Source organism: Pseudomonas sp. GM79, from assembly GCF_000282495.1.
GTDB lineage: Bacteria > Pseudomonadota > Gammaproteobacteria > Pseudomonadales > Pseudomonadaceae > Aquipseudomonas.
Genome location: NZ_AKJE01000111.1, coordinates 50,587 through 107,142 on the forward strand (window position 1 = coordinate 50,587; position 56,556 = coordinate 107,142).

Here is a 56,556-nt window from a genome sequence, read left to right on the forward strand (position 1 = left end):
TCAGCGAGATAGAAACGCTGAAGCAAGAAGTCGCCGGACTTGAAGAGCAGCTGGAGGAAGCGGCAGAAGAAGGATCGGCGGCCGACGACATGCAGGAATGCATTCAGCGAGTTCACGACCTCTTAAAGGACCACGGCGATATGACTGCCGGCGAGGCAGCCGAAGCTATCGACTCCGCGCTTGCTGAAATCTCAGATTTTGTTCGCTAACAGCCCCATGCCGGGCCGAACACAAATACCCCACTTCAACGAATCACGCCAGCCGGCGAGGATCTCCTATGGCCGCACAACAGAAGAAACACCCCTTCGATTTCAAAACTCAATACGGACTCGGCTTCAGCACTCAGGATGATGAGATCGTTGTCGACTTCTTCTGCGGTGGTGGTGGTGCCGGTACCGGGTTGGAAATGGGCCTGGGCCGCGCGGTGAATGTTGCAAAGAACCACAGCCCTCAGGCGATCAGCATGCACACCGTCAACCACCCAGGCGCTGTGCACTACACCACCGATGTGTTCGAGGGTGATCCGGATACCGAGTGCGGGGGCAAGGCCGTTGGCTGGTTCCACATGTCGCCGGACTGCACGCACCACAGCCAGGCCGCCGGCGGACAGCCGCGCAAGCGTGAGATTCGCAACCTGTCGTGGATCGGCCTGAAGTGGGCCGGCAAGAAGAAGCCCCGCGTCATCAGCCTGGAGAACGTGAAGCAGATCCTCCAGTGGGGGCCGCTGATAGCCAAACGCTGCAAGACTACCGGCCGGGTCGTGAAACTGGGCGGCGGTGTTGCCGCAACTGGCGAGGTCGTCCCGGTCAGCCAGCAGTTTCTGGTGCCCGACCCGGCACGCCGCGGCCAGACATGGTCCGTGTTCGTCGCCGAGCTGCAGCGTCTGGGTTACGCCGTTGAATGGCGAGTGATCAAGGCCTGCGACTTCGGTGCGCCGACCAGCCGGGAGCGGCTGTTCATGATCGCCCGCTGCGATGGTCAGCCGATTGTCTGGCCTGAGCCAACCCACGCGAAGAACCCATCCAATGGACAGAAAAAATGGCGCACCGCCGCCGAGTGCATCGACTGGACGATTCCGAACAAAAGCATTTTCGACCGGCTCAAGCCGCTGGCACCCGCCACCCTGCGCCGAATCGCCAAGGGCATGAAGAAGTTCGTCATTGATGCCGCTGACCCGTTCATCGTACCGATCGCGAACTGGTCCGGTGAAAGCGTCCAGTCAGCACACGATCCGTTGCGGACCGTTACGTCTTGGCCACGCGGTGGTTCGTTCGCCATGGCCAGCCCGATCATCGCGCCAGCCACGCATCAGGGCAGTGATCGCGTAAACGATCCGGCGGAGCCACTGCCGACAGTCACAAGCGCCAACCGCGGCGAATTGATGATGATTAGTCCGACCCTGATCCAAACCGGATATGGCGAGCGGGTCGGTCAAGAGCCGCGCGTGCCTGGACTTGATCAGCCGCTGGGTACAGTAGTTGCCGGCGGTGTTAAGCATGCGCTCGCCGCGGCGCACCTAGTGAAGTTCCGGTTTGCAGATGAAGGCAAGGCACTCAACGAGCCCCTGCCAACCATCACCAGCGGCGGCAACTACCAGCGCCCGGCCGGCGCAGCCCACGCAATGGGCATCTCGACGGTGTTCATGGCTCAGATGAACGGCGGCTTCAACACCACCGACGCCAAGAGCATCGACGACCCGATGACCACGGTAACCAACACCGGCAGCCAGCAGCAGCTGGTGACGGCGAACCTAGTACATCTGCGTGGCAACTGCGATGCACGGGACACCAATGATCCGCTGCACACCATTAGCGCCGGCGGCACTCACCACGGACTGGTCACTGCCTTCATGGAACGCCAGTTCGGCGCCAGCGTTGGCCAGGCCGTTGATGAGCCAGCACCGACCATCACGGCGGGTGGCGGTGGCAAAAGCTCGCTGGTCGAGTTTCAGCTCTCGCCAGAGGTTGAAGCCGGCGCGCTGCGGGTCGCGGCATTCCTGATCAGCTATTACGGCACCGAGAACGTGAGCGGCGCCGGCGAACCAGCACCGACCATCACCACCAAGGACCGTCTTGGCTTAGTCACTGTGACGATCAAAGGCACGCCGTACGTGATTATCGACATCTGCTTGCGGATGCTGCAACCAGTCGAACTGTACAAGGCTCAGGGCTTCCCCGCCGACTACATCATCAGCCATGGCGCCGACGGCAAGCCATTCACCAAAACCCAACAGGTGCACATGTGCGGTAACAGCGTCAGCCCGCCGCCTATGGCAGCACTGGCGCGTGCCAACGACCCGTGGCGCGCAGCGGTCGCGGTTCATCAGGCAGCATAAATTTTATAGAAACCCGACGAACGGTCGAAGAATACCCCCAGAAAAGGGGCACTGCCTTCCCACTATTAATACATGTGAATCATTTCTAGATTCATATCAACGTGAGTAGGTGCTGTCTCTATGAGTAAAAAATGTGAGTGCTGCAAAACCGTTTCAGACCGGGAAAAAAGGGAGCACTTCTGTGCTGGAATCTTCTTTTCCGTCGTTGTGGCTGGCTTCTTCTATTACTGGGGGTACTGGCATTTCTAAATCGAGCGCTGTGACAAGCGCGTGATGTACACAAGCCGATGGCTGCACCAACGCAGCCATCGGCTACCTCAATACACAAGCAACACCATTCCTTTTGCTCACTCCCTCCCCCTTCAAAGTCAGCCGCTATAGCGGCAAAGGAACAGTCATGCTTGAAGAAACTGTTTTGATCGAGCCTCTACCGGTCCATCGCGATGCGAACGGTTGGTGGTCGCACCCTGAATACCTCTCGGAGTTCGACGACGAAATTACCGAAGAGCAGTTCAGCGACTGGTGCAAGCGCCACCAGGTGGAAACGAAGATCACCTACATGGAGGGCGACGTGCCCGTCGAGGTGTTCGACGCCTACATGGATGACGGCCAGGTTAACTGCTCGGCATGGGCAATTCAGCACCCCGCTGAACCTGGTTGGTTCATCCTGTCAATTCACGACGCCGAGGACGGCCCTGTTTGCATCTGGGGCCGGCGGGTGTCGCCATGACCAAAAAATTGCACCTCACAATCAGCTCAGGCTCGAACATGGACGGTGAGTGGTCCGCATTGTCGGCCTGTAGCCTCAACGAAGATTCAGATGCCGAATGGAATGGCACCAGTGACCGCGAGAAGGTCACCTGCAAGCGCTGTCTGGCGCAGATGGCCAAGCCGCCAAAGCCTTCAACATTCGGCATCCCCAAAGAGCGCCCTATCCTGTTCAATGGGCCAATGGTGAGCGGAATCCTTTCTGGAAATAAAACAGTCACTCGCCGGCTGGTTGGTGAAAAACAAATACCGCGCAGAACAGATGCAGGGCATTACACCGCTGAGGCACAGCCCGGTCGGTATGGCTTCAATGTTTCAGGTTCCACCGAACATGCGTGCGCCGAGGAGCTGGCGCTCTATGGGCTTTGCCCTTTCGGAAAGCGCGGCGATCGGCTGTGGGTGCGCGAGACCTTCGCCCTGCTCGGCAATGAAGATGGCGTCTGCGTCGACTGGAACGACAACCTGCAAAAAGGTGATGAGCAGTCCGCAGCCAAGATTTACAGGGCGAGCTGCACTCAGGGTGATTACGGCCTTTGGGAAGTTCCCGACACAGCAGCCTGGAAGCCAAAGACAGACGGCCTTTTGCATGAGGGTGCCTGGCGCCCGAGCATCCACATGCCCCGCTGGGCGAGCCGCATCCTGCTGGAGATCACCGACGTTCGGGTGGAGCGCCTTTGGGATATCGACGACAAGCAGTCACTCGCCGAAGGTATCTACTCGAACCCAGAGGTAAATGACATGTACACCGCCGACGGCGACCACCACACAAGCAAGCGCGGCGGTGCTCGATCGGCATTCATACACCTGTGGGAATCGACTGGTGGAGACTGGAACGGCAACCCCTGGGTCTGGGCGATATCATTCAAGAAGGTGGCGCCATGATAGCCCTCGCCTGGTTCGCCTACGTGTACTGCTACAAGGGGCCACGGTGATGGGATCAGACTTGTTTCTTCCCCTTCGCCCATCCGCACACCATTAAAACCAAGCCTGGAATCCACAATCCAGGCGCGGTAATGACAAAACCACATACAGCCAGCGGTAGCCCTGTCAGAAACAATGGATTTCGAAACGCCTTTTCCATAGCAGCCTCTCCCTAAGAATTTTTTTATTAAACCACAACGCCTGCCGGCGAACGGCGGGCGAGGAATCTCTATGTCAAATCGAAGCGCGGCCCAGGTCACGCCCATACTCCCGCGCTTCATTCGCGCCGGCGAGGCTTACGGCTACCTCGGCATGTGCCGGGATGAATTCAACAAAACGGTACGGCCCAATGTCCGGGAATTCCCGATCGGGAAACAGGGTATCGGCTTCGACCGGATCGAGCTCGACCAGTGGGCAGACAGCTACATCGAATCCATGGCAATTGAAAAAGCGGCCAGTCAGGACAACAATCAGCCCCGCAGTGGGCGCCAAGGAGTTAATAAATGGCGCGAAAAACCATGTCCGGCCTCTACGAGAGGAACGGCATTTGGCACATCGACAAAGTCGTCCGAGGTCAGCGACTTCAAGAAAGCACTGGAACAAGCGAGAGGGAAGAAGCGGAGCAGTACCTGATTCACCGATTGGAAAAGCTCAGGCAGGAACAAGTATACGGCGTGCGCCAGGTGCGAACTTGGCGCGAGGCCGCCACCAAGTTTCTGGTCGAGTTCAAGGATCAGCCGTCAATTGCCCTGTCCGCTTCCCACATTGAACAGCTGGATCCGTACATCGGCGACTTGCCAATCACGCACATTGATGACGGGACGCTTTCTGCCTTCAAGCGGGATCGGCAAAAACCCACCAAGACGGCGACCGGAAAGGAGAAGCCGGGCGTTTCGAACAGGACGGTGAACATCGCCCTGCAGCGAGTTGTCAGGATATTGAACCTGTGTCACAGGAAGTGGCGAGATGCAGAAAAGCGGCCGTGGCTTGATAGCGTGCCGATGATCTCGATGCTGGAGGAAAAGCGGTCGAGCAGGAAGCCCTATCCATTGTCCTGGGAAGAGCAATCCATCCTGTTCGCGGAAATCCCTGATCACCTGCTGAGGATGGCCCTCTACAAAGTGAACACAGGATGCCGGGAGCAGGAAGTTTGCAAATTGCGGTGGGAATGGGAGATACGGGTGTCGGAGCTGGAAACGAGCGTGTTTCTGATTCCGCCAGGGTTTGGCGGTCGGCATGACAAGGCGGGAGTGAAAAACGGCGATGAAAGGCTGGTGGTGCTGAACAGGGTAGCGATGTCAGTGATTGACGGTCAGCGCGGCCTGCATCCCGATTTGGTTTTCCCGTATGGGCAACCAGATCAGTTTGGACCGACAGCGATTCACCGGATGAATGACACGGCCTGGAAGAAGGCCAGGATACGAGCGGCGGCGAAGTGGGAAAAGGAGCATAAGTCGCCAGCGCACCCTGGATTCCGCTCGATCAGGGTTCATGACCTGAAGCACACCTTTGGCAGAAGACTGCGTGCTGCGGGCATTACCGAAGAGGATCGAAAGGCATTACTTGGGCACAAGCACGGTAGCATTACGAGCCACTATTCTACTGCAGAGCTTGGGCATTTGATTGACGCGGCAAACAAAGTGTCAGCCACCGATTCGCGAGGACCGGCACTGACCATCTTGAGGAGGAAAACGGGATGATCCCCCGCAAAAGTCCCTACGCGTAAAAAAGCCGAACTGGCTAGAGTTCGGCTAAGTTACTGAATTATATGGTCGGGACGGAGTGATTCGAACACTCGACCCCTAGCACCCCATGCTAGTGCGCTACCGGACTGCGCTACGCCCCGACTAGGCGTTGAATCTGTCCCTCATCTCGAGGAACGCTCAAGAATATATCGCAAGCTTTTGAAAACTGGAAGTATTTAAAAGCAGGAATTTATTTCTTGAGAACCACCAGAACATCTTCAAGCTCGGCGATCATCTGGCGGATCATTTGTTTGTATTGGGTGGTGTCGTCTTTGGCTTCATCGCCGGACAAACGCAAGCGTGCGCCGCCGATGGTAAACCCCTGATCGTAAAGAAGCGCGCGGATCTGCCGGATCATCAGCACGTCCTGGCGCTGATAATACCGGCGGTTTCCGCGGCGTTTGACGGGGTTGAGTTGAGGAAACTCCTGCTCCCAGTAGCGCAGCACGTGCGGTTTTACGGCACATAGCTCGCTGACTTCACCAATGGTGAAGTAGCGTTTGCCCGGGATGACGGGTAGCTCGTCGTTATGACTTGGTTCCAGCATAAGCCTCAACTCGGGCCTTCAACTTCTGCCCTGGACGAAAGGTGACCACACGGCGAGCCGTGATCGGGATTTCTTCTCCCGTTTTCGGATTGCGGCCAGGCCGCTGGCGTTTGTCCCGAAGGTCAAAATTGCCGAAACCGGACAATTTGACTTGTTCGTTGTCTTCAAGAGCGTGCCTGATTTCTTCAAAAAACAGTTCGACCAATTCCTTGGCCTCCCGCTTGTTCAGGCCCAGCTCTTCATACAGACGTTCCGCCATCTCAGCTTTCGTCAAAGCCCCCATACGTCACTTCCTTAACGTGGCGTTCAACCTTTGTTCGAGCGAGGTGAGGATGTTTTGCGTCGTGGTATTCACCTCATCGTCATTAAGAGTGCGCGATGGATGCTGCCAGGTCAAGCCAACTGCAAGGCTTTTTCTATGCGGATCAATGCCTTTACCCTGATACACGTCAAATAGCCTGAGGTCTGTCAGCCATTCACCTGCATTTTCACGGATTACGTCCAGTACGGCAGTGGCCGCAACGTCTTTGTCCGCCAGCAGTGCAAGGTCACGACGCACTTCAGGAAAGCGCGATAACTCCTGGAATTTAGGCATTTTGCCCAACGCCACTTCGGCCAGAACCAGCTCGAATACGAAGACCGGACGGTCGAGACCGAGGGTTTTCGACAATTCAGGGTGGATCGCGCCAACAAAACCTACCAAACGGCCTTCACGTTCGATGCGCGCGGTTTGACCCGGGTGCAATGCTGGGTGTTTGCCCGGCACGAAAGTGAACGAATCCAGTGCGCCGGCGAAGCCCAGTACCGCTTCCACATCGGCTTTGACGTCGAAGAAATCCACGACATCGCGACCTTGTGCCCAGCCTTCCGGCAGACGACTACCGCAAACAACACCCGCCAGCATCGGCTCTTGCTTCAAGCCTTCCAGCTGACCGACGAAGCGCAGGCCGCTTTCGAACAGACGGACGCGATCCTGCTGACGGTTCAGGTTGTGCTGAAGCGCCTTGACCAGACCAGGCCACAGGGACGAACGCATGGCAGCCATGTCGTTGGAAATCGGGTTAGCCAGCAGCAGCGGCTCGACACCCGGATTAAACAACTCGAATTGTTTCGGATCGATGAAGCTGTAAGTGATCGCTTCCTGGTAACCACGGGCCACCAGCAAACGACGCAGTTCAGGCAGATCGCTACGCGCTTCGGCCTTGGCTTGCGGCGCCAGACGGGCTTGCGGGTAGCGAACCGGCAGACGGTTGTAACCGTACAGACGGGCCAGCTCTTCGATCAGGTCGACTTCCAGGCTGATATCGAAACGGAAGCTTGGCACTTCTACGCGCCACTGCCCTGCCCCATCGGCGGTAATGGTCAGGCCCAAAGCGCTGAGCAGACGCTCGACTTCGGCCGAATCCATTTCCATGCCCAGCATCTGGGTGATGCGCTGGGCACGCAGGGTGATCGGCGCGATCGACGGCAGGTGCTGCTCGCTGACGGTTTCGATGATCGGACCGGCTTCGCCACCGGTGATTTCCAGCAGCAGGCCAGTGGCGCGCTCCATGGCTTCACGGGCCAGCTTCCAGTCCACGCCACGCTCGTAGCGGTGCGAGGCATCGGTGTGCAGGCCGTAGGAACGAGCCTTGCCAGCGACGGCAATCTGGTCGAAGAACGCGCTTTCCAGGAATACATCACGAGTAGTCGCGGACACACCGCTGTGCTCGCCACCCATCACGCCAGCAATGGCCAGCGCGCGAGCGTGGTCGGCGATCACCAGCGTATCGCTACGCAGGCTGACTTCCTGACCATCAAGCAGAACCAGCTTCTCGCCTTCTTCGGCCATGCGTACGCGGATGCCGCCATTGATTTCGGCGAGATCAAACGCGTGCAGCGGCTGACCCAGTTCCAGCATCACGTAGTTGGTGATGTCGACGGCGGCGTCGATGCTGCGCACGTCGGCACGACGCAGACGCTCGACCATCCACAGTGGTGTAGGCTTGGACAGGTCGACGTTACGGATCACGCGACCCAGGTAGCGCGGGCACGCGGCCGGCGCCAGCACTTCAATCGAACGCACTTCATCGTGCACCGCTGGAACGCTGGCAATCGTCGGGCGTACGACGTTGGCAGCGTAAAGCGCGCCGACTTCGCGAGCCAGACCGGCCAGGGACAGGCAGTCGCCGCGGTTCGGGGTCAGGTCGACCTCGATGCTGGCGTCATCCAGGCTCAGATACTCACGAATGTCCTGACCGACCGGCGCATCGGCCGGCAATTCCATCAGGCCATCGTTGCCTTCGCCAATCTGCAGCTCAGCCTGGGAGCACAGCATGCCGTTGGATTCAACGCCACGCAGCTTGGCCTTCTTGATCTTGAAGTCGCCTGGCAGTTCGGCACCGATCATGGCGAACGGGATCTTCAGGCCCGGGCGCACGTTTGGTGCACCGCACACGACCTGGAAAGTCTCCGAGCCATTGCTGACCTGGCAAACGCGCAACTTGTCGGCGTCCGGGTGTTGCTCGGTGCTCAGCACCTCGCCCACCACCACACCACTGAATTCACCGGCGGCCGGCGTAACGCTATCGACCTCAAGACCGGCCATCGACAGACGAGCAACCAGCTCGTCGCGACTTACCTGCGGGCTTACCCAGCCACGCAGCCATTGTTCACTGAATTTCATCCTGCTCTCCTAAGAATTCGTTACGACTAGCGAAATTGCGCGAGGAACCGCAAGTCGTTGTCGAAGAACAGACGCAAATCGTTCACGCCGTAACGCAGCATGGCCAGACGCTCAACGCCCATGCCGAAGGCAAAGCCCGAAAACTCCTCCGGGTCGATCCCGGACATGCGCAGCACGTTCGGGTGAACCATGCCGCAGCCCATGACTTCCAGCCAGCCAGTCTGCTTGCAGACACGGCAACCTTTACCGCTGCACATCACGCATTCCATGTCGACTTCAGCGGATGGCTCGGTGAACGGGAAGTACGAAGGACGGAAACGCACGGCCAGTTCTTTTTCGAAGAACACGCGCAGGAACTCTTCGATGGTGCCTTTCAGGTCGGCGAAATTGATATCGCGATCGACCAGCAGGCCTTCGACCTGGTGGAACATCGGGGAGTGAGTGATATCGGAGTCGCTACGGTACACACGGCCTGGGCAGACGATGCGGATCGGCGGCTGTTTCGATTCCATGGTGCGGACCTGTACCGGCGAGGTATGGGTGCGCAGCAACATGTTGGCATTGAAATAGAAGGTGTCATGCATCGACCGGGCCGGGTGATGGCCTGGGATGTTGAGCGCTTCGAAGTTGTGATAGTCGTCTTCGACCTCAGGGCCTTCGGCAATGCCGTAGCCGATGTGGGTGAAGAACTGTTCGATACGTTCCAGAGTGCGCGTAACCGGATGCAGACCACCGGAGGTCTGACCGCGGCCAGGCAGGGTCACGTCAATGGACTCGGCGGACAGTTTGGCAGCCAGGTCGGCCTCTTCAAACAGTGCCTTGCGGGCATTGAGAACCTCTGTGACACGCTCCTTGGCAACGTTGATCAGCGCGCCGACTTGCGGGCGCTCTTCTGCCGGCAAATTCCCCAGGGTCTTCATCACCTGAGTCAATTCGCCCTTTTTGCCAAGGTAGTGAACCCGGATTTGCTCCAGGGCATTGATATCTTCAGCGCTTTGCACAGCCTCTAGTGCTTGAGAGACGAGCGCATCCAGGTTTTCCATGTACAGACTCCAGATACAAAATAGGGGAAGAGCTTGAAGGCTCTTCCCCTATTTATGACGTTTAACACCTGGCCCCACAGAGGTGAGGCCGGGTGACTGTCGGGGGTACTTAAGCCAAGGTGGCTTTAGCTTTCTCGACAATCGCAGCAAACGCCGCTTTTTCGTTCACTGCCAGATCAGCCAGAACCTTACGGTCGATCTCGATGGACGCTTTTTTCAGGCCGGCGATGAAACGGCTGTAGGACAGACCGTTGATACGTGCACCAGCGTTGATACGAGCGATCCACAGAGCGCGGAACTGACGTTTTTTCTGACGACGGTCACGGTAGGCGTATTGGCCTGCCTTGATTACCGCTTGCTTGGCAACACGGAATACGCGCGAGCGAGCGCCGTAGTAGCCTTTAGCAAGTTTCAGAATTTTTTTGTGACGTTTACGGGCAATGACGCCACGCTTTACACGAGCCATGAGTTACTTCCTCTATTCTTGACTAAAATTAACGAAGGCGCAGCATGCGCTCGACTTTTGCCACGTCAGACGGATGCAGCAAGCTGCTACCGCGCAGTTGACGCTTACGCTTGGTCGACATTTTAGTCAGGATGTGGCTCTTGAAAGCGTGCTTGTGCTTGATACCGTTAGCAGTTTTCAAAAACCGCTTAGCAGCACCACTTTTAGTTTTCATTTTTGGCATGTTCGGATACTCCGCATTCAGTTGATAAACATAATCAGAAGGCCTGCCGTGCCCTATTGATTACTTCTTCTTTTTCGGGGCGATGACCATGATCAGCTGGCGTCCTTCCATCTTAGGATGCTGTTCGACCGAACCGTACTCGAGCAAGTCACCTTCAACTCGCTTGAGGAGTTCCATCCCCAGCTCCTGGTGGGCCATCTCACGGCCGCGGAATCGCAAGGATACCTTGGCCCTGTCCCCATCACTCAGGAAACGTACCAGGTTGCGCAGTTTTACCTGGTAATCCCCTTCCTCCGTCCCTGGACGAAACTTGATTTCTTTAACCTGAATCTGCTTCTGGTTTTTCTTGGCCGCGGCAATCTGCTTCTTCTTCTCGAAGATCGATTTGCCGTAGTCCATCAGTTTGCAAACAGGGGGTACTGCATCGGCGGAAATTTCCACCAAATCCAGTTTGGCCTCTTCAGCCTTAAGAAGCGCGTCTTCAATTGACACAATCCCAAGCTGTTCACCTTCAGCTCCAATTAACCGAACCTCGCGTGCCGAGATATTCTCGTTGATCGGGGCTTTCGGTGCAGCTCGTTTATCTTGTCTCATTTCACGCTTAATAATAATTACTCCGAATCTGGGCGACCACGCCGGGAAACCGCTTGCGCGAGAAACTCAGCGAACTGGGCGACGGGCATCGAGCCCAGGTCAGCACCTTCACGAGTACGCACAGCGACAGTCTGCATCTCGACTTCCCGATCTCCGATTACCAAGAGATAGGGAACCTTGAGCAAAGTATGCTCGCGGATTTTAAAGCCGATCTTTTCATTTCTCAAGTCAGACTTGGCACGAAATCCGCTTTCATTGAGGGTTTTTTCAACCTCAGCGGCAAAATCAGCCTGTTTATCAGTGATATTCATGATCACTGCCTGGGTCGGAGCCAGCCACGCGGGGAATGCACCCTCGTAGTGCTCGATCAGGATTCCGACGAAACGTTCGAAGGAGCCCAGGATCGCCCGGTGCAACATAACCGGGTGCTTGCGACTGTTGTCTTCAGAGACGTATTCGGCTCCCAGACGGACAGGCAGGTTAAAATCGAGCTGAAGGGTACCACATTGCCAGACGCGACCGAGGCAATCTTTCAGCGAGAACTCGATCTTCGGACCGTAGAACGCACCCTCGCCCGGCTGCAGATCGTACGGCAAGCCAGCGCTATCAAGGGCTGCAGCCAATGCAGCTTCGGCGCGATCCCACAGCTCGTCGGAACCGACGCGTTTTTCCGGACGAGTGGACAGCTTCATCTCGACGTCTTTGAAGCCGAAGTCGGCATAGACGTCCATGGTCAGCTTGATGAACGCAGCGGATTCGGCCTGCATCTGCTCTTCAGTACAGAAGATGTGAGCATCGTCCTGAGTGAAGGCACGAACGCGCATGATGCCGTGCAGTGCACCCGACGGCTCGTTACGGTGGCAGGCACCGAACTCGGCCAGACGCATCGGCAGCTCGCGGTAGCTTTTCAGGCCCTGATTGAAAACCTGCACGTGGCACGGGCAGTTCATCGGCTTGATGGCGTAGTCGCGGTTTTCCGACTGAGTGGTAAACATGTTGTCGGCGTAGTTGGCCCAGTGCCCGGATTTCTCCCACAGGCTGCGGTCAACGACTTGTGGAGTTTTGATCTCCAGATAGCCGTTGTCGCGCTGAACCTTGCGCATGTATTGCTCGAGCACCTGGTACAAAGTCCAGCCGTTCGGGTGCCAGAACACCATGCCCGGCGACTCTTCCTGGGTGTGGAACAGGCCCAGACGCTTGCCGATCTTGCGGTGATCGCGCTTTTCAGCTTCTTCGATGCGCTGGATGTAAGCCGCCAGCTGCTTCTTGTCCGCCCATGCGGTGCCGTAAACGCGCTGCAATTGCTCGTTCTTGGCATCGCCACGCCAGTAGGCGCCGGACAGCTTGGTCAGCTTGAAGGATTTCAGGAAGCGGGTATTCGGCACGTGCGGACCGCGGCACATGTCGACGTATTCTTCGTGATAGTACAGACCCATGGCCTGCTCGTTCGGCATGTCTTCGACCAGACGCAGTTTGTAGTCTTCACCGCGGGCCTTGAACACTTCGATCACTTCGGCGCGCGGAGTGACTTTTTTGATCACGTCGTAATCTTTTTCGATCAGCTGCTGCATACGCTGTTCGATCGCAGCCAGGTCGTCCGGAGTGAAAGGACGCTCGAAGGCGATGTCGTAATAGAAGCCTTCGTCGATGACCGGACCGATGACCATCTTCGCAGTCGGGTACAGCTGCTTGACCGCATGACCCACCAGGTGGGCACAAGAGTGGCGAATGATCTCCAGCCCCTCTTCATCCTTTGGCGTAATGATTTGCAGCGAGGAATCGCTATCGATGATGTCGCTGGCGTCGACCAGCTTGCCATTGACTTTGCCGGCCACGGTGGCCTTGGCCAGACCGGCACCAATGGATGCGGCGACCTCGGCTACGGAAACCGGGTGATCGAATGAACGTTGACTGCCGTCGGGAAGAGTAATAGTTGGCATGGCGCCTCCTCTCCTAGTGGTGACCCCTACCAAAGGTCACGTGGGTTGGGATGAGCCAGTACAAGATCCGATCCAGGCCATTCAATGACGAACGCCTGCCTTACAGCGGCAGGAGCCTTGCGGCCAACCGGAAAACCGAACCAGAGTGACTGGGATTCAAATCAGGGTTATTCGAGCCGCTGCCGCTGCCGGGACTGAAGGTCATCCGGAGCTTGCAAACGCCCGAGCGAGGCATGCTAGCACAGATGAACGGTCGTCGCGGTGGCAAGGTTTTCTGCCGGGGCAAATCACGCATTTTTATGCCAGAGTGCTGAACTTGAACCCTGCTTTACCCCTCAGATAACAAGACATTGACCCAAAAGGAGCATCCCAGCATGCGTCTGAATCGTTTATTCGCCATCGTCGCACCCGTCGTCCTGTTGCTGCCGCTGGCTGCCCATGCCGATTGGCCAAAGGGCGAGCGCGAGAAATACATGGCTCAGTGCACTCAGGCGGCCACTCCGCAGATCGGCGCTGCGGCAGCCAAGTCACACTGCGCATGTGGTGCCGACGCTATCAAATCGTACCCGGCCAGCGACATTCAGTCGTTGATGGACAACAAGGCCAGCCCGGAACTGCAACAGAAGGCACTGGGCCAGATCGCCAAATGCAAGGCCAATGCACCGGCGAAAAAGTGAGAAAAAAGCCCTTGTGACTCGGCCCATCGCTGATAAAAAGGGCCGGATTTAAGCTTTTTCGTACGATTTATGCAGGTTTTACAGCTTTTTTTATTGTCTTTACTTTCGGCTGAAAGCCTTTTAAACCGGGGCTTTCAGCCACACGAAGCAACAAAGCAAACGCTACTGAAGGGCAAACAGCACACCCGGGGGGCTCCCAAAGCGAACATTTCGACTATGATACTCCGGTGTGCCCAGTTGGCCTGAGCAGCACAGTACTACTGAAAATATATGTTTCTTGGAGATACACCATGTCTAATCGCCAAACCGGCACCGTTAAATGGTTCAACGATGAAAAAGGCTTCGGCTTCATCACTCCTCAAGGTGGCGGTGACGACCTGTTCGTACACTTCAAAGCTATCGAAAGCGACGGTTTCAAAAGCCTGAAAGAAGGCCAGACCGTTTCCTTCGTGGCTGAGAAAGGCCAAAAGGGTATGCAAGCTGCACAAGTCCGCCCAGAGTAATTTTCTGGCGCACTAAAAAAACCCCGTCCATGTGACGGGGTTTTTTATGGCCGAAACAAAAGCCTGAAGCAATCAGCCGCAATTGACGCGGGTGACCACCAGGTTGTTGTCGGTGTTCAGGTTCAGGCGATCGGAGCGGTATTCCAGGGTCACCATGTCATCAGGCTTGAGGAACCGGGCATTCTGCGCGCCTGAGCGGGTACGTGCCTGCTCCAGCAATTGGGGCGAAGCCTTTTTGCCAATGGTGAATTCGGCAGCTTTGGCTTCACAACGGCTGTGGCCGGTATCGGTCGCCACGGGGTCCTTTGCCGACTCGGTGGACGTACTGCTGCAACCGGCCAGCAGAGTGGCGGCCAACAAAGTACCCAATGACGCGAGCTTCCAAGGCATGAAGCCTCCTTTTTTCAATAGTTAAGCTGAGATCGTGCGACCGCCATTTTGGCGTTTGGTTTCAGAGCGGGCGCTATCGCCCTGCCCTCGATCCGGGCAGCGGCGAGTGTGCCTGAGCATCGGCATGCCGTTCATCACTCAATCGTGACTGAATATGAATGGCGCTCAATAAACGTCGATGTAGTCGAAAGGCGGCTTCGGCCAGTTCTCCTTGAGCGCATTGAAAATCTGCATCACCCAGACCTCGTCGCTGGCCGCGACCAGTCCGACATAACCGGAACCCTTGGCCCAGGTTTCCAGGCGAAACAGCAACCCGTCGATGTCCGTACCGCCCACAATACCCGACGAAATGTAGGCGATGCCGCCCTTGGTGACCCGCAACTGAGTGTGTTCATCGTCGCTGGCAGAGGCCAGCAACTGACGCACCGCTTCGAGGGTCAAGCCGTCGGGAGTGTTCAAATCGATCTGCACAGCACGGTCCTTGAAAATTCGTCAAAGACCAAGTGTCGCATAGCCCTCCCCTCATGCCTAAGTCGGAGTGCCAAACGTCGCGCAAAATGGTTAACTCGACATTCAGACATCCCGATTTCACGAGCGCCATCATGACCACCGTAAGCATCGACGCCAACATCACAATCAAGTGGCCACAGGGCCACAGCTCTTACAGCCCGGGCAGCCCGGAAGAGTTGGCAATCATTGGTATCGATTTGCTGGTCAAGGAACTGGGGACACAAGCCGCCCAGACATTCATCGCCCAGATACTCGAGAAATACCCCGCCGATTATATGGGCCTGACAGATAGCGAGTGAATGTAAAAACCCGCAGGCTGGCACCTGCGGGTGCAGGGCTTACTTCAGTCGCGCCAGACGCTGGGTCAACAGGTCGAAGAAGCCCTGAGCGTCGCCGCTTTCAACCCAGAAGGCATTTTTCGGCGCCTTCAGCCCGTCATACCAGTCGACAATGGTCTGGCCGAAGGTCGGCCCTTCGCGACTATCAACCACGACGTTGACCGAACGCCCGGTGAACAGCTCCGGCTTGAGCAGGTAAGCGATGACTGTAGCGTCATGCACCGGGCCACCCGGAATGCCGTAGTGCTCCATGTCGCCTTTGACGTACTCGTTGAGAATATCGCCCACCAGTTTGCTGGCATTGTTGTTCAGAGCGGCGATTTGCTTCAGGCGCGCTTCACTGGTCAGGATCTTGTGGGTCACGTCCAGCGGCAGGTAGGTCAGCTTGACGCCACTTTTGAGCACCACTTCCGCAGCCTGAGGGTCGGCGAACAGGTTGAATTCGGCCACCGGGGTAATGTTGCCGCCATTGAAATGCGCACCGCCCATGATCACCACTTCCTTGATGCCCTGAACGATTTCAGGCTCCTGGATCAGCGCCAGCGCCAGGTTGGTCTGTGGACCGAGCATGGCGATGGTGATGCTGTGGGGTTTGGCGGTCTTCAGGGTATCGATCAGATAATTGACCGCATTGCCTTCGGCCAGGCCTTTCTTCGGTTCGTGCACCGTGACACCCGACAGGCCTTCCTTGCCGTGGATGTTCTCGGCATAAATCGGCGTGCGCATCATTGGTTTCGGCGCGCCCGCGTAAACAGGCACCTCCTCGCGCCCTGCCCACTCGCGGGCGAGACGCGCATTACGCGACGTCTTGTCCAGACGCACGTTGCCCGCAACGGTGGTCAGCGCACGAATATTCAACTCGTCCGGCGATGCCAGGGCAAACAGCAAGGCGACCACATCATCGGCACCCGGATCGGTGTCGATGATCAGGTCGATCTTTTCCGCCGCTTGGGCGCTTGTTGCGGTAATCAGGGACAAAAGCAGCAGACTCCGAAGCAGATGGTGCAGTTTCTGAGCATAGCGTTGCATAGGGCACTCCTTGTGCGTGGGAAGAACTGAAAGTTAGAACGTTACTCCAGCCACCAAAACGATGTTGCAGTACGGCTGACATTCGCCTGTACGAATAATCGCCCGTGCTTGTCGGCTGAGCACTTTGAATTGGTCATGACTGAGCAGCTCGCGCCGACCCAGCGCACCGTCGGCATTCAGCTCATCCAGCGTGCCCAAGGCCGACGGTTTCTTGTCCAGAATCTCATGGGCCAGCACATGGCTTTCGACCTGCATTTCGCTGAGCACAACCTTCAAGGTACTGACGAAATCCGGAATCCCGTGAGTCAAGGCCAGGTCGATCAATTCGACGCCGGGCGGAACAGGTAGGCCGGCATCGCCGATCACCACCGTGTCGCCATGGCCCAGGGAGGCGATCAGCCGCGACAGCGCGACGTTGAGCAAAGGAGTCTTTTTCATGGTGCTTTAAAGGCCTGTACGTCGGACAAGGTGGGAATCGAAGGTTGCGCGCCAGCCCGGGTGACCGACAGCGCTGCGGCGACCTGGCCGAAACGGATCGCATCGGCCTCGCCCTTGCCGGCCGCCAACGCCGCGGCGAAACCACCGACGAACGTGTCGCCGGCTGCGGTGGTATCGACCGCCTTCACTTTCGCTGCCGGGAAATGCTCGAAGCGTTGGCCATCGGCGAACAGTGATCCTTGAGAACCCAGGGTGATGATCACTTTGCCGGCGCCCATGGCGATCAAGCGGGTGGCGGCGGTTTCGGCGGTGCTCAGGGAGTCCACCGGCAAACCGCTCAGGGCCGAGGCTTCGCTTTCGTTGGGGATCAGGTAATCGATGGCCGCATACCAATCCGCCGGCAGCGGGCGACTGGCCGGCGCCGGATTGAGAATCACGGTTTTACCCAGCTCACGACCGCGCTTCAGAGCATGACCGACCGTGGCATCCGGTACTTCCAGCTGACAGATGATGACATCCGCTGCTTGTAACACCGCGTCGAAACGGTCGATCACTTCGGGCGTGAGCGCACCGTTGGCACCGGCAACAATCACGATCGCGTTCTGACTGTTGTCATCGACCACGATCAACGCTACGCCACTGGAATCTTCGACCGTGCTGACCGCCTGGCAATCGATCTGCTCAGCCAACAACGCCCCGCGCAGTGCTTCGCCATAGGCGTCGTTGCCGACACAACCGACCATCGACACTTGCGCCCCCAGCCGCGCCGCAGCCACGGCCTGGTTCGCGCCCTTGCCGCCGGAAACCGTGGCAAACGATTTGCCGATCAGCGTTTCACCACCACGGGGCAGCCGTGGTGCCCGGGTTACCAGGTCCATGTTCAGGCTGCCTATTACCACTACTTTTGCTGGCATACATCACTCGTCAATTCTGTTTCTGCGGTACTTTCGGTTTCAGCGGTACTTTTTGTTTAGCGGAATTGGGCGAACACACTGGCCAGCGGCGCAGTCGATTCGCGCAGGACAATATTGGGCGTCACGATGCGCTGATCGGTTGCCAGATCCGGCGTGGCAATCCTGCGCAACAGCACTTCGGCCGCCATCTCGCCAAGCTGCAGGATCGATTGACCAACGGTGGTCAGCGCCGGATAGACGTAACGGCTCATCTGGATGTCGTCGAAGCCGATCACCGACAACTCGGTGGGCACACGAATATTGCGCTCGGCAGCGGCGCGCAACACACCGATGCCAATCATGTCGTTACCGGCGAAGATCGCGCTGGGCGGGTTGTTTTCCAGCAGTATCGCGGCGGCGTTGTAACCACCAGTGCTGGTGAAGTCGCTCTCCAGCATGCGCTCGCGCGGCACTTCGACGCCTGCCTCTTTCAAGGCGCGGCAATAACCGGCCAGACGCATCTGCGCCACGCTGGTACTCGCCGGCCCGCCAATCGTGGCGATGTCCCGATGCCCCAGATCCAGCAGGTGCCGGGTCGCCAGGTAGGCACCGTATTCATGATCGATGCGCACCAGATCGGCATCGAGACCTTCGAGCCCACGGTCGACGATTACCATCGGCGTACGCACACCCGCCAGACCTTCGGCCAGACCGCTATCCCCCCCGGCTGAGGCAACGATCAGGCCGTCAATGCGTTTTTCCAGCAACACGCGAAGGTAGCTGCGTTGCTTGTCCGGGTTGTCGTCGGAGTTGCAGAGGATGACGCAATAGCCGTTGCGCTCGCAGTAATCCTCGATGCCTCGGGCCAACTCGGCGAAGTACGGGTTGAGGCTGTTGGGCACCAGCAGGCCGATGGTCGCGGTGGTTTTCGCTTTCAACGACCGGGCCACGGCACTGGGCACGTAGTCGAGGCTTTTGATCGCCGCCTCGACCTTGACCCGTACTTCCTCACTGACCGGCCGCGTCTTGTTCACCACATGGGAAACCGTGGTGTAGGAAATGCCCGCGAGTGCCGCTACATCCTTGATTGTTGCCATGACTCAGGTCCGCCGGCTTGCGCGCTGACTGCGATAAGTATCAAGCACCACCGCCACCATGATCACCGCACCGGTGATGATGCGTTTGGTGGGTTCGGTCGCGCCGATCTGCGCCAGACCGGCCGCCAGTACCGAGATGATAAGGACGCCAAAGAATGTACTGATGACCGAACCGCGCCCGCCCATCAGGCTGGTGCCGCCGATCACGACCGCGGCGATCACCTGCAGCTCCAGACCGGAGCCGGCATTCGGGTCCGCCGCTTCCAGGCGCGAAATCTGAAACAACGCAGCGATACCGGCCAACAGCCCCATCAGACTGAAGACCAGGATCTTGTAGGGCTTCGGATTGATCCCCGCCAGACGCACTGCTTCTTCGTTGGTGCCGATGCCGATCAGGTAACGACCGAACACGGTACGCGTCAGCACGGCCTGGGCGATGAAGATAATCAGCAAGGCAATAATGAACGACGGCGAGATGCCGAAGGCGATCGGGTTGGACAGCCAGGCGAAGGCATCACCGATGTAGGCGGTGCGCGAACCGGTCATTTGATACGCCAGGCCCCGCGCCATTTCCAGCACGCCGAGGGACACGATGAACGACGGAATCCGCCAGGCCACGGTGATCGAGCCGGTGATGGTCCCGGCCAATGCCGCCACCGCCATGCCGAGCAAGGCCGCAGGCAAGACGCTCCAGCCCCAACCGAGAATCGCCACGCTGACCGCCGAGGCCGCGAGCGCCAGTACCGACCCCACCGACAAGTCGATACCGCCGATGATCAATACGAAGGTCATGCCGACCGCCAACACCATCAAATCGGGAATCTGGTTGGCCAGGGTGCTGAAGGTGTCGTAGGACAGGAAATGGCTGCTCAGGCCCGAGAACAGCGCGACCATCGCCAGCAAGGCACCGGCCAGACCCAGATAAGTGCCGAGGCCGTAAAAATTGCCACTACGTTTGCCGGCCAAAGATGCAGTATTCATGGAAGATCCCTAGGCGCTGCTTCGTTGAACAGCGCATCACGTTTTTGGTAGCCGGCGAAAGCGGCGGCAAGCAAATCATCCTGGGTCCAGCTGTCACGCTCGAAGGTGTCAATCAGACGCCCTGCCGACAGCACACCGACGCGATCGCAGATCAGCATCAGTTCGCGCAAGTCGCTGGACACCACTACCAGCGCTTTGCCCTGACGGGTCAACTCACCGAGTAATGCGTAGATATCGAACTTGGCGCCGACGTCGATGCCACGGGTCGGCTCGTCGAACAGCATCACAGTACAGTCGCGCTCCAGCCAACGGCCGATCACGACTTTCTGCTGATTACCGCCGGACAGTTCCGATACCAGTTGCGTCGGGCTGGAACTGCGAATGCGCATGGCGTTGATCTGACGCTGGGCCAGAGACATCTCGTCACCGTTGTTGACGAAGCCACCGCTGGAAATCACCGGCATATTGCCCAAGGCGATGTTGGCGCTGATCGATTGCGTCAGCAGCAGGCCTTCGCCTTTGCGATCTTCGGTGATCAGGGCGATGCCGTGACCGACCGCGTCGGCCGGCGAACGAATACTCACCACCTGAGCCGACGCCCCCAGCGCAACGGTGCCGCTGTCGGCTGTATCGGCGCCGAAGATCAGGCGCAGTAACTCAGTGCGCCCTGCCCCGATCAAACCGGAAATTCCGAAAATTTCGCCGGCGCGCACTTCGAAAGACACGTCGCGGACTTTGTCGGAACGGGTCAGCCCTTTGACCGTCAAGGCCGGCGCGCCGATCTTGCGCGGCCCCATGTCGATGTGCTCGCCCAATTCACGGCCGACCATCAGGGTGACCAGTTGCTCGCTGTTGTAATTGGCCATCGGCTCGACACAGACCAGGTTGCCATCGCGCAATACCGCGATGCGCTGGGCCACCCGAGCCAGTTCTTCGAGGCGGTGGGAAATGTAGATGATCGACACGCCACGCGCTTGCAGGCGAGTGATCTGCTCGAAGAGCATTTCAACTTCACGGGCCGTGAGCATTGCTGTCGGCTCGTCGAGAATCAGCACGTGGCAATCGCCGATCAGATTGCGGGCGATCTCCACCATTTGCTGATGGCCGATACCCAGTTCGCCAACCAACGTATCTGGATCGATGGCGTCCAAGCCGACCTGGGCCATGGCCTCGATCGCCGCCTTGCGCAATTGCTTGCGGCTGATCCAGCCACCGTGGCTGGGCAGGTTGTCGAGAAACAGGTTTTCCGCCACCGACAACGTCGGCAACAGATTGAGTTCTTGCATGACCATGCGGATGCCCAGCTCTTCGGCCTGGCTCCGGCTGCCTGGACGGTAATCCCGCCCCTGGAATCGCATCTGGCCGGTGGTCGGCGCGACCAGTCCACCAATGATTTTCGACAGCGTACTTTTACCGGCACCGTTTTCGCCGGTCAGCGCCAGCACTTCACCACGCATCAGCGTCAGGTCGATACCGGTGAGGACAGGTTGGGCATAGGTTTTACCGATACCGCTGACCGAGAGGACAGCGTTCGGGGCGCAAACTGACATAAAAACTCTCCATGTGCTCGCCCCAGGAGGCGAGCACCGTTGTGTCGCCAGAAAGACTACTTGGTAACCAGCTCTACCGGAGTTTCGATGACGCCGTTGGCGCCGCTATCGACCGTCTCACCCTTGATGATTTTCAGCGCCGTCTCGATGCCGAATACCGCTTGGCGGGCAGCGAACTGGTCGGCGGTGGCCAGGACGCGGCCATCCTTGAGCATTGGCTTGATGGCGTTGATGTTGTCGTAACCAACCACCTGCACCTTGCCGGCCTTGCCCGCCGCGCGCACGGCAGATACCGCGCCGACCGCCATACTGTCGTTGCCGGCCAACAGGGCCTTGATGTTCGGGTACTCGCTGAGCATCGACGAGGCAACCTTGCCGCCCTTGTCGATTTCCCAATCGCCGGACTGCAGGGACACGACTTTGATCTGCGCCGCTTCCATCGCATCCTTGAAGCCAGCCGTACGCTGCTGGGCGTTGGTGGTGGTGGAAACGCCTTCGATGATGCCGACTTCGTCACCAGCCTTCAGCTGTTTGGCCAGGTACTCACCCACCAGACGCGCGCCTTTGCGGTTGTCCGGGCCTACGAACGGAACGGTGATGTTTTTGCTTTTGACCACGGCCGGGTCCAGCTGGTTATCGATGTTGATCACGGTGATGCCGGCATCGACTGCTTTCTTGATGACCGGGACCATGGCCTTGGAGTCTGCCGGAGCGATGACCAATGCGTTGACTTTGGACAAAATCATTTGCTCGACGATGCGCGTCTGGCCGGCCGTGTCCGTCTCGTCCTTGATGCCGTTGGAGATCAGTTCGAAGTCGCCGGAGTGGTCTTTCTGGTAGGCCTTGGCGCCGTCTTCCATGGTCAGGAAGAATTCGTTGGCCAGGGATTTCATGACCAATGCGACTTTAGGTTTTTCAGGGGTTTCGGCGAAAGCCGAAGAGACGGGCAACGCGGCGGATGCGGCAGCCAGCATTGCGACAGCGAGAAGACGTCCAGCGAATGGCAGCTTCATGGGTTCACTCCGATCTTATGATTATTCTGAGCAATGCTTGCGCTGGACTCTGCCCTTACGGGATCAAGCCATCAAGGGCGACCGCGCAAACGTTTGCGTAGACCGAACTATGCGAACCCTATCGAGATTTGTCAACGACCCGTTCTGTGTCTCGGTTGGCAAAAGCCAACCCTTTTACATCACGCTGTGGTGCTGACCAGACTGCCACTGCTGGAACCCTTGGCCAGCTCTTTGACCAGATTGCCTGTCACTTGCGCGAGCGCACCGCTGGTATCGGCGATTTGCCCCTGAATCGACATGACCGCGGTGGCTTTGGCTTCCGGGGTCGGATAATTCGCTGCCTGAGCGGCCGCCAGTTGTTGCTGCTGTTCGCGCAGTTGCTGCTGAAGTTCCTGCATGCGTTTGAGCAGTACCTGCACCGCAATACTTTGATTGCTGCTTTTTTCGGATTTGCTTTCGCCCTGAGTCTGCGCACCGCCACCGGTTCTGACTTGGTTGTCACTACCCGCCTCTTCACCCAGCGCTTGGGCTGAGGCGTCGGACGTCGCTTCACTCAAGGCGTTGATAGTCGCCGGAGACTTGCCCGCGATAGTGATGGCACCTGCATTTGGAAAACCGACAGTAAACGACATATGAACTCCTGGAAAAGATCCCTTTAGAGGAGCATCGACCTGTGCGGGGATTTCTTTAGCACTGATTTCCGATTTTGCAAGTCGACTGTCTCAATGAGGGTCGGAGAGCCGAACGTAAAAGCTACATCTGTTCGGAAACCCGGACACCCAAGTGCGAATACTTTTCCAGACGTTTCAATAATTCATATAAAAATCATATGGTTAAAAGATCTTATTGTTGAATATCAGGCTGGTACAGATCCTGCTCTTCTCCTACACCCCCGGCGTTCAGATCTGCTTGGGGGCGTGTCTAGATGAACCTGCATCCGCAACGTTTCACTACGAGAGAAAACAATAATGAAATCTGCCTTCAACACTTTTATTCCGGGCGCTTTGGCCCTGCTATTACTTCTGCCCACCGCCCTTCAGGCAAAAGAAGTCGAAACAAAACAGAAACTGGCGAACGTGGTGATCCTGGCCACCGGCGGCACCATCGCCGGCGCGGGTGCCAGTGCCGCCAACAGCGCCACCTATCAAGCGGCGAAAGTCGGTATCGAACAGCTGATCGCAGGGGTTCCGGAACTAAGCCAATTGGCCAACGTTCGCGGCGAACAGGTCATGCAGATCGCGTCCGAAAGCATCACCAACGACAACCTGCTGCAACTGGGCCGTCGCGTGGCTGAACTGGCCGACAGCAAAGACGTCGATGGCATTGTCATCACCCACGGCACCGACACGCTGGAAGAAACCGCTTACTTCCTCAATCTGGTGGAAAAAACCGACAAGCCGATCATCGTCGTAGGCTCCATGCGCCCTGGCACCGCCATGTCGGCCGACGGCATGCTGAACCTGTACAACGCCGTCGCCGTGGCCAGCAGCAAAGACGCGCGCGGCAAAGGCGTACTGGTGACCATGAACGATGAAATCCAGTCGGGTCGCGATGTCAGCAAAATGATCAACATCAAGACCGAGGCGTTCAAAAGTGCCTGGGGCCCACTGGGCATGGTGGTCGAAGGCAAATCCTACTGGTTCCGCTTGCCAGCCAAGCGCCACACCATGGATTCGGAATTCGACATCAAAACCATCAAGAGCCTGGCTGACGTCGAAATCGCCTATTCCTATGGCAACGTCAGCGACACCGCCTACAAAGCCCTGGCTCAATCGGGCGCCAAAGCCATCATCCACGCCGGTACCGGCAATGGCTCGGTCTCGTCCCGCGTGGTTCCCGCCCTGCAAGCCCTGCGCAAGGACGGCGTACAAATCATTCGTTCTTCCCACGTCAACGCCGGTGGTTTCGTACTGCGTAACGCCGAACAGCCTGACGACAAGTACGACTGGGTTGTGGCTAACGACCTGAACCCGCAAAAAGCCCGCATCCTGGCCATGGTCGCGCTGACCAAGACCAACGACACCAAAGAACTGCAACGGATGTTCTGGGAATACTGATCCGCCCTCGCCCGACCTGTTCTGGTCGGGCATCGCTGCCACCACTCGCCAGCCTTGGTGAGTGGTTCACGACCTATTCCGATAAAAAATTTCCCATCGTCCTACACCAAACGGAAAAAACTACTGTCAGAGGATTTTCTTGAATTTTAAGCAGTTGCGAAAATGCTTACAGTTAAATACTGTATGCCCGTACAGCTTAATAAGGATAATTCCGTGGCCACTACCTCTGTCTCTCCTGATACCTATGAACGCCTGGGTATGCGCATTCAGAAAATCATCAATTCCCCCACCGCTCAAAAAGCCAAAGCGGCACTGATCTTCCGTCTTCCAGATGAACCGGTGGATGAGTGGGAACGCTTGCTCGAAGAAATCGACGAGAACGATAACGTCACCCTCGCCCATCGCGACGATGGCGGTGTGCAGATTTTCTGGGTTGTGCCAAAGGAAGACTGAGTCAATGAGTGTCCGCTGGTTTGCTTTACTGCTTCTGCTCATCACCCTTGGCGCCCAGGCTGGCGCCCCACGCACCTTCAACGAAGCCAAGAAAGTCGCGTGGAAGTTGTACGCCCCGCAATCCACCGAGTTTTATTGCGGCTGCAAATACACCGGCAACCGCGTGGACTTGGCCGCCTGCGGCTATGTGCCGCGCAAAAACGCCAAACGCGCCTCGCGCATCGAGTGGGAACACATTGTCCCGGCCTGGCAGATCGGCCATCTGCGCGAATGCTGGCAACAAGGCGGTCGCAAGAACTGCACACGGTACGACCCGACCTATCAGAAAGCCGAGGCCGATCTGCACAATCTGGTGCCGAGCATCGGCGAGGTGAATGGCGATCGCAGCAACTTCAGCTTCGGCTGGTTGCCCGTGCAATCGGGTCAATATGGTTCGTGCCTGACGCAGGTCGACTTCAAGGCGAAGAAGGTCATGCCCCGCCCTTCCATTCGCGGCATGATCGCCCGGACTTACTTCTACATGAGCAAGCAGTACGGCTTGCGCCTGTCAAAACAGGATCGGCAATTGTATGAAGCCTGGAACAAGACCTATCCGGTACAGGCCTGGGAACGTCAGCGCAACCAGAGCGTGGCGTGTGTGATGGGGCGCGGCAACGAGTTTGTCGGCCCGGTGGACATGAAAACCTGCGGCTGACCGGCCGCTGAAAACACAAAGGCCTGGGGCATTACACCTCAGGCCTTTGTTCGTTTCTAAACGCCGTTTTTTGTTTATTGAGCCGTCGGATGTTCGACCACCAGCGACTCGATATTCCTTTTCTTTGCACGGGTAAGCGCTGCCGTCACCTCAGCTTGCTTGGCTTCTGCCTCGGTTTTCGAATTAAACGGTCCTATCAGGATCCGAACCTTTCCATTCTCCCTGATGACGCTGGAAACGAAGCTATGCTCAATCAGCCAGCCGCTCAGGTCACTGACCGCCTGGGGGGTTTCGCCGCGCACCTCGACGTCCCATTGCGGACCGGTTGTCGCCGCGGGTACGGAAGCGACTGTCGGTTGCGGCTTTTGCGCGTTAACCCCCTTACCCTCATCGCACCCGGCCAACGTCAATACTGCGATTACCAAGGCCACTTTGCGCACAACGCTTCCCTCTGAATGCTGAAAGCAGCGATTTTAACACTCATGGATCCTGCTCGAGCGCCGCAAAATGGGCGCAAAACAACGAGAATGATGGTTGCGGCCTCTGTATAGTTACGCCTTGGGAATTAATGCAGCATCTGCGCGTCAGAAAGAGGCACCCAAACTGCGAGACTTCGCACTAATCTATACCTATACCGACCTCTGCACTGTCCGAATCAGGTGCCCTACAAAGCAATCAAGGAGAAAACCATGCTGATACTCACCCGCAAAGTCGGTGAAAGCATAAACATCGGTGACAATATTACGATCACCATTCTGGGCGTTAGCGGCCAGCAAGTCAGAATTGGCATCAACGCCCCGAAAGACGTTGCGGTGCATCGCGAAGAAATCTATCAACGCATTCAGGCCGGCCTGACCGCCCCAGACAAACCGCAAACACCCTGAATCCTGCTGTGGTCAGTAGCCAGCCCATTCAGCCTCGAATAACGGCTGGCTAAAGATTCAAGCACCGCATCGCTCTCTGCCCAGCCTCTCTTTGCCATGCCTTCGCAACGTGGGGCCGATACTAGCGCCCTCGCCTCATGCCTGACTGTCAGACGTTTCGGATTTGCTGCGAGAAAGGGCTTCCTCCTTCCCGGCTAGCCAAACGCGACCCCACGCGCCATGCCCGTGGCGGCCACAACCATCAGCACCAGCAGCAGCGCCTCGATATGACTGATACGGGCAAATAGCGTTGCGCGCCCGGTATCGATCGCCGCCCCACGCCCCAGCGCAATCCGCCATTTGATCAGCGCCACCATCGGTGCAATTTCAAGCAGCAGGATAAGGACGAAGAGCGTCATTTTGAGGTGAAACAGCGGCTGGTGAAGGTAGTAATCAGTGCCTTTTTCATACCCACCAAAAGCTCGCATCCCTCCCGTGACCAAGAGAATGACTGCAGAGATCCCCCACAGATTATCCGCAACCAGAACGCTGCGCGCCTCCCCTGTCCCGGCAATCAGACGACGTAAAGCCCTACCGCGGGTCAGTACCGCCCAGAAGCCCAGCGCAAAGGCCAAGAGGTGAATCGCCGCCAGAAACCAGTGAATCAGCATCGACATACTCCCTACAGACGAAGTTGAAACAGCCCTACAGTAGTAGTTCATCGGAGGATATTTGCCCAAAGCACGTGGCTCCGCTGATACACCGCCATCGACATGAGGTCACTATGCGTAAGGATTACCTGGCTTTCTTTATCTCGCTGTTCCTGTCCCGGCTGGCTGACCAGATCCTGCTGTTCATCGTCCCGCTGATTGTCTTTCAGACCACCAACAGTGTCTCTTTGGCCGGCCTGGCTTTTTTTGCCGAGTCGTTGCCGCGCTTTCTGGCATTTCCCGTATGCGGTGCACTGTGCGACAAGTTTTCGCCCATTCGCATCCTGCACATCAGCCAGGTCTACCGTGCAGCGGCCTGCGTCGCAGCCGTGGCACTGTATGGCGTGTTTGATGGCATCTACTGGATCGTGATTCTGTCCGTGCTGTGCGGCGTGCTGACCACCCAGGGCATCATGGCCCGCGAAGTGGTCATGCCCTACATTTTCAAGCAATACACCTACACCAAGACCCTCTCCTATTCGCAGATCGCCGATCAGACCGGGCTGGTGCTTGGCCCACTGGTCGCGGCGCTGATGCTGGAAGTCTGGGCGTGGCACTGGGTGGTGCTGGGGATTGCCGGGCTGTTTCTGCTGGCTGATCTGGCGATGCTGATCTGGCAACGCACCAGCTCGATCACTCTGGAGTCGTTCGAGCAACATCAGGACATCTGGCTGCAACCGCTGCGCATTGCATTCGGGCATATTCGCGACCTGGCGGAACTGCAGAAGGTGATCAGCCTGGCGGTGGGCGTGAACCTTCTCATCGGTATCACCCTGGCCACATCAGCAGCCATGGTGATCGGCCAATACAGCGCCAGCAAAGACTTTTATGCAGGGCTGCAAGCCGCCGGGGCGGTGACCACCATCGTCATTCTGTTCTTCCTGGCGCAGGTGACCTTACCTATGAGAGTACTGGGAGTCGTTTCTTATACGATGATTGCCGCCGGCGCTCTGACCACTGCCTTCAGTCCGAACGCTTGGGGGTATGCCATCGGCTTCCTGCTGATTGTCGGTTTCGACAAGATGTTCAACGTATACATACGCAGCATCCGCCAGCGGGTGATTCCGCCCAAGGACTTCGGCAAGACCGTGGGCGTCATTACCTTGCTGAACAATCTTTCTCAACCATTGGCCGGATTGCTGATCGCCTTGTTGGCCGCCCCTCTGGGAGCACAGAAAGTCATTCTGCTGCTGGCGGTGATCGCTGGCTTGATCGGGGTGGGCGTGGCGCTTTTTGCCAGGGCAAGCAATGCAACTGCTGTCCCAGTGCCCGATTCAATTGGCAAATAGCAGGCACAAAAAAGCCGGGCTCCTGATGGATACCCGGCTTGAGAGCCTTTGACTCAATGCGTTCTTTTTGAAATCGAAGTGCGAGCGTTGCTCAACCCTTTCGTGTTGTGATCGCCAGGCCTGGAGGCCGAAATGGCAGTGGCCTTCGCCACCCCTCGCGTATCCTTGGAGTGGGCAATGCCCGAAGTGACTGAACCACGGCCGCGATCACCGTTACGATCGCTACCGTAGTGGTTGCCACTGACGCCATGGTCCCGAACGGCTCTGCCTGCGTGATCACTGCTCAAGCCTGCGCCGTGGCCATTGCTGCTGACGCCGCCAGAATGGCCGGAATTACCGCTGCCACCATGACCGCCGCCATTGCCGCCGCCGTTACCACCACCGTTACCGCCGCCATTGCCACCGCCGTTACCACCACCGCCACCACCGCCACCATCCTTCGCGTAGGCGGAACTCATGATGGACAGATCAGCGGGCAATAATGGGGCGGCTGCAAGCATCAGCACACATGACATGACAGCTGCAAAACTCTTGTTTTTTAATAACATGGGGAGGTTCCGTGTGGTTGATATTGCACGGAGTAATTGACTGTTTCGGTGGCACACAGTTCAAAAGCCGACGACCAGCGGGCAGGCAATGTGCAATTATCGAAAAAATGCACATTGCTTCCCGTGATTTACAGGTCGTTATGCTGCGAGGACGCGATTGAATTGGTCGGTTTCATCAATCGAATGCGCCATTGAGAACCTCGTAGATGATCCCGGTAGCGATCGCCACCAATATCAAGTCAGTGCCAGCCTGGCGCCACTCGTAGCCATCGTAATGCGGAAGCCTGCCGAGCAATCGGCCATCGAGTTTTTTGGCGATTCCCGGCGGTAGCGGTTTTCCACGGGCGAGGTTTTTTTGAATGCCGGGTGGCAAGGCGGGCCCGGGGCTCCAGTAGTCGCGATAACCACCCACGATGCCAAGGACACTACCGTGGTTGATGCTCGGGCCGTGACTCCAATCGTCACCCCCTGAACCTTTGCCTTTGTTTCCATGGCTGGCGTTGCCATGGTCCTGGATGTTTTGTGGATTTCCCTTGCCGCTTCCCTGGCCCTTCCCGTTTCCCGGGTCGGCCAATGCAGTCATTGAACCGGACGCCAAGGCAAGACACGTCATAGCGGCAATCAACGAGCGAGATCTAAACATATCCGTTCTCTCAGAAAGGGGATGGCCCCTGCAATGTATAGACGGTTATGGCTGCGTTAGTTCAGAAACTATGTTCGCTGGAGGTGGGCCATCGGCTCAAGTTAAATCACAGACAACAAAAAAGGGCCCACCTTTCGGTGAGCCCTTCTAGACCGCCCAGCAGAGCGGATTTTGTTTGGTAGGCGCGATTGGACTCGAACCAACGACCCCCACCATGTCAAGGTGGTGCTCTAACCAACTGAGCTACGTGCCTGCTGTGAGGCGGCATTCTACGGAATTCCGATGGGGTGTCAACACCTTTTTTTCACCTAACCCTATGAATATGCAAAATATTTAATTTTGCTGTGGCAAAGAAGATTTTCCGCTGGCTGGCGGTCGTTTTTTAACTCGGGTAGGATCGTTGCACTCGTAAAATATATTAAACAGAGGCTGCAGGATGGCGAACACTCCCTACCCAGAGTCCTATTACGCCGCATCGGCTAATGCAGCGCCGCCGCGCCCGGCCTTGCAGGATGATGTAGAGACTGATGTCTGTGTCATCGGCGCCGGTTATACCGGCCTGTCCTCTGCCCTGTTCCTGCTGGAGAACGGTTTTCGGGTAAAGGTCCTGGAAGCGGCCAAAGTGGGTTTTGGCGCATCGGGGCGCAACGGTGGCCAGATCGTTAACAGCTACAGCCGTGATATCGATGTGATCGAGCGCAGTGTCGGTCCCAAGCAAGCTCAGCTGCTGGGGCAAATGGCGTTCGAGGGTGGACGGATCATTCGTGAGCGGGTGGCCAAATACAACATCCAGTGCGACCTGAAGGACGGCGGCGTGTTCGCCGCCATTACCGCCAAGCAGATGGGCCATCTGGAATCCCAGAAGCGCCTGTGGGAGCGCTTCGGTCATACGCAACTTGAGCTATTGGATCAGCGACGCATCCGTGAAGTGGTGGCTTGCGATCAATACGTCGGCGGCATGCTCGATATGAGCGGCGGGCATATTCATCCGCTCAATCTTGTCTTGGGCGAGGCAGCAGCCGTGGAGTCGCTGGGCGGCACCATTTACGAGCAGTCGCCAGCGGTGCGCATCGAGCGCGGCACCAATCCGGTGGTGTATACGCCTCAGGGCAAGGTCAGGGCCAAATTCATCATCGTCGCCGGCAACGCTTACATCGGCAATCTGGTGCCGGAGCTGGCGGCGAAGTCGATGCCCTGCGGGACTCAAGTGATCGCCACCGAACCCTTGGGCGATGAATTGGCCAAGCGCCTGTTGCCTCAGGACTACTGCGTCGAAGACTGTAACTACCTGCTTGATTACTACCGTCTGAGCGCTGACAAACGCCTGATTTTCGGCGGCGGCGTGGTCTACGGTGCGCGCGACCCGGCGAACATCGAGGCGATCATTCGACCAAAGATGCTCAAGGCCTTCCCGCAGCTCAAGGACGTGAAAATCGATTACGCCTGGACCGGCAATTTCCTGCTGACCCTGTCGCGCCTTCCCCAGGTCGGACGGCTGGGCGACAACATCTACTATTCCCAGGGTTGCAGCGGCCACGGCGTGACGTATACGCACCTGGCGGGCAAGGTACTGGCCGAAGCATTGCGCGGTCAGGCCGAGCGCTTCGACGCCTTTGCCGACCTGCCCCACTACCCGTTTCCCGGCGGACAATTGCTGCGTACACCATTCGCTGCATTGGGCGCCTGGTATTACGGATTGCGGGACAAGTTCGGATACTGACCGATAGAGGTTAAACGGGGCCGCTGAATGCGGCCAGGACACGTAGGAGCCAGGCTTGCCGGCGAAGGCGTCATCAAGTGCACCTTCGCCACCAAGCCTGGCGCCTACGAAAAGCGGCCCTGTCGCTGACTCAGAAGTCGACCGTCGCCGAAAGGAGGTAGGTGCGCGGGGTCGACAACGTCAAGCCAGGCTCGCTGTCATCCGAGGCCCCGGCCGAACTCCAGTAGCGTTTGTCCGCCACGTTCTCGACATTGGCACGCAGGGTGATGTTCTTTTCGTCGACCTTGAACGCATAGCGTGCACCCACGTCGAAACGCTCCCAGGCGTCGATTTCCTTGTTGTTGGACTGGTCCAGATACTGCGAGCTGGAATAGAGGCCGCGACTGGTCAGGGTCAGGCCCTGTACGGTCGGCACGTCCCACTCGGCGCCCAGGTTGACGTTGTATTTCGGCGTGGCCGGTGCCCGGTTGCCGTCGTAGGTGCCGTTGGTGGTGTTGCTCAACTCGCTGTCGATGTACATGACACCGCCGAGCAGGCGGAAACCTTTAAGCGGTTCACCGAACACACTCAGCTCCACGCCCGTATTCTCGCGCTTGCCGTTCGGGCCGAAAACCCGCGTCGTGGCGTTGGTCTCATAGGCCGGCTGCTTGATCCGGAACACTGCGGCGGTCACGGCGAACGCACCCGCGTCATACTTGGCGCCGACCTCGACCTGGCGACTGATGAACGGCGGGAATATCTCATCCTCGTTCACAGAGGTCGACGGCGCGATCTTGCCCTGGCTCAGGCCCTCCATGTAGTTGGCATACAGCGACAGCTTATCGGTTGCCTTGAACAGGATGCCGCCCGATGGCGATACCTTTTCTTCATCGTAGGCCGTGGCGCCTTTGACATCATCCGTCCAGTCGTCAACCTTTACGCGCTGCCAGCGGGCGCCGAGAGTCAGCAGCAGCCGGTCATCGAAGAAACCCAGAGTGTCGGACAACGCCACGCCGCTGAAGCGGTTCTCGGTGTAGACCTTCGAATCGAGCCGAGTGGGTCTGACAGGTGTTGGTGTTTCCACGGGGTCGTAGAGGTTGCTGCGGGCCGCGGCATAACGGGCGCCGCCATTTTCGAAGTCCATGTAGAAATAGCTGGCGGCCAGATTGACTTCATGGCTCACCGGGCCGGTATGAAACCAGTTGCGCCCCCCTGCCGTGGCCGTCCGGACATTTTCGTCACGGGTGAAGTCACGCGGCTGAACGCTGAAATCGCCGGCATCATTGGTGACCGCAACGGCATGCCGGAGGAAGTCATGATTGCTTTTACGCGCGCCCACGCCCCCGTACAGCATGACGGAATCGCTGACATCAAATTCGCCGTTCACCGCCCCGAACGTGTCGTTGGTACTCGCCTTGCTCCAGGGCTGCGCATAGTTGTCGCGCACATCGTTCGCATTCGGCACCTTGGCATTGGCGCCGACCTGCACGCGCTCCTGCGGGGCGTCGGTATCACGCTCGGTGCGCCCGATGTCCGTAGAGAGTCGCAGGCGCTCACCGCGAAAATCCAGGCCCAGCACGGCCATCTCGCGATCGACACTCTGGTGATCCCATTCGGTGTCGCCGGACTGCTTCACGCCGTTGAAACGAATACCGAATTTGTTGTCCTCACCAAAGCGCCGACCAACATCCACGGCACCGCCGACCTGATTGTCGGAAGCGTAGCTACCGGTGAACGAAGTGATGGGCTTGTCGGTCGCGCGCTTGGGCACCACGTTGATCCCGCCACCCACACTGCCCCGCGGCGAGATGCCGTTGATGAGCTGGCTCGGGCCTTTGATGATGTCAACGCGGTCAGCCATCTCCATGTCGATCGTATAGGTCGGCAGGACGCCGTAGAGACCGTTGTAGGCGACATCACTGTTGAACAGGCTGAACCCGCGAATGGTGAACTGCTCATAACGCCCACCCGCCGGGTTGGTGGCGCGAACCGAAGGATCACTGGCGATCAGGTCGCCCAAGGTCCGAGCCTGCAGGTTTTTGACCGCCTCACCGGTGTAGGTGGTCATGCTGAACGGCGTTTCCATGAAATCTTTCGAGCCCAGCAAGCCTTGCGACCCGCGACGCGCGACCTGGCCGCCGGCATACACCTCGCCGTCCGCCCCGCCCGTGGCACCGAGAATCGAGGTGGGGGCCAGTTGCAGGCTGCTGCCTTCTGGCGCCGGGGTCAGGATGTAGGCCTGTTCGCCCACCGGCTGCAGCTGCAGACCAGAACCCTGCAATAGCCGGGCAAAGCCCTCCTCGACCGCGAATTCGCCGGAAAGACCTGGGCTGGTGCGACCACCCACCAGTGCCGGGTCTACCGAGAGATTGACGCCAGACAGACCGGCGAAGCGGGTCAGCGCATCGCTCAGGCTGCCGGCAGGCACCTGATAATTGCGCCGGGCACTGTCTTCGGCCCAACTGGCTGTGATGAATAATGGACTGACACTCAGGCCCAGCAACAGGCTCAGGTGCAACAACGGACGCAGGCGGGAAGAAGCCGGACGCGGACAGCAAGGTATTACTGCGGGCATTGATAGAGTTCTCTTGATTCGTTCACATGCCTTGAATGACAAGCGAGCCGAAAAAAGGGGACAGGCTTCACACACTATTTTTGCGCGGCAGCAACGTCACCCAATAACGGGTACGTGAATGCACCTCCAGCGGCAGACTGGCCGCAAGCAACGCGAGGACGCGATCGGTGTCGTCCAGACGGAAACTGCCGGTGACACGCAACGCTTCAAGCTCCGGCTCCCAACGCAGCACACCCGGTCGATAAGTGCCGAGTTCGCGCAGGAAATCCCCCAGCGGCTGGTTTTTCGCCATCAGCACGCCCTCGCGCCAACCCGGCGCAAGCACATCGAATGGGCTGATCGGCCCGACACCGGTTGCTTGAAGGCTGACTTGTTGACCAGTGCGCAAAGCCAACACCGGCCCCTGCAATGGCTGCAATTGCACGGCGCCGCTGTACACCGACACGCGGCAACCACGCGCTTGCTGACGAACACAGATTTCGCTTTGGCTGACGATGATCTGTCCAAACTTCGTTTGGATCGTCAGCGGTGACGCGCTTGGCACCTTCAGCGACAGTTCGCCCTCAATCAGCTTCAAGCGACGGCTCTGCAAATCCACATCGACGGCACTGGCCGTGTTGAGTTGCAAGGAACTGCCATCAGCGAGTTGCACCTGTTTGCGCTCTCCGGTGGCCGTATGCAGATCGGCTCGCCAGACATCCAGGGGCAATTGCCGGCTGATCAGCCAAGCCGCTGGCACCAACGCCACCGCACCCAATGCACGCTTGAGCACTACGCGCCGACCCGGCTCGGGGCGATCCAGACTTTTGAGCGCCAACGCTGAAGGCAGACTGGCAAACCGCTGACGCAAGGCTTGAGCTTTCTGCCAAGCCTGCTCGTGACTGACGCAACTGTCGCGCCAACGCTGCAGATTCGCTCGATCCTGCTCACTGGCACTTCCAGATTCCAGCAAGGCGAGCCACTGCGCGGCAGCTCGCACCGCCTGACGGGCATCGGGCACCGGACTGTTCACAGTTCCACCAACAGGCAATGCTCATAGGCTTGCGCCATGTAGCGCTTGATCGTGCGCTCCGATACCTGCAGGCGCTCGGCGATTTGCTGATAGTTCAAGCCTTCCAGCTGGCTCCAGAGAAACGTCCTACGTACTGCCGCCGGCAATCCATCGAGCAATTCATCCAGGGCTTGCAGGGTTTCGAGCAACAACCAGCGCTGCTCGGGCGACGGCACACAGTCTTCCGGCAACGCCGCCAGTGCCGTCAGATAAGCCTGCTCGAGGCTTCGACGTTTATAGAAATTACTCAGCAGGCGTTTGCCCACGGTAAGCAGATAGGCACGGGGCTCTTGCAGATCGGCAATTCGTTGAGAGCTGGCGAGCAAACGCAGGAACGTATCCTGGCTCAGGTCCGCCGCATCACAGCCATTGCCCATGCGTCTTCTCAACCAGCCTTCCAGCCAGCCACGGTGATCGCGGTACAGGTCGTGGAAGGTTTGCTCCTTCGGCATCGCTGCATCACTCATCTCAAGAAGCCCTGTGCCAAGGAGTTACCGTAAATGAGAGTGATTCTAATTAATGTCGGAGCTGTGAACCAAGTCCTTTATGCAATTGGGGCGCAGAAAGGTTGGGCGGGAAGGACATGAGTGAGGAAAAGCCAAATCGCAGACACAAAAAACCCCGGTCTTTCGACCAGGGTTTTTGCTATCGACTCGAAACAGACACTGGCTTTACCAGCGACTTGCTTCGTAGCTCCAAGGCGTTCAGTGGGCCTTGAGGCAGATATGGCGCAGCGGACGGGACTCGAACCCGCGACCCCCGGCGTGACAGGCCGGTATTCTAACCGACTGAACTACCGCTGCGCGTCGGTGGAGGCTTTTAAAAGCTTCCATCTTGCTTTCGCAAGACTCTCGGAAGTGGTGGGTGATGACGGGATCGAACCGCCGACATTCTGCTTGTAAGGCAGACGCTCTCCCAGCTGAGCTAATCACCCGTTTGCATCTCCGAGGCCGCGAAATTTACGCAGGTACCGAAGCTAAGTCAATACCCTGCTTGAAGTTTTTCTGAAAAAGACAAAATTGTGTCTTAGACAGTCAGACCGCTTTCGCGAGCAAGCCCGCTCCCACACTGGATCTGCGGTGGACCACAGGTTTGTGATCGACATAAATTCAGTGTGGGAGCGGGCTTGCTCGCGAAGACGACGGCACATTCAACATCAATGCAGACCACATCTATCGGTGTTACTCGCTGTAAATCATCTTCTTGGTCATGCCACCATCGACCACGAACTCCTGGCCCGTGACGAACCCGGCGTTCCTGGACAGCAACCACGCCACCATCGCCGCCACGTCCTCGACCGTCCCTACCCTGCCCGCAGGATGCTGCGCATGATCGGCGTCGGTCAGCGGTTCGGCACGCCGTGCCGCAGGGTCTCGCGCGTCGATCCAGCCTGGGCTGACCGCATTGACGCGAATCTCCGGCCCCAAGCTGATGGCCAAGGCGTGAGTCAGGGCCAACAGGCCGCCCTTGCTCGCCGCATAAGCCTCTGTGTCAGGTTCTGACTGCCCGGCACGGGTCGAGGCCAGATTGACGATCGCGCCGCTGTGAGCACGCAGGTACGGCGCACAATGCTTGGCCAACAGCATCGGCCCGCTGAGGTTCACCGCCAGCACCCGGTTCCAGTAGGCCAGATCGAGGCTTTCCAGGGTGATGTTGTGCGGGTCGGCCACCGCGGCATTGCACACCAGCGCATCCAGACGCCCGAATTGCCCGAGCACCTCGGCCACACCCAGTGCTACCTGCGCTTCGTTCGCGACGTCCATGGCGATGAACCAGGCGTTTTCGCCAAGCACCTTCGCCACTTTCGAACCGCGCTCACGATCCAGATCGGTCAGCACCACCTGCCAGCCTTCGCTGATCAGCCAGGCCGCAATCCCCAGACCGATGCCGCGCGCAGCACCGGTGACCAGCGCGACGCGGCCATGGGTGCCCGTGGCCGACGTCGACAACTCGATCACAAGGCAGCCAACCCGCGCGCCAGATCGGCCTGCAGGTCTGCCACGTCTTCCAGACCGACCGCAATGCGGATCAGACTGTCACGGATCCCCGCCGCTTCACGCTCTTGCGGCGCGAGACGGCCGTGAGAGGTGGTGCTCGGGTGAGTGATAGTGGTTTTGCTGTCGCCCAGGTTGGCGGTGATGGAGATCAGGCGCGTCGCATCGATAAAGCGCCAGGCGCCCTCTTTGCCACCCTTGACCTCGAAACTCACGACCGCACCGAAACCCTTCTGCTGACGCTGGGCCAGCTCATGCTGCGGATGGCTCTTGAGGCCCGCGTAATGGACCTTCTCGATACCGTCCTGCTGCTCCAGCCACTCGGCCAGTTGCTGGGCATTGGCGCAGTGCGCCTTCATGCGCAGACTCAGCGTTTCCAGCCCCTTGAGGAAGATCCAGGCGTTGAACGGGCTCAGGGTCGGCCCGGCAGTACGCAGGAAACCGACGACTTCTTTCATCTGCTCGCTACGACCGGCCACAACGCCGCCCATGCAACGGCCCTGGCCGTCGATGAACTTGGTCGCCGAGTGCACAACGATGTCCGCACCCAGCTTCAGCGGCTGTTGCAACGCAGGCGTGCAGAAGCAGTTGTCGACTACCAGCATCGTGCCCTTGGCGTGAGCAATTTCCGACAGCGCCTTGATATCCACCAGTTCGGCCAACGGATTGGACGGCGACTCGACGAACAGCAATTTGGTATTGGACTTGATTGCCGCATCCCAGCCGGACAAGTCCGCCAAGGGCACGTAATCGACTTCGATGCCAAAGCGCTTGAAGTATTTTTCGAACAGGCTGATGGTCGAGCCGAATACGCTGCGCGAGACCAGAACATGGTCGCCGGCACTGCACAGGCTCATCACCACCGCCATGATCGCGGCCATGCCAGTGGCAGTAGCCACGGCTTGCTCGGCGCTTTCCAGCGCGGCAATGCGCTCTTCGAACGCGCGCACGGTCGGATTGGTGTAGCGCGAGTAAACGTTACCCGGCACTTCGCCAGCAAAGCGCGCAGCCGCGTCGGCGGCGGTACGGAATACGTAGCTGGAAGTGAAGAACATCGGATCACTGTGTTCGCCTTCCGGCGTGCGGTGCTGACCGGCGCGTACGGCCAGGGTATCGAACGCTACGCCTTCGAGGTCGCTGTCCAGCCGACCGGCATCCCAATCCTGACTCATGCTGTCACTCCTTGCCCTGCTCTTGATTTAGAGAGTCTTTAGTAGATACAAAACCGGCCCCTAGGGGCCGGTAGTTACTCAGTTGTTGTACAGATCGATGATCGCACTGACTGCCTGGGTCTTGACCTTGGAGGCATCGTTGCGCGCCTGCTCGATCTTGTTCAGGTAAGCCTCGTCGACGTCGCCGGTGACGTACTGGCCATCGAACACCGCGCAATCGAACTTCTCGATCTTGATCTTGCCGCCACCGACCGCTTCGATCAAGTCAGGCAGGTCCTGATAGATCAACCAGTCAGCGCCGATCAGGTCGGCCACGTCCTGGGTCGAACGGTTGTGGGCGATCAGCTCGTGAGCGCTAGGCATGTCGATGCCGTAGACGTTCGGGTAACGCACGGCCGGTGCCGCGGAGCAGAAATAGACGTTTTTGGCGCCGGCTTCGCGGGCCATCTGGATGATCTGCTTGCAGGTGGTGCCGCGAACGATGGAGTCGTCCACCAGCATCACGTTCTTGCCGCGGAATTCCAGTTCGATGGCGTTGAGTTTCTGGCGTACGGATTTTTTCCGTGCAGCCTGCCCCGGCATGATGAAGGTCCGGCCGATGTAGCGGTTCTTCACGAAACCTTCGCGGAACTTGACGCCCAAGTGGTTCGCCAGCTCCAGGGCCGCGGTGCGGCTGGTATCCGGAATCGGGATAACCACGTCGATGTCGTGGTCCGGACGCTCGCGCAGGATCTTCTCGGCAAGCTTCTCGCCCATGCGCAGGCGGGCCTTGTAGACCGAGACGCCGTCGATGATCGAGTCCGGACGCGCCAGGTAGACGTGCTCGAAAATGCACGGAGTCAGCGACGGGTTGGTCGCGCACTGACGGGTGTGCAGCTTGCCGTCTTCAGTGATGTAGACCGCTTCGCCCGGTGCCAGGTCGCGAATCAGGGTGAAACCGAGTACGTCCAGCGAAACGCTTTCGGAGGCGATCATGTACTCGACGCCTTCGTCGGTGTGACGCTGACCGAAAACGATCGGGCGGATGCCGTGTGGATCGCGGAAACCGACGATGCCGTAACCGGTCACCATCGCCACGACCGCGTAACCACCGACGCAACGGTTGTGCACGTCGGTGACGGCAGCGAACACGTCTTCTTCGGTCGGCTGCAACTTGCCGCGCTGGGCCAGTTCGTGTGCGAACACGTTGAGCAGCACTTCCGAATCGGAATTGGTGTTGACGTGGCGCAGGTCAGATTCGTAAATCTCCTTGGCCAGTTGCTCAACGTTGGTCAGGTTACCGTTATGCGCCAGGGTAATGCCGTAAGGCGAGTTGACGTAAAACGGTTGGGCCTCGGCCGAAGTCGAGCTGCCCGCGGTCGGGTAACGCACATGGCCAATGCCCATGTGGCCGACCAGGCGCTGCATGTGACGTTGATGGAACACGTCACGCACCAGCCCATTGTCCTTGCGCAGGAATAACCGGCCATCATGGCTGGTCACGATACCGGCAGCGTCCTGGCCGCGGTGCTGGAGGACGGTTAGCGCGTCATACAGCGCCTGATTGACGTTCGACTTACCGACGATACCGACGATGCCACACATGCGACGCAACCCCTACTTAATGGATCTGAACTGAACACAACTCACTGAGGCGTTTTGGCCGTCGGCAAGAGGTGCTCCTTGAACGGTATATCAGCGGGTACGCTGATTCCGCTGGCAAGCCACTGACTGCTCCACCCAAGAATCAGGTTTTTGGACCAGTCTGCGACCAATAGAAATTTTGGCACGAGCTGTGATTGTTGCCACCACCCGTCCTGCTGTACCGGCCCCAGGCTCAACAGCCCGACCGCCACGACCACCAGCAACACGCCACGCGCGGCGCCGAAGGCCATGCCGAGGAATCGATCGGTCCCGGATAGCCCGGTGACGCGAACCAACTCGCCGATAAGATAATTGATCATTGCGCCTACGATTAAAGTGGCGACAAACATGATGGCACAGCCCGTGATCACACGAGCCGATGGCGTTTCGATGTATCCGCCGAGGTACTCGGACAATGAACCACCGAACATCCAGGCAACGGCTCCTGCGATGATCCAGGTCAGCAGCGAGAGTGCTTCTTTGACGAAGCCGCGGCTAAGACTGATCAAAGCGGAGATGGCGACGATTGCAACGATCGCCCAGTCAACCCAGGTAAATGGCACAGTGCAGCCTACAGACAGATAAGGCGGCGCATTTTAGCAGAGCCCATGGCTGTCGGTAAGCTGAGATTATCAGTGCTTTTCAAATCAGGGCGATAGTTTTAACCGCGCTCAGGCTGAAAACGCACCACAAAACCCTTGAGGTTCTGCTGGCGGCTCAACAAGTCACGCAGACGATCGGCTTCCGCGCGCTCGATCAGCGGCCCGACGAACACCCGATTCTTGCCATCGGCGGAGCGGATATAGGCGTTATAGCCTTGGCTGCGCAGGGTTTTCTGCAGGCTTTCAGCGCTCTCGCGGCTCGACAGACTGGCCAGTTGAACCGACCAACTGACTGACAGGCCATTGGCATCGACGCGGCTTGGGGTGGTAGCCGGCTTGGTCGGTGCAGCAGCGATTGGCTGGGCAGGTGCCGGTACAGGCTTGGCGACTGGCGCCGGAGGTGGCGTGACCGGTTTGGCAGCCGGTGGCGCCGGGGCCACGGGAGCACTTGGCGCACTTGGCGCAATCGGTGTCGACGGCGCTTGCTGCGCGGCAATTTCGTCATCGCTTGGCACAGGCTCCTGCGGCAACGCCTGCGGTTCAGGCACCACCACCGGTTCGACCTGCACTTGCGGCACAGCCGGCGCTTGCGGTGCAGCCGGTGCGTCAACCCTCACCTGGCGCTGTTCGTCCTGACGGGAAAACAGCATTGGCAGGAAAATCACCGCCAGCGCCACCAGCACCAGGGCACCGACCATGCGCTGCTTGTACGCCTTATCCAGCAAAGCCATTTGCCGCTTCCTCCGTGGAGTGCCGGGCCAGCCATTCAAGGGCCTCGGCGACACAATAAAATGATCCGAACAACAGAATTTCGTCGTCGCTCGTCGCCTGCGCGCACTGCCCTTCCAGGGCTGCGGCCACGCTGTCATAAGACGTTACCGAGGCGCCAAGGTTCTGCAACGCCGCGTGCAACTGCTCAACGGGTCGCGCCCGCGGCGAATCCAGCGGGGCGACAGCCCAATGCTGGACACTAGCATTCAATTCACCGACAACACCATCCAGATCCTTGTCCGCCAACAACCCGAACACCGCCAGACGCTTGCCGGCCGGTGGTCGACTGGCCAGACGACGGGCCAGGTATTCTGCCGCATGGGGGTTGTGCCCCACGTCCAGCAACACATTAAGACGCTTGCCCTGCCAGTCGAACTGACGGCGATCGAGACGACCGACCACGCGTGTCGCTGTCAGGGCTTCGATAATCTGTGCATCCACCCAAGGCAAACCGAGCAACAGGTAAGCCTGCAACGCCAGGGCGGCGTTCTCCATCGGCAGATCGAGCAATGGCAGGTCATGCAACTCGACTGCACGCCCTTGAGCATCAAGGCCGCGCCATTGCCAGTTATGATCGGTGATACCCAGGTCGAAATCGCGCCCACACAGGAAAAACGGGCAATTGAGCTCGCGCGCTTTATCCAGCAAAGGCTGAGGGGGATTCAGATCGCCACAGAGCGCAGGCGCGCCCTGGCGGAAAATGCCGGCTTTTTCGTAAGCCACTGACTCTCGGGTATCACCCAGATAGTCCGCATGATCGACACCGATACTGGTGACCAGCGCCATGTCTGCGTCGACTACGTTGACCGTATCCAGACGCCCGCCCAGCCCCACTTCCAGCACCACCGCATCAAGCTCTGCCTGTTGAAACAGCCAGAACGCCGCCAGGGTGCCCATCTCGAAGTACGTCAGGGAAGTGTCGCCACGACCGGCCTCGACCGCAGCGAAGGCTTCGCACAGCTGGGCGTCAGTGGCTTCGACGCCATTGACCTGCACCCGCTCGTTGTAACGCAGCAGGTGCGGAGAATTGTAGACACCCACGTTCAGGCCCTGCGCCCGCAGCAACGAAGCCACGAACGCGCAGGTAGAACCCTTGCCGTTGGTGCCAGTAACCGTGATCACCCGAGGCGCCGGCTTGCCCAGTCCCATGCGGGACGCTACCTGCTGCGAACGCTCCAGCCCCATGTCGATGGCCGAAGGATGCAACTGTTCAAGGTAGGCGAGCCACTCGCCAAGGGTGCGTTGGGTCATATGTTGGCAGGCACCGGCGGAACCACGATCGGCTCGATCGGCGCGGCGACGAATTTTGGCGTCGGCAGGCCCATCATTTGTGCCAGCAGGTTGCCCAGACGCGGACGCAGCTCCTGACGGTGAATGATCATGTCGATCGCGCCGTGTTCCAGCAGGAACTCACTGCGCTGGAAGCCTTCCGGCAGTTTTTCGCGAACGGTTTGTTCGATAACGCGCGGGCCGGCGAAACCGATCAGGGCTTTCGGCTCACCGACAATTACGTCGCCGAGCATCGCCAGACTGGCGGAAACACCGCCGTAGACCGGATCGGTCAGTACCGAGATGAACGGAATGCCTTCTTCACGCAGACGCGCCAGCACCGCGGAGGTCTTGGCCATTTGCATCAGGGAAATCAGCGCTTCCTGCATCCGCGCACCGCCGGAAGCGGAGAAGCAGATCATCGGACAACGGTTTTCCAGGGCGTAGTTGGCGGCGCGCACGAAGCGCTCACCGACGATGGCGCCCATCGAGCCACCCATGAAGGAGAATTCGAAGGCCGATACCACGACCGGCATGCCCAGCAAGGTGCCGCTCATGGAGATCAGTGCGTCTTTTTCGCCGGTCTGCTTTTGTGCAGCGGTGAGGCGATCCTTGTACTTCTTGCCGTCGCGGAATTTCAGACGGTCAACCGGCTCCAGGTCCGCGCCCAGTTCGGCACGGCCGTCAGCGTCGAGGAAGATGTCGATGCGCGCGCGAGCGCCGATACGCATGTGGTGGTTGCACTTGGGGCAAACATCCAGGGTCTTTTCCAGCTCCGGACGATACAGCACCGCCTCGCAAGACGGGCATTTGTGCCACAGACCTTCAGGCACCGAGCTCTTCTTGACCTCGGAACGCATGATCGAAGGGATCAGTTTGTCTACTAACCAGTTGCTCATGCTTTCTTTCTCCAGTACCGGCGGCTCGAACGCTCTGGTTCGCAGCCCCGCGTATGCCCTTGAGCTAAATTCATATGTGTGGCGATGATCGATGGCGTGCCGGGTCAGCGAGATGCGACCTGCGTACACCCCCAAATATCCTCAGCCATGCCTGTGGACGGCGGCAGTGTGCCAGCCGTCACATCAAGCCCCAACAACCGCTTTGATGAATGCCTGAATCTTTGCGTGATCCTTGATGCCCTTGCTCGCCTCTACTCCACCGCTGACGTCCACCGCGTATGGCCGAACCCGGGCAATCGCCTCGGCGACGTTGTCTGGTGTCAAGCCGCCCGCCAGGATGATCGGCTTGCTCAGGCCTTGCGGTATCAGTGACCAGTCGAACGCTTCACCGGTTCCCCCGGGAACGCCTTCGACGTACGTGTCGAGCAGGATCCCGCTGGCACTGGCATAGGCATCGCAAGCCGCTGCGATGTCATCACCGGCCTTGACCCGCAACGCCTTGATATACGGCCGGTGCCAGCCCTCGCAGTCGGCCGCGGTTTCGTCGCCATGGAACTGCAACAGATCCAGCGGTACGGCATCGAGGATTTCCCCCAACTCGCAGCGACTGGCATTGACGAACAAGCCCACGGTGGTCACGAACGGCGGCAAGGCCTTGATGATCGCCCTCGCCTGCTGGACAGTTACGGCCCGTGGGCTTTTGGCGTAGAACACAAAACCGATGGCATCGGCCCCGGCCTCGACCGCCGCCAACGCATCTTCTATGCGGGTAATCCCACAAATTTTGCTGCGAATGGCTGACATGTCGATAGAACCTCAGGACAAATCCGGGAAAGTCCCGGATGGTAACAAAAGCGTTCGAGGGCGTCAGCCGTCAAGTTCCGAGAAACCGGTGAGGAAGTGTGGGCCGATGTAACGCTCGGGGAGTTCGAACTCGTCGCGGTACTCGACCTGTACCAGGTACAGGCCAAACGGATGGGCCGTCACCCCGCCGGAACGACGGATACGACTTTCCAGGACTTCTTTCATCCACTCCACGGGACGCTCGCCGGCACCGATGGTCATCAGCACACCGGCGATGTTGCGCACCATGTGGTGCAGGAACGCACTGGCGCGAATATCCAGCACGATCATTTTGCCGTGGCGCGTCACACGTAAATGATGCAGCTCCTTGATCGGCGACTTGGCCTGACACTGACCGGCGCGGAATGCACTGAAGTCGTGGGTGCCGACCAGATACTGAGCGGCTTCGGACATGCGCTCGACGTCCAGCGGGCGGTGGTTCCAGGTAATTTCATCATTCAGGTGCGCCGGACGGATCTGATCGTTGTAGATCACGTAGCGATAGCGCCTGGCGATCGCCTTGAACCGCGCATGGAAATGCGCCGGCATGACCTTCGCCCAACTGACGCTGACGTCGTGGGGCAAGTTGATATTGGCGCCCATCACCCAGGCCTTCATCGAACGCTCGACCTGGGTATCGAAATGCACTACCTGACCGCAGGCATGCACACCGGCGTCAGTGCGCCCGGCGCAGAGCAGCGACACCGGCGAGTCGGCGACTTTGGACAAGGCCTTTTCAAGGGTTTCCTGCACCGTGAGCACACCGGAGGCCTGGCGCTGCCAGCCGCGATAGCGCGAACCTTTGTATTCAACGCCCAACGCGATCCGGAAAAAGCCGTCGGCCGCCATTTCGGCGGCCGGATTATCTATATTTGCCAAGGGGTGACAGCCTGCTGATCTGCGCAAAGGCATGCATTATAAGGCTGTCGGGCGGGGACGCCAGAGGGATCTCCATGGACTGTTCCGGCCTCATCGCGGGCAAGCCCGCTCCCACAGGTTTTGCGGGCGCCAAAGATCCTTGTGGGAGCGGGCTTGCCCGCGATAGCAATCTCGTAGACGCCATCGCATCCGCGCCAAAACACAAACGGCAGCCTCGATGGGCTGCCGTTTTGTTTATGCCTTACCGATGACTCACGCCAGACGCGACAGCATTTCCCTGGCTTCGCTCTTCTGACCCGCATCACCCTCGGTCACCACCTCATTGAGGATGTCCCGAGCGCCGTCGCTGTCGCCCATGTCGATGTAGGCCTGGGCCAGGTCGAGTTTGGTGGCGACTTCGTCGGTGCCGGAGAGGAAATCGAAGTCCGGCTCATCAGCCGCGGAGGCCAAAGCGTCTTCGGCGGTGAAGCTAGGCTCACCTAAACTCTGGGACAGACGATCCAGCTCAGCGTTGACGTCGTTGAGTTCACTTTCGAAGGCATCAGGCTGGTCCGGGGCAGCGGCGTCCATTTCATCGGCCAGCGACAGGTCGAAATCCGCAGGCAGCTCCAGGTCGTCGAGCGTCGGCTCAGTCACGGGCGCCGCTTCGGCGACAGGCAAATCCTTGAGATCTTCATCCAGACTCAGCAGGAAGTCATCTTCGGCCAGGGTTGCCGGCGAGGCGTCGCCGCCCAGATCCATGTCCAGGTCGAAGTCCGACAGATCGTCGAGGTTTTCCTTGATTTCAGTCTGTTGCTGCAACACCGACTCAAAGCTCAGATCGTCGTCCAGCGGGAATTCGTCCAGCTCAACCAGAGCTTCTGGTGCTGGTGTTGGCTCTGGTGCTGGCTCTGGTGCCGGCTCTGGCACCGCCGCAACGGCAGGCGAGATTGGAGTAGCCGCCTCCAGATCGTCCAGGCTCAGATCGAATGCGCTGTCGAAGTCGGACAATGACGGTTCCGGGGCTTGCGGCTCGTCCAGCAGCAGGTCCTTGACGTACTGCGCATCCAGCTCAGCGGCGATGGCGGCGGCAGCCAGACCGCTAGCCGCCACAACAGCCATGGCCGGGAAGCGGCTTTTCAATGCTTCAACCCGGGCGAAGTTATCGCCGTTGGCCACCAGTTGACGCTCCTGAGCGACGAACGCATCGCGATCGCCCTGCTGACCGTAGACTTCCATCAGCTTCAAGCGCAGGTCACTGCGTTGCGGCGCTTGTTTGATAGCGTCTTCCAGCAATGCGGCGGCCTGATTCAGACGACCGCCTGCAATGTGCGACTGTGCCTGAGCCAGTACGTCGTCGGAACGGTCGGAACGCTCGGCGGCAGGTGATACCAATGGCGCAGCGATCGGCGGCGTCACCACAACCGGAGCAATCACCGGGGCCGCCGCGGGTGCAGGCGTTGGCGCGGTCGCAAGCTTCACGCTTGGCGGCGGAACTTCCAGGCCTTCGAAGCTGCTTGGCGGCAGGTCCTGGTCGACGGAGAACTCTTGCTCCTCCTCCAGGGCACGGGCCATGCGCAGATGCTTCTCGGCTTCTTGCTGAGCTTTGCGGCGACGGGCCAGCAACAGCAGCAAGAGCAACAGCACCACCGCACCGCCACCCACCAGACCCAGCAGGATCGGATTGGTCAGCAGCTCGTTGAATTTCTGATTGTCAGATGTTGCAGGCGCTGGCTCGACGGCTTCTGGTGCAGCAGCCTGCGGCGCAGATGTTGTCGCAGACGCGTCCGCTGGCGTTGCCGCAGTGTTGGCCGCCAGCTCAGCCGACATTGCCGGAGCGCTCGAAGCGGATGCATCCGCGCCGCCTTCGGCCTGCAACTTGGCCAATTGGTTGTTCTTCAGTTCGATCAGGCGTTGCAGCTTGTCCAGCTGACTTTGCAGATCGCTCATGCGGCTTTTCAATTCGGCGTTGTCACGACGAGTCGCGTCGAGGCTTTCCTCGGTAACGGCCAGTTTATCGCTTAACGCTTTCGCATCGCCGGCGGCGCCTTTGCCGCCCTTGCCAGTGTCGGCAGACACCAGGCTCAGTTTGTCTGCGGCAGGCTGCGATGAAGCACCTTCACCGCGAGCGCGCTTGGTGGCATCGAGTTGCTGCTGACCGGTTCCCGGTTTCGCCACGTAGCGACGGCCCTGACGCCACGCGGTGTTCTGCGCGGCGACCTCAGCGATGGCCTTGGGCTGTGGCAGGTTGGTGCTCTGCACCTGATCAGGCAGACGCAGCACTTGACCGGTTTTCAGTCGATTGATGTTGCCGTCGATGAACGCATCCGGGTTCAGCGCCTGGATGGCCAGCATGGTCTGCTGGATCGAACCACCGTTACGCGCCTTCGCGGCGATCTCCCACAGGGTATCGCGCGGCGTGGTGGTGTATTGCGACGATTTGGTCGCGCCAGTGACTGGCGCAGTCACCGTTTGGGCTGGCGCTGGTTGTGCGGCGGCATCGGCGGTCTGCGGCGAGAATTTGGACGGATCGAGCAGCACGCTGTAGTCGCGTAGCAGACGACCGTTGGGCCACATCACCTGAACCAGGAATTTCACCATCGGTTCGGACAGCGGTTTGCTGGACGTAACGCGCAAGATGCTTTTGCCGCTGGCGTTAAGCACCGGGGTGAAGGTCAGGTCATTGAGAAATGCCTGACGATCGACACCGGCCTTGGCGAAATCTTCGGGCGAGGCCAGGCTCGACACCACTTCGGCAGCCGTGAGGTCCTTGACGTCGAGCAACTCGATTTCTGCGACCAGAGGCTGGTTCAGCGTCGATTTCAGGGTCAATTCCCCGAGCCCGAGGGCATGCGCCATACCGGAGGACAGCGCCGAGGCGGCCGCTATTGCTAACACCAGTTTGCGAACTTGAACCATAACCTCTTCCTTTGTTTGAACATTCCTCGGCCAGCGAGAAGGTGTTGATTGCCGCTGCCGTAAGGCATTGCGCGCGGCGGCGAAGGGTCGTCGCGCGCGATCATTTCATTCATGCAATGGGAAGCCCTGCGGGGTGGCTCACCTTAAGCATTCCGGCCAAGCATGACGCTTGACGGAAATCATTCGATAAATTGTTGCCAAGTATCTTTTACAGCAGGTCTTTTATCAACAATTCAGCCACCTGCACAGCATTGAGCGCGGCGCCTTTGCGTACGTTATCTGACGTCAGCCACACATTAAGTTCCGCCGGGTCGTCGATCCCGCTACGAACCCGACCAACGTAAACCACGTCCTGCCCTACTGCATCGCCTACCGGGGTCGGGTAATCACCCGCCTCGACCAGTTCGATACCGGGCGCCGCTTCCAGAGCTGCGTTGACTTTCGCCAGGTCGACAGCGCTCGACGACTGCAAGGTCACGCTAAAGCTATCGCCAAAAAACACCGGAGCTTGAATACAAGTGACGGAAATCTTTAATAACGGTAGCGCCATGACCTGACGCAGCTCGCGCACCAGGCGTTTTTCCAGCAACGTATGGCCCTGATCATCAGGTTTACCGACTTGCGCCAGCAGGTTGAAAGCCATCTGCCGATCGAAGAAAGCCGGCTCCAGCGGACGCACGTTGAGCAGCTCGGCGGTTTGCCGGGCCAGCTCGGCGACCGCTTCGCGGCCTTGGGCAGAGACCGCCAGACACGCCGTCAGGCTGATGCGTTGCAGGTCGAGCAAACCGAGCAACGGCGCCAGCACCACCGCCAGCGTCGCGGCCGAAGGACTTGGGCTGCTGACCTGGAAAGGTTTTTTCAGGCCGGCCAGAATTTCAGCGTTGGCCTCAGGCACCACTTGCGGCGCCTGATCGGCCGGCAAGGCGCCGGACAGGTCGATCAGCGAGCAACCGGCGGCCGTGGCACGCGGAGCGAAACTGAGGGTCACCGCCGGACCAGCGGCAAAGAACACCAACTGGACTTTGCTGAAATCGAACTCATCGACTTCCCGCACCCGCACGTTCTTGCCACGAAACGGCACCGAATGACCGGCCGATTCACTGCTCGCCAGCAGGTGCAGGTTGCCGACCGGGAAGTCCCGCTCTTCGAGAATCTGGACGAGTGTTTCGCCGACAGTACCGGTGGCGCCGATCACGGCAATATCAAAGGACTGGCTCATGGTTCTACCTCTGGCGAAACGGGGGGAGCGGCACTTTACCGGGTGGTTGGCAGTGAGGCAATTCGACAGGGGATTTGTGGTGGGTGTACCGGCCTCTTCGCGAGCAAGCCCGCTCCCACATTGACCGTGAACACTGGAGATCAAATGTGGGAGCGGACTTGCTCGCGAAGGCGGCCGATAAGACACCGGAAAACCCCAGACAAAACACCATAAAAAAACCCGCACCTCTTTCAAGGCGCGGGCTCTTCATTGCTTCAACAGATCAACGCTCAAGCAGAATCCGCAGCATGCGACGCAGCGGTTCGGCCGCGCCCCACAGCAGTTGGTCGCCGACGGTGAAGGCACCGACGAACTGCGAACCCATGTTCAGCTTGCGCAGACGGCCGACCGGTACATTCAGGGTGCCGGTGACCTTTGTAGGGCTCAGCTCCTGCATGCTGATTTCGCGGTTGTTCGGCACCAGCTTGACCCAAGGGTTGTGCTGGCTGATCAGCCCTTCGATGTCGGCGATCGGCACATCTTTGTTCAGCTTGATGGTCAGCGCCTGGCTGTGGCAACGCATGGCGCCGATGCGCACGCAGATGCCGTCCACCGGGATCGGGCTCTTGAAGCGACCGAGGATCTTGTTGGTCTCGGCCTGAGCCTTCCACTCTTCGCGGCTCTGGCCGTTTGGCAGTTCCTTGTCGATCCACGGGATCAGGCTGCCAGCCAGTGGTACGCCGAAGTTTTCGGTCGGGTAGGCGTCGCTGCGCATGGCTTCGGCAACACGACGGTCGATGTCGAGGATGGCACTGGCCGGGTCGGCCAGTTGATCGGCGACAGCGGCGTGGGTCACACCCATTTGCTTGATCAGTTCACGCATGTGCTGCGCGCCGCCACCGGAGGCTGCCTGATAGGTCATGGCGCTCATCCACTCGACCAGACCGGCTTCAAACAGGCCACCCAGGCCCATCAGCATCAGGCTGACGGTGCAGTTGCCGCCGATGTAGTTCTTGGTGCCCGCGTCGAGCTGCTGGTCGATGACCTTGCGGTTCACCGGGTCCAGCACGATCACCGCGTCATCCTGCATGCGCAGGCTGGAAGCGGCGTCGATCCAGTAACCCTGCCAGCCGGCTTCGCGCAGCTTCGGGAAAACTTCGCTGGTGTAGTCACCACCCTGGCAGGTCAGAATCACGTCGAGGGTTTTCAGCTCTTCAATGCTGTAAGCGTCCTTGAGCGGAGCAATGTCCTTGCCCACGGACGGGCCTTGGCCACCGACATTGGAAGTGGTGAAAAACACCGGCTCAATAAGATCGAAATCCTGCTCTTCCAGCATCCGCTGCATGAGCACGGAACCGACCATACCGCGCCAACCGATCAGACCTACACGTTTCATCGCAACTACACCTTCTTAAAAGTGGGCCGCTGCTTTCATGGTTGAAAATTGCAGCGGGCCAAAGAGATTACAGATTCCGCAGCGCGGCGACTACTGCATCGCCCATTTCCTGCGTACCGACCTTGGTGCAACCGGCCGACCAGATGTCGCCCGTGCGCAGGCCCTGATCCAATACCAGGCTCACGGCCTGCTCGATGGCATCGGCCGCGTCCTGCAGATTGAAGCTGTAACGCAGCATCATCGACACCGACAAAATGGTCGCCAACGGGTTGGCAATGCCCTTGCCAGCGATGTCCGGCGCCGAACCGTGGCACGGCTCGTACATGCCTTTGTTGTTGGCATCCAGCGATGCCGACGGCAGCATGCCGATAGAGCCGGTGAGCATCGACGCTTCGTCGGAAAGAATGTCGCCGAACAGGTTGTCGGTCACGATCACGTCGAATTGCTTCGGTGCACGCACCAGTTGCATGGCGGCGTTGTCGACGTACATGTGGCTCAGTTCGACGTCCGGGTAGTCCTTGGCCACTTGCTCGACGACTTCACGCCACAGTTGGCTGGACGCCAGCACGTTGGCCTTGTCCACCGAGCACAGCTTCTTGCCGCGCACGCGGGCCATGTCGAAACCGACACGGGCGATACGGCGGATTTCGGTTTCGCTGTACGGCAGGGTGTCGTAGGCCTGACGCTCGCCGTTTTCCAGTTCACGCACGCCACGTGGCGCGCCGAAGTAGATGCCGCCGGTCAGTTCACGGACGATCAGGATGTCCAGACCGGCCACGATTTCTGCCTTCAGACTGGAAGCCTCGGCCAGTTGCGGGTACAGGATCGCCGGACGCAGATTGCCGAACAGGCCCAATTGCGCGCGGATTTTCAGCAGACCGCGCTCAGGGCGAATGTCACGCTCGATGGTGTCCCATTTCGGGCCGCCCACGGCGCCCAGCAATACCGCATCGGCGGCACGGGCACGGGCCAGGGTTTCGTCGGCCAGCGGCACACCGTGCTTGTCGATGGCGGCACCACCGATCACGTCATGACTCAGTTCGAAGCCCAGGCTGTACTTGTCGTTCGCCAGCTCCAGCACCTTGACTGCTTCGGCCATGATTTCCGGGCCAATACCGTCACCCGGGAGAATCAGAATCTGCTTGCTCATGCTTTCCTCATGTCATCAGTCGGCACACCCTTGGGCATGCCCGGAAAAATTCTATCGCTCGGCGGCTTATGTTTCAGAGCTTATCGTTCAGCCATCAGCACCAGCACATCTGTACTGAACGAGCCATCGGCCTCAATCTCAAAATATTCGCGAACTTCATTGCCCATCGATTGCTGCAACTCGCGGATTGCCGCGCGCATCGCCTGCGGCGTGCGCATGCGCTCGACCCAGGAGGTGTACTCCAGACGCAGCCGTTGGCGCGTGGTGCTGCGGGTATGCAACCCCGCTTCGCTGACCTGACGCAACCACTCGCCAGCAGAATAATCGCGCACGTGGCTGGTGTCGCGCAGCACTTCGACGCTTTGCAGGTAAGTGTCGAACAACGGGCTGCCCGGCGACAACACATCGATGAACGCCGCCACCCCACCCGGTTTCAGCACCCGGCGAACTTCGCGCAGGGCCAGCCCAAGGTCGCTCCAATGGTGCGCTGAGTAGCGGCTGAAAACGAAATCGAACTCGCCATCAGCGAACGGCAGGCGCTCGGCGGCACCCAGTACCGTGGACACATTGCTCAAGCCGCGATCGACAGCAGCCGCGGCCACTACGTCAAGCATCTGTTGAGACAGGTCGTAAGCCACCACTTCCTTGACCAGCGAAGCCACGTGAAAACTCACATGACCGGCGCCGCAGCCGAGGTCGAGCACACGAGCATCGCCCTGCCCCGCCAGTTCAGCCTGTAGCAGCGCGAATTCAGTGCCTTGAGCATGTACGGCGCTGCTCAGATAGGCCGAGGCCTGTTCACCGAATTGCTTTTGTACTACCTGACTGTGTGGGGCGGTGCTGGTCATGGGGACTTCCTTTTGGGAATGAGTCTTGTGGTGTCTGGGCTGCCGTCTTCGCGAGCAAGCCCGCTCCCACAGAGGTTTTGTGAACACCGCAAATCCAATGTGGGAGCGGGCTTGCTCGCGAAGAGGCCGGCCCTGCCCACATCAATTTCGGATCGATCAATCACGCGTCACGAAACAACCACGGCTGGCTCGCGCGGTGTTTGGCTTCAAACGTGGCAATCGCCTCGTGGTCCTGCAAGGTCAGGCCGATATCGTCCAGGCCATTGAGCAGGCAGTGCTTGCGGAACGCATCAATCTCAAAACTCAACACCTTGCCATCCGGACGGGTCACGGTCTGGGCTTGCAGATCAACCTGCAACTGATAGCCCGGAGTCGCCTCAACCTGCTGGAACAGTTCATCAACTTCAGCGTCGCTCAGAATGATCGGCAGCAGGCCGTTCTTGAAGCTGTTGTTGAAGAAGATGTCGGCATAGCTCGGCGCGATGATGCTGCGGAAACCGTACTCTTCCAGCGCCCACGGCGCGTGCTCGCGGCTGGAGCCGCAACCGAAGTTTTCGCGGGCCAGCAACACGCTGGCGCCCTGATAACGCTCGGCATTGAGGACGAAGTCCTTGTTCAACGGGCGCTTGGAGTTGTCCTGATACGGCTGCCCGACATCCAGGTAACGCCACTCATCGAACAGGTTCGGGCCGAAACCGGTGCGCTTGATCGACTTCAAGAACTGCTTCGGAATGATCTGATCGGTGTCGACGTTGGCACGATCCAAAGGCGCGACAAGACCAGTGTGCTGGGTAAAAGCTTTCATGCTGCGCTCCTTTAGATCAATTCACGGACGTCGACGAAACGACCGTTTACCGCGGCGGCGGCGGCCATGGCCGGGCTGACGAGGTGCGTACGGCCACCCGCGCCCTGACGGCCTTCGAAGTTACGGTTGGAGGTCGACGCGCAATGCTCGCCCGACTCCAAACGGTCCGGGTTCATCGCCAGACACATCGAGCAACCAGGCTCACGCCATTCGAAACCGGCTTCGAGGAAAATCTTGTCCAGACCTTCGGATTCGGCCTGAGCCTTCACCAGCCCCGAACCCGGCACCACGATGGCCTGCTTGATGGTCGACGCCACTTTGCGGCCCTTGGCGATCACGGCAGCAGCGCGCAGGTCTTCGATCCGCGAGTTGGTGCAGGAGCCAATGAATACGCGGTCCAGCTGAATGTCGGTGATCGCCTGATTGGCGGTCAAACCCATGTATTTCAAAGCGCGTTCGATGGAGCCACGCTTGACCAGGTCCATTTCCTTCGCAGGATCGGGAACGTTCTGATCGACAGCCAAGACCATCTCAGGCGAGGTACCCCAGCTGACTTGCGGCTTGATCTGAGTGGCATCGAGCTCGACGATGGTGTCGAACTTGGCATCCGCGTCGGAGACCAGGTCTTTCCAGGCCTCGACAGCCAAGTCCCATTCCGCGCCTTTCGGAGCAAATGGACGGCCCTTCACGTAAGCCACGGTTTTTTCGTCAGCCGCCACCAGGCCAACGCGAGCGCCGGCTTCGATGGACATGTTGCAGATAGTCATGCGGCCTTCGACCGACAGATCGCGAATCGCGCTGCCGGCGAACTCGATGGCGTGGCCATTACCGCCGGCGGTGCCGATTTTGCCGATCACGGCGAGGACGATGTCCTTGGCGGTCACGCCGAACGGCAATTGGCCTTCGACCGATACCAGCATGTTCTTCATTTTTTTCGCGACCAGGCACTGAGTGGCGAGCACGTGCTCGACCTCGGAAGTGCCAATACCGTGAGCCAAGGCACCAAACGCGCCGTGGGTCGAGGTGTGGGAGTCGCCGCAAACCACGGTCATGCCCGGCAACGTTGCGCCCTGCTCCGGACCAATGACGTGGACGATGCCTTGGCGGACATCATTCATCTTGAATTCGACGATGCCGTATTCGTCGCAGTTATCGTCGAGGGTCTGAACCTGCAAACGCGATACCTGGTCGACAATCGCTTCGATGCCGCCCTTGCGCTCCGCAGTAGTCGGAACGTTGTGGTCCGGGGTCGCGATGTTGGCATCGATGCGCCAAGGCTTGCGCCCGGCCAGACGCAGGCCTTCGAAGGCTTGCGGCGAGGTCACTTCGTGGATGATGTGACGATCGATGTAGATCAGCGCCGAGCCATCGTCGCGCTGCTTGACCAAATGCGAATCCCAGAGCTTGTCGTAGAGCGTTTTGCCGGCCATCAGACGGTTTCCTCATCAGCTTGTTTCTATGCCCTGGATCTTGAGCAATCTCAATAACCCTTTGGCTTGTGAGGTCGATCCTAGGGGGTTACATTAAATAACTCAAATTCATATTTTTTATGCTTTGCATAACCAACTGGAATGCCACCGAGACATCATCATGGACCTCGCCAACCTCAATGCTTTTATCGCGATTGCCGAGACCGGAAGCTTCTCCGGCGCTGGCGAACGGCTACACCTGACGCAACCCGCCATCAGCAAGCGCATCGCCGGACTGGAGCAGCAATTGAAGGTACGGCTGTTCGATCGTCTGGGCCGGGAAGTCAGCCTGACCGAAGCCGGTCGCGCCCTGCTGCCACGGGCCTATCAGATCCTCAATGTACTGGATGACACCCGCCGCGCCCTGACCAACCTGACCGGCGAAGTCTCCGGTCGTCTGACATTGGCCACCAGTCATCACATCGGCCTGCACCGTTTACCGCCCTTATTAAGGGAGTTCACTCGACGTTACCCACAAGTGGCGCTGGATATTCAGTTCCTCGATTCGGAAGTTGCTTACGAAGAAATCCTCCATGGCCGCGCCGAACTGGCGGTAATCACCCTTGCACCGGAACCCCACGCACTGGTCAAGGCCACGCCGGTGTGGGACGACCCGCTGGATTTCGTGGTCGCCCCAGAGCATTCGCTGATCGCTAACGGTCCGGTCAGCCTGGCGGATATTGCCCTGCACCCCGCGGTTTTCCCCGGCGGCAACACCTTTACCCACCACATCGTGCAGCGCCTGTTCGAGGCCCAGGGCCTGACGCCGAACATCGCCATGAGCACGAATTATCTGGAAACCATAAAAATGATGGTCTCGATCGGCCTCGCCTGGAGCGTTTTGCCGCGCACCATGCTGGACGATCAAGTGGCGCGCATACCTTTGCCGGGCATACAGCTCACTCGCCAGCTAGGCTATATCCTGCACACCGAACGGACGCTGTCGAACGCGGCACGGGCCTTCATGGCTCTGCTGGATGCACAAATCGATCAGCCAGGGACTCGCGGCTAAGCTGTGCTTCTTCTTTTTGTGCTACGCCTATAGAGCCCCAAAACCCTGTGCCTAACGCCCAATTCAGCCCAAGGCCTGTTATCCATGCCCAAATCTGTTGAACGTATGCCGCCGATGCCGCGAATTCAGGCACTTGACCCCAAACGGTCCGAGCAGAGCTGGGAAAGCGCCCCGCAGTTGCTGGCGGCCCTCAACGGCGCTCGGCTAGGCGCCTGGTATTGGGACATCGAGCGGGGGCAAATCAGTTGGTCACGGGGGACTCAGGCGTTGTTCGGCTTCGATCCCCGGCAGCCGTTGCCCGAGGACCTGGAATACCTCGACCTGCTGCCCCAGGAAGATCGGGCAAAAGCCATTCGCGCTTTCCATGCGGTGATCGCCGGCGCACCGCTGGAACAGGCCATGCACCACCGCATCCGCTGGCCCGATGGCAGCCTGCATTGGCTGGAGATCAACGGCAGCCTGCTGCCGGACAAAAACGGC

General features: G+C 58.9%; 58 protein-coding genes and 4 tRNA genes (2 of these 62 cut by a window edge). 17 read left to right on the forward strand and 45 right to left on the reverse strand.

Features of this window, described 5'->3' with window-relative positions:
- The 6 genes from PMI36_RS02550 to PMI36_RS02530 all read left to right on the forward strand — a co-directional run.
- Nucleotides 1-209 carry the 3' portion of a hypothetical protein gene (locus tag PMI36_RS02550; RefSeq protein WP_008075860.1) on the forward strand. The gene continues 115 nt to the left of window position 1, outside the view, so only the last 209 of its 324 coding nucleotides appear in the window; its start codon lies off the left edge, out of view; its stop codon occupies nt 207-209.
- Nucleotides 210-277: 68 nt separating this feature from the next.
- Nucleotides 278-2,335 carry a DNA cytosine methyltransferase gene (locus tag PMI36_RS02545; RefSeq protein ID WP_008075861.1) on the forward strand — a complete coding sequence of 686 codons (2,058 nt, stop codon included), beginning with the start codon at nt 278-280 and terminating at the stop codon, nt 2,333-2,335.
- Between the two features lie 397 nt (nt 2,336-2,732).
- Nucleotides 2,733-3,065, forward strand: coding sequence for a hypothetical protein (locus PMI36_RS02540; RefSeq protein ID WP_008075862.1), 333 nt, complete (start codon nt 2,733-2,735; stop codon nt 3,063-3,065).
- A complete protein-coding gene (locus PMI36_RS02535; RefSeq protein WP_202949520.1) occupies nt 3,062-3,985 on the forward strand; it encodes a morphogenetic protein in 924 nt (307 codons plus the stop codon). The genes PMI36_RS02540 and PMI36_RS02535 overlap by 4 nt, the downstream gene beginning before the upstream one ends.
- A 270-nt stretch (nt 3,986-4,255) precedes the next feature.
- Nucleotides 4,256-4,657: a hypothetical protein gene (locus PMI36_RS32185; protein WP_238543605.1), complete on the forward strand. Its 402-nt coding sequence runs from the start codon at nt 4,256-4,258 to the stop codon at nt 4,655-4,657.
- Nucleotides 4,543-5,724, forward strand: coding sequence for a tyrosine-type recombinase/integrase (locus PMI36_RS02530; RefSeq protein WP_238543607.1), 1,182 nt, complete (start codon nt 4,543-4,545; stop codon nt 5,722-5,724). Before PMI36_RS32185 ends, PMI36_RS02530 begins: the two co-directional genes overlap by 115 nt.
- A gap of 69 nt (nt 5,725-5,793) precedes the next feature.
- Here the strand turns inward: PMI36_RS02530 and PMI36_RS02525 are convergent.
- From PMI36_RS02525 to thrS, 9 genes are all read right to left on the reverse strand, one after another.
- Nucleotides 5,794-5,870, reverse strand: a tRNA-Pro gene (locus PMI36_RS02525).
- A gap of 89 nt (nt 5,871-5,959) precedes the next feature.
- Nucleotides 5,960-6,316, reverse strand: coding sequence for a MerR family transcriptional regulator (locus tag PMI36_RS02520; RefSeq protein WP_003179985.1), 357 nt, complete (start codon nt 6,314-6,316; stop codon nt 5,960-5,962).
- Nucleotides 6,297-6,599, reverse strand: a complete 303-nt coding sequence (gene ihfA, locus PMI36_RS02515; RefSeq protein WP_002553164.1) for an integration host factor subunit alpha — start codon at nt 6,597-6,599, stop codon at nt 6,297-6,299. The genes PMI36_RS02520 and ihfA overlap by 20 nt, the downstream gene beginning before the upstream one ends.
- A gap of 3 nt (nt 6,600-6,602) precedes the next feature.
- A complete protein-coding gene (pheT, locus tag PMI36_RS02510) occupies nt 6,603-8,981 on the reverse strand; it encodes a phenylalanine--tRNA ligase subunit beta (RefSeq protein WP_008075865.1) in 2,379 nt (792 codons plus the stop codon).
- 26 nt (nt 8,982-9,007) lie between these two features.
- Complete coding sequence (gene pheS / locus PMI36_RS02505; protein WP_007905876.1) at nt 9,008-10,024, reverse strand: phenylalanine--tRNA ligase subunit alpha; 1,017 nt, start codon at nt 10,022-10,024, stop codon at nt 9,008-9,010.
- Nucleotides 10,025-10,133: 109 nt separating this feature from the next.
- The gene (gene rplT, locus PMI36_RS02500) at nt 10,134-10,490 is read right to left on the reverse strand and encodes a 50S ribosomal protein L20 (RefSeq protein WP_007905879.1); all 357 of its coding nucleotides are present in this window, start codon (nt 10,488-10,490) and stop codon (nt 10,134-10,136) included.
- A 28-nt stretch (nt 10,491-10,518) separates the two neighbouring features.
- The gene (gene rpmI / locus PMI36_RS02495) at nt 10,519-10,713 is read right to left on the reverse strand and encodes a 50S ribosomal protein L35 (RefSeq protein ID WP_002553160.1); all 195 of its coding nucleotides are present in this window, start codon (nt 10,711-10,713) and stop codon (nt 10,519-10,521) included.
- A gap of 60 nt (nt 10,714-10,773) precedes the next feature.
- Nucleotides 10,774-11,325 (reverse strand): translation initiation factor IF-3, encoded by a 552-nt coding sequence (gene infC / locus PMI36_RS0130010; RefSeq protein ID WP_172435341.1) that lies wholly within the window; start codon nt 11,323-11,325, stop codon nt 10,774-10,776.
- Entirely contained in the window at nt 11,325-13,247 is a 1,923-nt protein-coding gene (gene thrS / locus PMI36_RS02490; RefSeq protein WP_008007259.1) for a threonine--tRNA ligase, read from the reverse strand. Before thrS ends, infC begins: the two co-directional genes overlap by 1 nt.
- A 374-nt stretch (nt 13,248-13,621) precedes the next feature.
- Between thrS and PMI36_RS02485 the strand changes: the two genes are divergently transcribed.
- Both PMI36_RS02485 and PMI36_RS02480 read left to right on the forward strand, forming a co-directional pair.
- Complete coding sequence (locus tag PMI36_RS02485; protein ID WP_007905881.1) at nt 13,622-13,924, forward strand: hypothetical protein; 303 nt, start codon at nt 13,622-13,624, stop codon at nt 13,922-13,924.
- A gap of 290 nt (nt 13,925-14,214) precedes the next feature.
- The gene (locus tag PMI36_RS02480; RefSeq protein ID WP_003179963.1) at nt 14,215-14,427 is read left to right on the forward strand and encodes a cold-shock protein; all 213 of its coding nucleotides are present in this window, start codon (nt 14,215-14,217) and stop codon (nt 14,425-14,427) included.
- Nucleotides 14,428-14,499: 72 nt separating this feature from the next.
- On the opposite strand, the gene PMI36_RS02475 is transcribed toward PMI36_RS02480, so the two are convergent.
- Both PMI36_RS02475 and PMI36_RS02470 read right to left on the reverse strand, forming a co-directional pair.
- Entirely contained in the window at nt 14,500-14,817 is a 318-nt protein-coding gene (locus PMI36_RS02475) for an I78 family peptidase inhibitor (RefSeq protein ID WP_008075866.1), read from the reverse strand.
- 165 nt (nt 14,818-14,982) lie between these two features.
- Nucleotides 14,983-15,288 (reverse strand): hypothetical protein, encoded by a 306-nt coding sequence (locus PMI36_RS02470; RefSeq protein WP_008075867.1) that lies wholly within the window; start codon nt 15,286-15,288, stop codon nt 14,983-14,985.
- A 131-nt stretch (nt 15,289-15,419) separates the two neighbouring features.
- Between PMI36_RS02470 and PMI36_RS02465 the strand changes: the two genes are divergently transcribed.
- Complete coding sequence (locus PMI36_RS02465; protein WP_007905889.1) at nt 15,420-15,626, forward strand: hypothetical protein; 207 nt, start codon at nt 15,420-15,422, stop codon at nt 15,624-15,626.
- A 39-nt stretch (nt 15,627-15,665) separates the two neighbouring features.
- Here PMI36_RS02465 and PMI36_RS02460 read toward each other — a convergent pair whose 3' ends face one another.
- The 8 genes from PMI36_RS02460 to PMI36_RS02425 form a co-directional block, all read right to left on the reverse strand.
- Nucleotides 15,666-16,694, reverse strand: coding sequence for a nucleoside hydrolase (locus tag PMI36_RS02460; protein ID WP_008075868.1), 1,029 nt, complete (start codon nt 16,692-16,694; stop codon nt 15,666-15,668).
- A gap of 33 nt (nt 16,695-16,727) precedes the next feature.
- On the reverse strand, nt 16,728-17,132 hold the full coding sequence (gene rbsD, locus PMI36_RS02455) for a D-ribose pyranase (protein ID WP_008075869.1): 405 nt from the start codon (nt 17,130-17,132) through the stop codon (nt 16,728-16,730).
- The gene (rbsK, locus tag PMI36_RS02450; protein ID WP_008075871.1) at nt 17,129-18,046 is read right to left on the reverse strand and encodes a ribokinase; all 918 of its coding nucleotides are present in this window, start codon (nt 18,044-18,046) and stop codon (nt 17,129-17,131) included. Before rbsK ends, rbsD begins: the two co-directional genes overlap by 4 nt.
- A gap of 56 nt (nt 18,047-18,102) precedes the next feature.
- The gene (locus tag PMI36_RS02445) at nt 18,103-19,122 is read right to left on the reverse strand and encodes a LacI family DNA-binding transcriptional regulator (protein WP_008075873.1); all 1,020 of its coding nucleotides are present in this window, start codon (nt 19,120-19,122) and stop codon (nt 18,103-18,105) included.
- Between the two features lie 3 nt (nt 19,123-19,125).
- Nucleotides 19,126-20,103 carry an ABC transporter permease gene (locus PMI36_RS02440; RefSeq protein WP_008075875.1) on the reverse strand — a complete coding sequence of 326 codons (978 nt, stop codon included), beginning with the start codon at nt 20,101-20,103 and terminating at the stop codon, nt 19,126-19,128.
- The gene (locus PMI36_RS02435; protein WP_008075877.1) at nt 20,100-21,653 is read right to left on the reverse strand and encodes a sugar ABC transporter ATP-binding protein; all 1,554 of its coding nucleotides are present in this window, start codon (nt 21,651-21,653) and stop codon (nt 20,100-20,102) included. The genes PMI36_RS02440 and PMI36_RS02435 overlap by 4 nt, the downstream gene beginning before the upstream one ends.
- A gap of 56 nt (nt 21,654-21,709) precedes the next feature.
- Nucleotides 21,710-22,666: a sugar ABC transporter substrate-binding protein gene (locus PMI36_RS02430; RefSeq protein ID WP_008075878.1), complete on the reverse strand. Its 957-nt coding sequence runs from the start codon at nt 22,664-22,666 to the stop codon at nt 21,710-21,712.
- Between the two features lie 179 nt (nt 22,667-22,845).
- Complete coding sequence (locus tag PMI36_RS02425; RefSeq protein WP_008075879.1) at nt 22,846-23,298, reverse strand: hypothetical protein; 453 nt, start codon at nt 23,296-23,298, stop codon at nt 22,846-22,848.
- Between the two features lie 336 nt (nt 23,299-23,634).
- Here PMI36_RS02425 and PMI36_RS02420 point away from each other — a divergent pair, with 336 nt between their 5' ends.
- From PMI36_RS02420 to PMI36_RS02410, 3 genes are all read left to right on the forward strand, one after another.
- On the forward strand, nt 23,635-24,723 hold the full coding sequence (locus tag PMI36_RS02420; protein ID WP_008075880.1) for an asparaginase: 1,089 nt from the start codon (nt 23,635-23,637) through the stop codon (nt 24,721-24,723).
- Between the two features lie 162 nt (nt 24,724-24,885).
- Complete coding sequence (locus PMI36_RS02415; protein ID WP_032830731.1) at nt 24,886-25,176, forward strand: DUF1654 domain-containing protein; 291 nt, start codon at nt 24,886-24,888, stop codon at nt 25,174-25,176.
- 4 nt (nt 25,177-25,180) lie between these two features.
- Nucleotides 25,181-25,870, forward strand: a complete 690-nt coding sequence (locus PMI36_RS02410) for an endonuclease (protein WP_008075882.1) — start codon at nt 25,181-25,183, stop codon at nt 25,868-25,870.
- Between the two features lie 74 nt (nt 25,871-25,944).
- Here the strand turns inward: PMI36_RS02410 and PMI36_RS02405 are convergent, their stop codons facing one another.
- Complete coding sequence (locus tag PMI36_RS02405; RefSeq protein ID WP_008075883.1) at nt 25,945-26,310, reverse strand: SPOR domain-containing protein; 366 nt, start codon at nt 26,308-26,310, stop codon at nt 25,945-25,947.
- A gap of 249 nt (nt 26,311-26,559) precedes the next feature.
- Between PMI36_RS02405 and csrA the strand changes: the two genes are divergently transcribed.
- Nucleotides 26,560-26,754: a carbon storage regulator CsrA gene (csrA, locus tag PMI36_RS02400; protein ID WP_007905913.1), complete on the forward strand. Its 195-nt coding sequence runs from the start codon at nt 26,560-26,562 to the stop codon at nt 26,752-26,754.
- 194 nt (nt 26,755-26,948) lie between these two features.
- On the opposite strand, the gene PMI36_RS02395 is transcribed toward csrA, so the two are convergent.
- The gene (locus tag PMI36_RS02395; protein WP_008075884.1) at nt 26,949-27,404 is read right to left on the reverse strand and encodes a DUF2214 family protein; all 456 of its coding nucleotides are present in this window, start codon (nt 27,402-27,404) and stop codon (nt 26,949-26,951) included.
- Between the two features lie 113 nt (nt 27,405-27,517).
- Between PMI36_RS02395 and PMI36_RS02390 the strand changes: the two genes are divergently transcribed.
- Complete coding sequence (locus PMI36_RS02390) at nt 27,518-28,732, forward strand: MFS transporter (protein ID WP_008075886.1); 1,215 nt, start codon at nt 27,518-27,520, stop codon at nt 28,730-28,732.
- Between the two features lie 53 nt (nt 28,733-28,785).
- On the opposite strand, the gene PMI36_RS32190 is transcribed toward PMI36_RS02390, so the two are convergent.
- The 3 genes from PMI36_RS32190 to PMI36_RS02375 all read right to left on the reverse strand — a co-directional run bounded on the left by PMI36_RS32190 (nt 28,786) and on the right by PMI36_RS02375 (nt 30,176).
- Nucleotides 28,786-29,280 carry a hypothetical protein gene (locus PMI36_RS32190; protein WP_008075888.1) on the reverse strand — a complete coding sequence of 165 codons (495 nt, stop codon included), beginning with the start codon at nt 29,278-29,280 and terminating at the stop codon, nt 28,786-28,788.
- Between the two features lie 175 nt (nt 29,281-29,455).
- Entirely contained in the window at nt 29,456-29,923 is a 468-nt protein-coding gene (locus tag PMI36_RS02380) for an anti-virulence regulator CigR family protein (protein ID WP_008007237.1), read from the reverse strand.
- Nucleotides 29,924-30,099: 176 nt separating this feature from the next.
- Nucleotides 30,100-30,176 (reverse strand) — tRNA-Val (locus PMI36_RS02375).
- A 183-nt stretch (nt 30,177-30,359) separates the two neighbouring features.
- Between PMI36_RS02375 and PMI36_RS02370 the strand changes: the two genes are divergently transcribed.
- A complete protein-coding gene (locus PMI36_RS02370) occupies nt 30,360-31,643 on the forward strand; it encodes an NAD(P)/FAD-dependent oxidoreductase (RefSeq protein WP_008075891.1) in 1,284 nt (427 codons plus the stop codon).
- A gap of 130 nt (nt 31,644-31,773) precedes the next feature.
- Here PMI36_RS02370 and PMI36_RS02365 read toward each other — a convergent pair whose 3' ends face one another.
- The 21 genes from PMI36_RS02365 to leuC all read right to left on the reverse strand — a co-directional run bounded on the left by PMI36_RS02365 (nt 31,774) and on the right by leuC (nt 55,025).
- Nucleotides 31,774-34,197 carry a TonB-dependent receptor gene (locus PMI36_RS02365; protein ID WP_008075894.1) on the reverse strand — a complete coding sequence of 808 codons (2,424 nt, stop codon included), beginning with the start codon at nt 34,195-34,197 and terminating at the stop codon, nt 31,774-31,776.
- A 67-nt stretch (nt 34,198-34,264) separates the two neighbouring features.
- Nucleotides 34,265-35,209 (reverse strand): FecR domain-containing protein, encoded by a 945-nt coding sequence (locus tag PMI36_RS02360; protein WP_008075895.1) that lies wholly within the window; start codon nt 35,207-35,209, stop codon nt 34,265-34,267.
- Nucleotides 35,206-35,715 (reverse strand): sigma-70 family RNA polymerase sigma factor, encoded by a 510-nt coding sequence (locus tag PMI36_RS02355; RefSeq protein ID WP_008075897.1) that lies wholly within the window; start codon nt 35,713-35,715, stop codon nt 35,206-35,208. Before PMI36_RS02355 ends, PMI36_RS02360 begins: the two co-directional genes overlap by 4 nt.
- 259 nt (nt 35,716-35,974) lie before the next feature.
- A tRNA-Asp gene (locus PMI36_RS02350) sits at nt 35,975-36,051 on the reverse strand.
- Between the two features lie 55 nt (nt 36,052-36,106).
- A tRNA-Val gene (locus PMI36_RS02345) sits at nt 36,107-36,182 on the reverse strand.
- Nucleotides 36,183-36,429: 247 nt separating this feature from the next.
- Nucleotides 36,430-37,206, reverse strand: coding sequence for an SDR family oxidoreductase (locus PMI36_RS02340; protein WP_008075899.1), 777 nt, complete (start codon nt 37,204-37,206; stop codon nt 36,430-36,432).
- On the reverse strand, nt 37,203-38,414 hold the full coding sequence (locus tag PMI36_RS02335) for an O-succinylhomoserine sulfhydrylase (protein ID WP_008075901.1): 1,212 nt from the start codon (nt 38,412-38,414) through the stop codon (nt 37,203-37,205). The genes PMI36_RS02340 and PMI36_RS02335 overlap by 4 nt, the downstream gene beginning before the upstream one ends.
- 78 nt (nt 38,415-38,492) lie before the next feature.
- A complete protein-coding gene (purF, locus tag PMI36_RS02330) occupies nt 38,493-39,998 on the reverse strand; it encodes an amidophosphoribosyltransferase (RefSeq protein ID WP_007905939.1) in 1,506 nt (501 codons plus the stop codon).
- 41 nt (nt 39,999-40,039) lie between these two features.
- Complete coding sequence (locus tag PMI36_RS02325) at nt 40,040-40,600, reverse strand: CvpA family protein (protein WP_008075903.1); 561 nt, start codon at nt 40,598-40,600, stop codon at nt 40,040-40,042.
- A gap of 98 nt (nt 40,601-40,698) precedes the next feature.
- Nucleotides 40,699-41,370: an SPOR domain-containing protein gene (locus PMI36_RS02320; protein WP_008075905.1), complete on the reverse strand. Its 672-nt coding sequence runs from the start codon at nt 41,368-41,370 to the stop codon at nt 40,699-40,701.
- The gene (gene folC / locus PMI36_RS02315; RefSeq protein WP_008075908.1) at nt 41,354-42,661 is read right to left on the reverse strand and encodes a bifunctional tetrahydrofolate synthase/dihydrofolate synthase; all 1,308 of its coding nucleotides are present in this window, start codon (nt 42,659-42,661) and stop codon (nt 41,354-41,356) included. Before folC ends, PMI36_RS02320 begins: the two co-directional genes overlap by 17 nt.
- A complete protein-coding gene (accD, locus tag PMI36_RS02310) occupies nt 42,658-43,578 on the reverse strand; it encodes an acetyl-CoA carboxylase, carboxyltransferase subunit beta (protein ID WP_008075914.1) in 921 nt (306 codons plus the stop codon). The genes folC and accD overlap by 4 nt, the downstream gene beginning before the upstream one ends.
- 183 nt (nt 43,579-43,761) lie before the next feature.
- Complete coding sequence (locus PMI36_RS02305; RefSeq protein ID WP_008075916.1) at nt 43,762-44,382, reverse strand: phosphoribosylanthranilate isomerase; 621 nt, start codon at nt 44,380-44,382, stop codon at nt 43,762-43,764.
- 63 nt (nt 44,383-44,445) lie between these two features.
- The gene (gene truA / locus PMI36_RS02300; protein ID WP_032830732.1) at nt 44,446-45,270 is read right to left on the reverse strand and encodes a tRNA pseudouridine(38-40) synthase TruA; all 825 of its coding nucleotides are present in this window, start codon (nt 45,268-45,270) and stop codon (nt 44,446-44,448) included.
- Nucleotides 45,271-45,552: 282 nt separating this feature from the next.
- Nucleotides 45,553-48,198, reverse strand: coding sequence for a FimV/HubP family polar landmark protein (locus PMI36_RS02295; RefSeq protein WP_008075925.1), 2,646 nt, complete (start codon nt 48,196-48,198; stop codon nt 45,553-45,555).
- A 208-nt stretch (nt 48,199-48,406) separates the two neighbouring features.
- Entirely contained in the window at nt 48,407-49,417 is a 1,011-nt protein-coding gene (locus PMI36_RS02290) for an aspartate-semialdehyde dehydrogenase (RefSeq protein ID WP_008075927.1), read from the reverse strand.
- 262 nt (nt 49,418-49,679) lie between these two features.
- Nucleotides 49,680-50,792 (reverse strand): aspartate-semialdehyde dehydrogenase, encoded by a 1,113-nt coding sequence (asd, locus tag PMI36_RS02285; RefSeq protein WP_008075929.1) that lies wholly within the window; start codon nt 50,790-50,792, stop codon nt 49,680-49,682.
- A gap of 67 nt (nt 50,793-50,859) precedes the next feature.
- The gene (gene leuB / locus PMI36_RS02280) at nt 50,860-51,942 is read right to left on the reverse strand and encodes a 3-isopropylmalate dehydrogenase (protein WP_007905958.1); all 1,083 of its coding nucleotides are present in this window, start codon (nt 51,940-51,942) and stop codon (nt 50,860-50,862) included.
- An 80-nt stretch (nt 51,943-52,022) separates the two neighbouring features.
- Entirely contained in the window at nt 52,023-52,790 is a 768-nt protein-coding gene (locus PMI36_RS02275) for a class I SAM-dependent methyltransferase (protein WP_008075932.1), read from the reverse strand.
- A gap of 160 nt (nt 52,791-52,950) precedes the next feature.
- Complete coding sequence (gene leuD, locus PMI36_RS02270; RefSeq protein ID WP_007905962.1) at nt 52,951-53,595, reverse strand: 3-isopropylmalate dehydratase small subunit; 645 nt, start codon at nt 53,593-53,595, stop codon at nt 52,951-52,953.
- Between the two features lie 11 nt (nt 53,596-53,606).
- A complete protein-coding gene (gene leuC, locus PMI36_RS02265; protein WP_008075934.1) occupies nt 53,607-55,025 on the reverse strand; it encodes a 3-isopropylmalate dehydratase large subunit in 1,419 nt (472 codons plus the stop codon).
- Nucleotides 55,026-55,185: 160 nt separating this feature from the next.
- Between leuC and PMI36_RS02260 the strand changes: the two genes are divergently transcribed.
- Complete coding sequence (locus PMI36_RS02260; protein WP_007905966.1) at nt 55,186-56,076, forward strand: LysR family transcriptional regulator; 891 nt, start codon at nt 55,186-55,188, stop codon at nt 56,074-56,076.
- 84 nt (nt 56,077-56,160) lie between these two features.
- Nucleotides 56,161-56,556 carry the beginning of a sensor domain-containing protein gene (locus PMI36_RS02255; RefSeq protein ID WP_008075936.1) on the forward strand. It continues 2,883 nt past the right edge of the window, so 396 of the gene's 3,279 nt are visible here — the first part of the coding sequence; its start codon is at nt 56,161-56,163; the stop codon falls past the right edge of the window.

Coding starts and splice junctions, on each gene's coding strand:
- PMI36_RS02545 (WP_008075861.1), top strand. CDS start 278: ATGGCCGCACAACAGAAGAAACACCCCTTCGATTTCAAAACTCAATAC.
- PMI36_RS02540 (WP_008075862.1), top strand. CDS start 2,733: ATGCTTGAAGAAACTGTTTTGATCGAGCCTCTACCGGTCCATCGCGAT.
- PMI36_RS02535 (WP_202949520.1), top strand. CDS start 3,062: ATGACCAAAAAATTGCACCTCACAATCAGCTCAGGCTCGAACATGGAC.
- PMI36_RS32185 (WP_238543605.1), top strand. CDS start 4,256: ATGTCAAATCGAAGCGCGGCCCAGGTCACGCCCATACTCCCGCGCTTC.
- PMI36_RS02530 (WP_238543607.1), top strand. CDS start 4,543: ATGTCCGGCCTCTACGAGAGGAACGGCATTTGGCACATCGACAAAGTC.
- PMI36_RS02520 (WP_003179985.1), bottom strand. CDS start 6,316: ATGCTGGAACCAAGTCATAACGACGAGCTACCCGTCATCCCGGGCAAA.
- ihfA (WP_002553164.1), bottom strand. CDS start 6,599: ATGGGGGCTTTGACGAAAGCTGAGATGGCGGAACGTCTGTATGAAGAG.
- pheT (WP_008075865.1), bottom strand. CDS start 8,981: ATGAAATTCAGTGAACAATGGCTGCGTGGCTGGGTAAGCCCGCAGGTA.
- pheS (WP_007905876.1), bottom strand. CDS start 10,024: ATGGAAAACCTGGATGCGCTCGTCTCTCAAGCACTAGAGGCTGTGCAA.
- rplT (WP_007905879.1), bottom strand. CDS start 10,490: ATGGCTCGTGTAAAGCGTGGCGTCATTGCCCGTAAACGTCACAAAAAA.
- rpmI (WP_002553160.1), bottom strand. CDS start 10,713: ATGCCAAAAATGAAAACTAAAAGTGGTGCTGCTAAGCGGTTTTTGAAA.
- thrS (WP_008007259.1), bottom strand. CDS start 13,247: ATGCCAACTATTACTCTTCCCGACGGCAGTCAACGTTCATTCGATCAC.
- PMI36_RS02485 (WP_007905881.1), top strand. CDS start 13,622: ATGCGTCTGAATCGTTTATTCGCCATCGTCGCACCCGTCGTCCTGTTG.
- PMI36_RS02480 (WP_003179963.1), top strand. CDS start 14,215: ATGTCTAATCGCCAAACCGGCACCGTTAAATGGTTCAACGATGAAAAA.
- PMI36_RS02475 (WP_008075866.1), bottom strand. CDS start 14,817: ATGCCTTGGAAGCTCGCGTCATTGGGTACTTTGTTGGCCGCCACTCTG.
- PMI36_RS02465 (WP_007905889.1), top strand. CDS start 15,420: ATGACCACCGTAAGCATCGACGCCAACATCACAATCAAGTGGCCACAG.
- PMI36_RS02460 (WP_008075868.1), bottom strand. CDS start 16,694: ATGCAACGCTATGCTCAGAAACTGCACCATCTGCTTCGGAGTCTGCTG.
- rbsD (WP_008075869.1), bottom strand. CDS start 17,132: ATGAAAAAGACTCCTTTGCTCAACGTCGCGCTGTCGCGGCTGATCGCC.
- rbsK (WP_008075871.1), bottom strand. CDS start 18,046: ATGCCAGCAAAAGTAGTGGTAATAGGCAGCCTGAACATGGACCTGGTA.
- PMI36_RS02445 (WP_008075873.1), bottom strand. CDS start 19,122: ATGGCAACAATCAAGGATGTAGCGGCACTCGCGGGCATTTCCTACACC.
- PMI36_RS02440 (WP_008075875.1), bottom strand. CDS start 20,103: ATGAATACTGCATCTTTGGCCGGCAAACGTAGTGGCAATTTTTACGGC.
- PMI36_RS02435 (WP_008075877.1), bottom strand. CDS start 21,653: ATGTCAGTTTGCGCCCCGAACGCTGTCCTCTCGGTCAGCGGTATCGGT.
- PMI36_RS02430 (WP_008075878.1), bottom strand. CDS start 22,666: ATGAAGCTGCCATTCGCTGGACGTCTTCTCGCTGTCGCAATGCTGGCT.
- PMI36_RS02425 (WP_008075879.1), bottom strand. CDS start 23,298: ATGTCGTTTACTGTCGGTTTTCCAAATGCAGGTGCCATCACTATCGCG.
- PMI36_RS02420 (WP_008075880.1), top strand. CDS start 23,635: ATGAAATCTGCCTTCAACACTTTTATTCCGGGCGCTTTGGCCCTGCTA.
- PMI36_RS02415 (WP_032830731.1), top strand. CDS start 24,886: ATGCTTACAGTTAAATACTGTATGCCCGTACAGCTTAATAAGGATAAT.
- PMI36_RS02410 (WP_008075882.1), top strand. CDS start 25,181: ATGAGTGTCCGCTGGTTTGCTTTACTGCTTCTGCTCATCACCCTTGGC.
- csrA (WP_007905913.1), top strand. CDS start 26,560: ATGCTGATACTCACCCGCAAAGTCGGTGAAAGCATAAACATCGGTGAC.
- PMI36_RS02395 (WP_008075884.1), bottom strand. CDS start 27,404: ATGCTGATTCACTGGTTTCTGGCGGCGATTCACCTCTTGGCCTTTGCG.
- PMI36_RS02390 (WP_008075886.1), top strand. CDS start 27,518: ATGCGTAAGGATTACCTGGCTTTCTTTATCTCGCTGTTCCTGTCCCGG.
- PMI36_RS32190 (WP_008075888.1), bottom strand. CDS start 29,280: ATGTTATTAAAAAACAAGAGTTTTGCAGCTGTCATGTCATGTGTGCTG.
- PMI36_RS02380 (WP_008007237.1), bottom strand. CDS start 29,923: ATGTTTAGATCTCGCTCGTTGATTGCCGCTATGACGTGTCTTGCCTTG.
- PMI36_RS02370 (WP_008075891.1), top strand. CDS start 30,360: ATGGCGAACACTCCCTACCCAGAGTCCTATTACGCCGCATCGGCTAAT.
- PMI36_RS02365 (WP_008075894.1), bottom strand. CDS start 34,197: ATGCCCGCAGTAATACCTTGCTGTCCGCGTCCGGCTTCTTCCCGCCTG.
- PMI36_RS02355 (WP_008075897.1), bottom strand. CDS start 35,715: ATGAGTGATGCAGCGATGCCGAAGGAGCAAACCTTCCACGACCTGTAC.
- PMI36_RS02335 (WP_008075901.1), bottom strand. CDS start 38,414: ATGAGTCAGGATTGGGATGCCGGTCGGCTGGACAGCGACCTCGAAGGC.
- purF (WP_007905939.1), bottom strand. CDS start 39,998: ATGTGTGGCATCGTCGGTATCGTCGGTAAGTCGAACGTCAATCAGGCG.
- PMI36_RS02320 (WP_008075905.1), bottom strand. CDS start 41,370: ATGGCTTTGCTGGATAAGGCGTACAAGCAGCGCATGGTCGGTGCCCTG.
- folC (WP_008075908.1), bottom strand. CDS start 42,661: ATGACCCAACGCACCCTTGGCGAGTGGCTCGCCTACCTTGAACAGTTG.
- accD (WP_008075914.1), bottom strand. CDS start 43,578: ATGAGCAACTGGTTAGTAGACAAACTGATCCCTTCGATCATGCGTTCC.
- PMI36_RS02305 (WP_008075916.1), bottom strand. CDS start 44,382: ATGTCAGCCATTCGCAGCAAAATTTGTGGGATTACCCGCATAGAAGAT.
- truA (WP_032830732.1), bottom strand. CDS start 45,270: ATGGCGGCCGACGGCTTTTTCCGGATCGCGTTGGGCGTTGAATACAAA.
- PMI36_RS02295 (WP_008075925.1), bottom strand. CDS start 48,198: ATGGTTCAAGTTCGCAAACTGGTGTTAGCAATAGCGGCCGCCTCGGCG.
- PMI36_RS02290 (WP_008075927.1), bottom strand. CDS start 49,417: ATGAGCCAGTCCTTTGATATTGCCGTGATCGGCGCCACCGGTACTGTC.
- asd (WP_008075929.1), bottom strand. CDS start 50,792: ATGAAACGTGTAGGTCTGATCGGTTGGCGCGGTATGGTCGGTTCCGTG.
- leuB (WP_007905958.1), bottom strand. CDS start 51,942: ATGAGCAAGCAGATTCTGATTCTCCCGGGTGACGGTATTGGCCCGGAA.
- PMI36_RS02275 (WP_008075932.1), bottom strand. CDS start 52,790: ATGACCAGCACCGCCCCACACAGTCAGGTAGTACAAAAGCAATTCGGT.
- leuD (WP_007905962.1), bottom strand. CDS start 53,595: ATGAAAGCTTTTACCCAGCACACTGGTCTTGTCGCGCCTTTGGATCGT.
- leuC (WP_008075934.1), bottom strand. CDS start 55,025: ATGGCCGGCAAAACGCTCTACGACAAGCTCTGGGATTCGCATTTGGTC.
- PMI36_RS02260 (WP_007905966.1), top strand. CDS start 55,186: ATGGACCTCGCCAACCTCAATGCTTTTATCGCGATTGCCGAGACCGGA.